The following is a 57,671-nucleotide window of genomic DNA, read 5'->3' as shown; positions in this document are numbered from 1 at the left end:
CCTCCGGCAGCGGGCTGAACTCGAAATCCATCCGGGCTGCCAGCGGCTCCATATTGCCTCCGGTCACCAGCACGCCCCACTCGTTCCAGATGACGCCGCACAGGATGTGCAGGGCGGTGTGGGTGCGCATGAGCTGCAGCCGCCGGTCCCAGTCGATCGTGCCGGTCAACGCGGTTCCGGCAGGGGGCGGCTCGGCGTCCACCCAATGCCAGACGAGGTCGCCCTCCTTGCGGACGTTGCCCACCTGCCAGGAGTTGCCGTGGGCGTCTGCCAGCGTGCCGGTGTCGTGGGGCTGCCCGCCGCCGGTGGCGTAGAAGACGGTCCGGTCGAGCGCGACAGCATCGTCACGCACATCGACCACGGTGGCCTCGACACTCTGCAGGTAGGCATCGCGCAGGTAGATCTGATCGGTGGCCTGTTCGGCGTTCGGCACGGCAGTCATCGGCGCAGACGATACGTCGCCGGGCTGCACATCGGTCAGTCAGCTCACCGCGGTGCGTGACCGTTACGGTGACGCCGTGCGCATCGTGACCTGGAACCTGTGGTGGCGCTTCGGCGACAACTGGGAAGCTCGCCACGGCGCCATCGCGGCCACGCTTGCCGAGCTCGAAGCCGACATCGTGTGCTGCCAGGAGATCTGGGCCGAGCGCGACGGCCCCAACCAGGCCGACCTGCTCGGCGAGGCGCTCGGCATGGACGTCGCGCACCACCCGCGCTTCGGGCGACGAGGCCTGTCGTTCAGCAACGCGATCCTTGCCAGGGAGTCGATCATCGAGTCCAGCTCGCACTCACTGGCGGTCGGTGACCCCTCGTTGCCCGAAGGCCAGCAGTCCGGGCACCGGACGGCCGTGGTGGCGCGGATCGCACGCGGAGACGGTGAAGTGGCCGTCATCTGCACCCACCTCGAACATCGCTTCTATCTGAGCGAGATCCGGCAAGCGCAAGTGGCCACGCTCTGCGAGCTGGCGGCGCCTCATCACGATCCGGAGGGCTTCCCAGTGGTCATGGCCGGGGACTTCAACGCCGTGCCCAGCTCCGAAGAGATCCGCCTGCTCACCGGCGAGCGGCCGCCACCGGTGCCCGAGCTGGTCTGGAGCGACGCCTGGGCCCAGGCCGGTGACGGCCCGGGCTTCACCTGGAGCGGCCAGAACCCATACCTGTCGCAGGCCATGTGGCCCAACCGGCGCATCGACTACGTGTTCGTCTCGACGCCCCGGCCGGTCCCGACCGGCAACATCAAGAACATCCGGCTCGTCGGCACCGAAGCAGTCAACGGCGTCGTGCCGTCGGATCACTACGGCCTCGTCGTGGACCTAGTCGACTGACCCGCTGCGGCGCGGCTGCTAGCGGTAGAGCGCCAGTATCTCGGCGGCCGCGGCGCGGCCGGCGTCGGCCAGCCCGGGAGGCAGCTCGGCTGCGTTGACAACGCGCGTCTCGGCGCCAAGGCGCAGCAGCATCTGGCCGAGCACCAGCGGGCTGCGGATGGCGTAGGTGACGATGCACTGATCCCCGTCGACCCGTACCTCCCGGGACGGGTAGGACTCCACCCGCCAGAGGTCGCTGCGAGGAATCGACAGCACCACCTCGGTGGTCTCGTCGGACTCGGCCGGCGCGATTGCCGTCGCCTCCCCCGTCTCGGGGCTACGGCCATGCGGTTCACCGGTATCGCTGCACTCCTCGATGCGATCCACACGGAACGAGCGCAGGTCCTGGCGCAGGTGGCACCAGCCCCGCAGGTACCAGTGGCCGTCGGCCAGCGAGACGTCCAGCGGGTCCACTCGACGCTCGCTGACGGCGTCGGTGTTGGGGGTGTAGTAGTGAATGCTGACGGTGGTGCCGGCGCGCACCGCCTCCCGCAGCGTCGGCAGGCTGCGCGGCAGCGGCAGCTCCACCGACACCCGTACTCGCTCGTCGTAAGCCGCACGCAGCTTGTCGAGCGCAGTCGCCAGCGCACCTGAACGGTCGGCGCCGCGCAGGGCCAGCGCAGATTGCCCCGCTACCAGGATTCCGAACGCCTGCGGCACCGACAGGTTGAGCGGCCGATCCAGCATGGCGCCCGGTTCGACATGCACCCACGCCTCGCTGGCGTCCTCACCGTCGCCGTCGTCGCCGAACACGACGATGCCGAGGTTCTCATAGGCGCTCGCCCCCACCACCTCGTAGCACATGGCCGCGAGCAGCAAGTCGTACACAGCACCGGTTGGCATCTCGAATCGCTCGGCGATGTCGGCCACCGTGGCACCGCCTCGCTCGACCACCCATGGGACGATGGCGAGCAGGCGCTCGATCTTGACCGAGGTGCTGGGCCCTCTCACCGTCCGGCTTCCCCTGCCTCGGCGGCCAGTGCTCCCAACCACGACGTGATCTCGCCGACCAGTTCGGGCGGCGACTCCACGACGGCGTGACGGCCCATGTCCAGCAGCCACAGCCGGAATGCGGCGCGGTTGCGGACCCGCGCCGTGACGGTCACCGAGCCGTCATCGTGCCGCTCGACGATTCGGCCTCGCTCCGCTGTGGGCTGCTGCGCCATGGTTGCGTCGATGCGCACACGGGCCTCGAAGTCGGCGCCGAAGTCGATCTCCATCGGCTCCGACGGGAGCAGGCTGGCCACGTCGACATCCGCGCGAGCGAATGCTCCACGCTCGGAAATCTGCGCATCTCCCTCCATGCGATCCACCCTGAATGTCTTCACCACGTCGTCTTCGCGCGCAGCGAGATACCAGTAGCCCGCCCGGCACAGCAGGCCCAGCGGCTGGGTGTCTCGCTCGCGGCCGCCGTACGCGAAACGGACCAGGGCTCGCTCAGCAACCGCAGCGGCAAGCTTCGGCAGCAGCGACCCGGCGGTCTGCTGCGCTGCCGCCGTTTCCAGCGATACATCTGCTGACAGCGGCTCGGCGTCGTTGCCGTCCGATGCTGCCCGCGCCGTGCCGCCGCTGGTTGCCGCCGTGCCCTCGCCGCTTACAGCGGCCTCGGTGCTCGTGAGCTTGGCGACAGCTTCGAGATCCCAGGTCTCGCCGATGTCCACCCGAGCTGCAGCAAAGCGCAGCGCGAGCTGCTCGTCGGCCGTGAGCTGCAGGTCGGGCAGGAAATAGTCCCGGGGCCGGATCGTGTACGACGTGGCGCCGTCGTGCTCCATCGACTCGGTGATCCGCACGCCGAGATTGCGGATCAGCGCCTTGTCCCGCTCGAACGAGGCTCGGGCGCTGTCCAGCGTGCGCCGATCCGTCGTGCCGTCGGGGGCATACAGCCCGGTGTCTCGCCAGATCTCCTCGCGGGTCTTCGGCACATCGCGAGCGAGCAGGTACATCATCAGCTCCATCACGCGCTCGGTCGCGTCCGGGCGTGATTGCGCTGCCACGTTCGGGAGTGTAGGACTGCCCCGCCGAGAGGCCCGATGAGTTCCGGAGCCGGCCTGGAGGCGGTCGGACGCCGGCCCTCAGGCGGCGACGCCTGCTCGTGCGAGCGCTGTCCAGACCCGTTCGGGCGTCAACGGGAAGTCATCCATCCAGACGCCGGTGGCGTCCGCCAGCGCCGCGACCACCGCCGGTGCATACGGGATCACACCCATCTCGGCCATGCCGCGAGCGCCGAACGGACCCAGCGGATCCGCCAGCTCCAGCACAACGCTCTCTGTGGTCACGGGGATATCGCCGATGCCGGGAATCAGGTACGTGGAGAAGCGGGGATTCAGCAGGCGACCGTCCCGGCTGCGAAGGTGCTCGCTGAGCACGTGGCCGTGCGCCTGCGCGACCGCGCCCTCGATCTGGCCGACCACGAAGCGCGGGTTGATGGCTCGGCCGACATCGTTGGCGCTGATCACCCGGTCGATGCGAATGTGACCGGTGTCGATGTCGACGGTCAACTCCACGTGCTGGGCGACGTAGCCGTAGGAGAAGTTCGGCGTGCCCTCACCAGTCTCGGGGTCGAGCTCGGTGGTGGGCGGGGGCGTGAACCGGAAGTGCCCGATCGCCGGCCGATCGCCCTCGCGCCACGCCTTCTCGGCCTCTTCAGCGGCGCCCAGGATGGAGTTGCCGGCCATCCACGTCAGGCGCGACGCCGATGCCGATCCCGAGTCCCCCGACGTGCCGGTGTCGCTGAAGCGGCCCACGACCTTGGATGGGTCGACCCCGGTCGCCTCGGCCGCCATCTGCAGGAAAGCCGTGTGGGCGCCCTGGCCGACGTCGGCACCGGCGTGCGACAGTTCGACCGATGTCGGTGACTCGTCGCCGGGTTCGCCGTGCAGGACAATCGTGGCCTCGCAGCGCTCGGGGAAGCCGAATGAGAACCCGACGTTCTTGAACGCGCAGGCGAAGCCGCGACCGCGGCGCAGCGATGACGGCCTGCCCGGCAACGAGCCGAACGGGCTGAAGAGGTGTCGATGGGCCGTGGCGGTCTCGGCTGGCAGGGCTGCGGCGTGAGCGCAGGCCTCGATCACCTCGGGCATGGTCACGCCGGCAGGCATCGGCGTGTGGGCGATGCTCGGCGATCCTTCTCGCAGGGTGTTGACCCGGCGGATGTCGACGGGGTCCATGCCCAGCGCCTCGGCCAGCTTGTTGACCTGGCACTCGACTGCGAAAGCTGCCTGCGGCGCGCCGAAGCCCCGGAAGGCTCCCCCTGGAGTGGCGTTGGTGTATACGACATGCGTGTCGATGGCGGCGTTGGGCAGCTCGTAGGGCCCGCCGAGGCCCAGGTGCAGGTTCCCCATGACCTTGTTGGAGGTGTAGTTGTAGGCGCCCGCATCCAGCCAGGCTTCGGCCGCCGCCGCGGTGATCCTGCCATCGCGGTCGGCGCCCCAGCGAGCCCAGATGCGGCCGCGGTGCCGCTTGTGATGGCCGACGATGGACTCTTCCCGTGACCACTGCATGGCCACCGGCCGGTCGATACCCCGTTCAGACAGCCGGCAGGCGGCGAGCGCCAGGATGATCTGCATCGAGGTGTCCTCGCGCCCGCCGAATGCACCGCCGATGGCGGGATAGCGCACCCGGATCTGATCCTCTGGCAGGTCGAGCGCATGGGCGATCTGCTCGCGGTCTTCGTGCACCCACTGGCCCGCTATCTCGACGTTCACGATGCCCTCGGCATCCACCCACGAGGTGCCCGCCTCAGGCTGCAGGTATGCATGCTCCTGGTACGGCACTTCGTAGGTGGTCTCCACGACCGCCGCAGCGGCTGCGAAGCCGGCGTCGAGGTCGCCCTTGCGGGTGCGCATGGACTCGTACAGGTTCGAGCCGATGCCCTCGTAGGGGTGCACGAGCGGCGCGTCTGGCGCAAGCGCCATATCCAGATCAGTCACGACCGGCAGCGGCTCCCACTCGACGTCGATGGCAGCAGCGGCGGCACGCGCCTCCTCCAGGCTTTCAGCGACGATGAGCGCGAGATGATCGGCCTCCCAGCGGGAGACGTCACAGGGCACCGGGCTGCGGCCAGAGTGCTCGAGGCCGACGAAGACCGGCTGGTCGAACTTGGTCAGCCCGTACTCGTTGCAGGGCACGTCGGCCGAGCCGAGCACCGCGACGACGCCCGGTGATCGCTCGGCAGGCTCGAGATCGAGGCGGCAAAGCCGGGCATGGGGCTGATCGGTGAACACCGCGAAGGCCCACAGCGCGTCGGCAGGAATGCGATCCGCCGGGTAGCCGGCCAGCCCGGCGACCTTGGCAGGCCCGTCGGCACGCGGCGGCGATTGGCCCAGGCCGCCCGACTGCTGCGCTGGCATCTCCAGCTCGATGGCCGCGCCGGGAGTGCCGGGAGCGGCGCCCTCCCTCACGACGTGCCCCCCGCCGCGGTTTCGACGGCCCCCGCGTCAACCGAGGCGGTATGCACCGCCCCCGCGTCAACCGAGGCAGTGTTCACCGCCTCGATGATCGAGCAGTAGCCGGTGCAGCGGCAGAGGTTGCCCGACAGGCCGATCGTGATCTGTTCTGCGGTGGGCTCGGCGATCTCGTCCAGCAGCGCCACTGCGCTCATCACGAATCCCGGCGTGCAGAACCCGCACTGTGCCCCGCCGGTATCCACCATGGCCTGCTGGAACGGGTGCAGTTCGCCAGTCGGCGATGCCACGCCCTCCACGGTGGTGATGGTCGCACCGTTCGCCCGGCCTGCCGGCACCAGGCACGAGAACACGGCCGCACCGTCGAGATGCACCGTGCAGGCGCCGCACTCCCCTTCGGCACAGCCCTCCTTGGTGCCCGTCAGGCCGAAGTCGTCGCGCAGCCAGTCCATCAGCGTCTTGCCCGCCGCACCGGTTGCGCTGCGCTGCGCGCCGTTCACCGTCGCAGTGACGAGATCCCCGGGTCGGTCCAGCGCGCTCGACGGCGCGGGCGTTCGGACTCGGCTTGCTGCGGGTGCCAGACACGGCGGCTCGGGAGGCCAGCGGTCGGCCTCGGTGCCGCTGGCCAGCGCCGCGACGGCTCGGCCCACGACCACGCCGACAGCGTGCGACCGATAGTCGGCGCTGCCGCGGATGTCGTCGATGGGGGTTGCCGCACGCTGCGCGGCAGCGGCAATGTCACCGGCGGCCTCGCTCAGCTCTCGACCGATCGCCGCCTCGGCGGCTTCGGGAACGGTGATGATCGTGGGTGCGACACTGCCGAGGGCAACCACGAGATCGATGACATCGGTTCCCTGCAATTCCGCTACGACCGCGGCATGGACCACCGAGATGGCTTGTGCGCGGCGCAGGCCCAGCTTCACGAACACGCCGCGACGCCCAGTGGGGCGGTCTCCGCCGTCGAGCGCTTCGAACGCAACGGCAGTGACAATCTCATCGGGCGCCAGGACGGTCTGGCGGAAGCCCACAATGAACTCGACGAGCGGCAGAGTACGTTCGCCCCTCACTGAGGTCACAGTGACGTCGGCGCCCAATGCCACGAGCGCTGAGATCGTGTCATTGGCCGGGCTGGCGGTGACGATGTTGCCGACCACGGTCGCCCGGTTCCGCAACGGCGGCGAACCCACCTCAAGGCAGGCTTGAGCCAGCGGCAGCCCGGCAGTGAGCATCTGCGCCGAGGCGATGACATCGGCATGGGTGACGAGCGGTCCCAGCGTGACCCTGCCGTCGCCGTAGGAGATCCGGTCGAGGCCCGGCAGGACCGAGATGTCGACGAGCAGTTCCACTCCCGAGCGCGCTCCCCGGGACAGCTCAAGCATCAGGTCGGTACCGCCCGCGATCAGCCGTGCCGCAGCGCCGTGCGACGAGAGCAGCTCGGCCGCCTCGCTCAGCGAACCGGGAGCCACATAGCGTGCTGGCAGCGGGGCCGCCCGCTGCACTTCGTGAAGCTCAAGCATTCGGCATACAAGGGTGTCAGATGGCCGGCTCGCCAGCGACCCCCGGCCCGAGTTGATGGCGCTGGACCTTGCCGAGCGCGTTGCGCGGCAACGCGGCGATGCGGTAGGTGCGGCGGGGCCGCTTGTAGTACGCGAGACGCTCGCCCACGTAGTCCTTGAGCTCGCCGTCGCCGAACTCGCGCTCAGCGACGACATAGGCAACCACCACCTCGCCCCACTCAGAATCGGGCTCGCCACCGACGGCGCACTCGATGACGTCCGGATGGGAGGCGATGACTTCCTCGACCTCTCGGGGGTACACGTTGAAGCCGCCGCAGATGACGAGTTCTTTCGCCCGCCCGACGATTCGCAGGTAGCCGTCGTCCCACGCGCCGAGATCGCCGGTCCGGAACCACTCCCCATCGAAGGACTCGGCATTGGCTTCGGGCCGTTCCCAGTAGCCCGAGAACACGTTGGGGCCCCGCACCAGTATCTCCGCAGCGTCGGTCTCGGCGTCGGCGTCGAGCGCATCAAGCCGCACTTCCACGCCGGGCAGCGGGAATCCCACGGTGCCCGCTCGCCTCGGCTCGTCATAGGGGTTCGACACCAGCATCACGGTCTCGGTCATGCCGTAGCGCTCGATGACGTGCTGACCGCTGGCCCTGCGCACGGCGTCGTGCAGCTCGGCGGGCATAGGTGCCGATCCCGACACGCACAGCCGCAGCGCCGACAACTCGCCGGCGCGCGGCGAAGCCGCCAGCCGGGAGTACATCGTGGGAACGCCGAAGAAGACCGTGGCTCGGTGCTCACGAATCGCATCGAAGACAGCGTCAGGGTCGAACGTCGGCAGCAGCACGGCCCGTCCACCCACGGTGAGCGTGCCGTGCAACCCGACGCCGAGGCCGTGCATGTGGAACAGCGGCAGCGCCAGCACCAGCACGTCATCGGCCGTCCATCGCCACGCCAGCTCCAGCGCCCGTACCGAGGCCAGCAGGTTTGCGTGGCTCAGCACCGCTCCCTTGGGGCGCCCGGTGGTGCCGGAGGTGTAGCCGATAAGCGCCGGTTCGTCGCCCCGGCGCTGGCGAACCCGCCCTGCCAGATCGGGACTGCCGCCGCCGCTGGCACCGTCAGGGCCGATATCGCCCAGTTCGCCGACGTCGAAATCGTCAGTCAGCACCGCCCGGTCCGCTGAGGTGATCCACTGCCTCCACTCGCCGGGGCTGCCGACATCTTCGATCAGCGCCGCCGCAGGACGGCAGTCCGCCACGACATTGCGAACCTCGTCGGCCCGGTATGCGCCGTTCAGCGGCACCACCACTGCGCCCATCCCCAGCAGCGCCGTGTGTGCAGCGACCAGCCGAACCGACGATGGACCGCTCATCAGCACGCGGTCGCCGGCTCCCACCCCGGCTGCGGCCAGCCGCCGAGCCACCTGCTGCGCACTCCCGAGCAATTGGGCACCGGTCACCCAACCCGCCTGGGCGTCCCACACCACGGCGCGCTGCGGGTCGGCCGCCCAGCGATCCAGCCACACCGCAGGCAACGTGCCGCCCGTCGACAAGTCGACATCGTCGGCGTGCAAGCCAGCCGGCAGGTGCCGGTGCCAATCCGACGCTGGGCTCGAAACGGCCACGAGCACCCCCAACGGGATTCGAACCCGTGCCGCCACCTTGAGAGGGTGGTGTCCTTGGCCGCTAGACGATGGGGGCTGGTTGAGATGCGAGGAGCCAGCATAGCCACGGCCCTCGGGGCCTCGACCTGCCAACTGGCGCCTAGCCCCCGTCGGGCGGCGGCCATATCTCAGTGTCGGGATGCAGGCCGTACCAGGCGAACCAGAACGACTGCGACGACACGATGCGCGGCAGCCGGACGTCGACACGATTGCGCCCGTCGACACCGTTGACTCGCAGCTCGTCGTGCTGCACTCCCCTAGGAGCCACCTCGACGGTGGCGCCGTGACGCCAGGCTGCGGCCGGCACCCCCTCCACATCAGCTGCGCTGTAGACCCGGGCACCCCCTTGGTTCGGCACGATCACCAGCGGCTCGTCACCGAGGACATACACGAACGGATCCCCCCGCTCCAGTGCAGCAAGTCCCAGCGCCAGCGCGTGATCGCCACGATCGACCGTCACCACCTCGTCCTTGAGCTCGAACACGTCGGGAGTCTCGAATGTCGGGAACCACAGGTCCTCGCTGGAGTAGTACGAGCGGTACGCCGCGCCTGGCGTGTAGTCGTACGCGATCGGCGGCCGTTCGGGCAGCTCGGGGAAGAACGTCGGCGGGGGTGTGTCCAGCGTGAACGTGCCGGGGTGATCGGCCAGCCAGTCCGACCAGCGCACCGTGGCCACCGGGAACTGCTCGAGCTTCGTACCAGCCAGCGGACCGGCGAATGCGGTGCCCGAGAGGTGGTTCCAGAGGCTTTCGGTCTCGTTGTCGATCATGATCTTGTTCGAGTCCATCAGCAGTCCTGATGTCTGGAACGTCAGCACATCGCCGTTCGGCAGACGCCGGTCGAACATCAGCGCCGTCAGGCACAGTGTGCAGTAGCCGAGCGCCACCGGTACGCCGCCGACAACGTCATTGGCAAGCTCATGACGCGCCAAGAAGCGGACCGGATAGGCCCCGGCTTCCCCGCCGATCACGAAGCCCAGCACCAGCTCGTCATCGGTCATGAAATCGGCCTCGACCGGCGTCAGCCGCTCGGGGTTGTTCAACTCCGGTATCCCGCCGCGACGCACACCGCCCCACTGGATGGCCCCGAGCGTCAACCGGTCGGTGACCTGAGCCAATATCTCGTCGTACTCGTAGGCGACATAGGCGTACAGCACCCGCTTGTATTCCTCGTAGCCCTCGCCTGGATCGATGCCGTAGGTGCGATACCACGAGCCGTACCGGACGTAGTCCGTGTTGAAGTCGCCGGAGCTCTCGATGCCCGTGATGGTCTCGAGCGCACGCATCGATGTGTCATTCACGTTCCGCGTTCCGCCGAAGCGCATGATGTCCAGAATCCACGGAACCCACCGCTGTTCGCCGCTCAAACCCATCTCGCCAGCGATGTTCGCTGCGAACGCAGTATTCGGCAGCTCCAAGAACTCATCGATCTTCTCCAGCAGCGTCAGCTCCAGGAACGGGCGCCCGTCCTCGGTACCGGGAAAGAACGGCTGAGTCGTCGGCGTCGGCGCTTCGGAGGGTGTGGTGTCGGGTGGCCCCATGTCGTCGTCGGCGGCCCCGGAGCCCGCTGCGCTGTCAGCCGAATCAGCCGGGGGGGTTGACGAGGTCGCAGGCGGCTCAGCCATTGCGGAGCCCGCATCCTCTCCCGGCGAGGTCGAGCAAGCGGCGGCAAGCACACTCACTGCCAAGAGCCCGCAGATCAGCTTGCGCATACGGCGGCCGAGCCTATGGCAGCCTCCCGCTGCGCCATGGTCAGGCTCGTTGGGCTAGAACGGCAAGTGCGAGCGGCTGCTGCGGCGGCACGACGAAGGGGGAGTCCGATGGACAACGGCGTCAGCAACGGTGCGATACCTGACAACCCGGCGGGCTATGTCTGCCTGACATTCGACTTCGACGGACCGTCGCTGTGGATCGCGCGCCGCCAGACCACGCCCACGCCCATCTCGCGCGGCGAGTTCGGCGCGGTCGCCGTGCCGCGGATCCTGAAACTGCTGGCGCGCCACGACATTCCGTGCACGTTCTTCATCCCCGGCCACTCGATCGACACCTATCCCGATGCCGCCAAGATGGTCGTCGACGCCGGCTGCGAGGTCGGGCTGCACGGCTACGCCCACGAGTACAACCCCCGGCTCAGCGAAGACGAGGAGCGCGCCATCCTCGAGCGGACGTACGCGCAAATCGAGGCACTGACCGGGGCTCCCCCGAAGGGCTACCGGGCACCCTCAGGCGACATCAATCCATGGACGATCGACCTGTTGATGGAATACGGACTCAGCTACGACTCCTCGCTGATGGGACACGACTACGCGCCCTACTGGCTGCGCACCGGCGACCAGTTCCCGCTGGACGGGCCGATGGAATTCGGCACCCAGGTCGACTTGGTCGAGCTGCCGTTCAGCTGGCACCTCGACGACTACGTGCACCTCGAGTTCGTGACGTTCAAGAACACCATCCTGACCGGCCTCGAAAACCCCGGAACGATGTTCGACACGTTCCTGTCGGATGTGAAATGGATGACCAGCGAGGTGCAGCACGGAGTGTGCACGGTCACCTTCCATCCCCAGGCCATCGGGCGCGGCGGCCGCCTCTACGAGATGGAGCGGTGGATCGAACAGATGACCGATCTCGGCGTGAGCTACACCCGCATGTGCGACGTGGCCGAGGCGTGGCGGGCCGGCCGCCAGCTCGGCATCGAGTGACGAGAGCGGCCGGCTTGCGCGTCTGAGGCGCTGCTAACTGTCGATGCCATCAATGCCGTCGAGCATGCGGCTGATCAGCATCTTCTGGACCTCCGAAGTGCCCTCGTAGATCTGGTACACCCGCACGTCGCGGTAGATCTTCTCGACCGGATAGTCGTTCAGGTAGCCGTACCCGCCGTGGATCTGGATGGCCTTCGACGCCACACGCTCGGCCATCTCAGCGGCGAACAGCTTGGCCATCGATGCCTCCCGGGCACACTCGAGACCCTGGTCGCGCATCTGGGCTGCATGCAGGTAGAGCTGGCGTCCCGCCTCGACCTGCGTGGCCATGTCGGCAAGCGTGAACGAGATCGCCTGGTGCTCGAAGATCGGCCGCCCGAACGCCTCTCGCTCCCGGGCGTAGGAATGGGCGGCCTTCAGCGCCGCCCGCGCCCCGCCAGTGGCCTGCGCAGCGGCTGCAATCCGGCCCAGTGACAGGTTGCCCAAGGCGATGCCGAGACCCCTGCCGGGCTCGCCGAGCACATCACTGGCCGGCACGCGCATGTCCTCGAAGACGACTTGGCAGGTGTCGTTGGTGCGATGTCCCAGCTTGGACTCTTTGGCTATGACTTGGTATCCGGGGTTGTCCGTCGGCGTGATGAAGGTGGTGATGCCTCGCTTGCCAGCATCCGGATCGGTCACGGCCACGATCATCGCCACACCCGCGCTGGAACCGGCCGTGATGAATGCTTTGTGGCCATTCAGGATGTATTCGTCGCCGTCTCGGGTAGCCCGGGTGCGGATGGCCGCGGCATCCGAGCCGGTGTGGGGCTCGGTGAGGTGGATGCAGCCCAACCACTCGCCGCTGGTGAGCCTGGTGAGATAGTCGCGCCGCTGCTGGTCCGTGCCGGATTGCTGGATTGCCATGGCAACCGGCGAGTTGTTCGCCGCCATCATGTTGCTGATCCCGCCGTCCGCGGCGGAGATCTCCTCGATGGCGAGTGCGTACGACACGAAGTCGGCACCGGCGCCGCCCCAACGCGGGTCGATCATCACCCCCATGAGCCCGACGTCGGCCATCTTCTGGTAGAGCTCCCGGGGGGTGCCCCCGTCCCGATCCCACTCGGCGGCAAATGGAGCGATCTCGCGCTGCGCGAAGCTGCGTGCCACCTCGCGGATCTGCTGCTGCTCGTCGGTCAACTGCACGATTCGCTCCTCGCACTCGGCCACCGCGATCGGGCCCCGGCACCGCAGTGAAGCGGCGACTTAGGGTACCGAAATGCAGAATTCTGATTCCGGAGACCGCACCTCCGAAGCCGGCTTCGATCTGGACCAGGTTGACCGCCTGCTCACCACGACGAGGGCCGTGCGCAAGCGGTTGGACTTCGACCGTTGGGTCAGCGACGAGCTCATCTTCGAGTGCATCGACTTGGCGGAGCAGGCGCCCACTGGGGGCAACGATGCGAGCCGCCGGTGGATCGTGATCCGCGACCAAGACCTCAAGGACCGGCTCGGAGAGCTGTACGCCGAAGTCGGCACCATCTTCATCAATGCTCGCGGGCGCCTCGACGGCACCGGCCACCCCAAGGAGCACATCGTCAGCTCAAGCGCCTACCTCGTGGAGAACTATGCGAAGGCGCCGGCGCTGGTGATGCTGGCCATCTGGGGAATCCACGACAACAGCGGCCGGCCGGGGCTGTTCGACAGCGCCATCCCCTCGGCCTGGAGCTTCAACCTGGCGTTGCGCTCCCGCGGGCTCGGAACCGCCTACGCAACCATGCTCAACAACAAGTCCGACGAGGTGGCCGAACTGCTTGGCATGCCCCCAGGACTGACCACACTCGTCTGCTTTCCCGTCGCCTACACCACGGGCACCGAGTTCTCGCCGGCACCACGCAGGCCGGCCAGCGAGATCACGTACTTCGACCAGTGGGGTTACACACGTCAGCGACCCAGCGCTGACGGCACTGCGCGGGTCGCCGACGGGCAGGGCGTGGTGGTCGAGATCGACACCGACGCCCGGCCCCGCGCCGTCTGGGAGGTCATCAGCGACATCAACATGCCGGCCCAGTTCTCCGAGGAGTTCCTCGGCGCCGAATGGACCTCAGCGGGCGATCCGGGTGTCGGCTCGACCTTCGCGGGTCGCAACTCCATCCCGGACGTTTTCGACTGGGAGACCGACTGCATCGTGACTGCGTGGGAAGAACGGACTGCGTTCGAGTGGCGGGTCACCGACACCGAGAACCCCGGAGCGGTCTGGCGGTTCGACCTCGCCGAGCAGGGCGGCGGCAGCCGCTTGCGCTTCTCGATGCTCATCGGCCAGGAGAACAACGGCACCGTGCCGATGGCACTGCGCGATCCCGCCAAGGAGCAGCGGGTGCTGAATCGGCGGCGGCAGGTGCTGCGGGCCAACATGCAGCGTGTCGTCGAAGGCGTCAAGACAATCGTCGACGGTGGCTGACGTCTCCCCAGACGTTCGTCGACAAGCGAAGTTCGGCAGCACCGACGCGAGAGGGCCGGCGGGACGTGCCCGCCGGCCCTCTGTGTTGACCGTCTCGGTCAGTCAGGAATCAGACGCAGAGCGCCTGATCGCCTGATGGCGTTTGCCTAGCGGCAGCCGCCGTTGTCCTTGTCCCAGGCGCAGTTGGTCGACTTGCCGTTGACGTCCACGACGTCGCCGACCTGGGTCCAGGTCTGCTCCGTGGCGTTGAACTGGCTGAAGTCCGAACCCTCAACGAAGTACGCGTCGGCGTTGCCGTTGAGCTGGGTGATGATGCCGTCGAGAAGCATCGGGTGGTAGATGTCGATCGACCGCACCGCCAGGATGAAGTTCGTCCTGGTCAGGCCGCCCGGCAGCTCGGCAGCAATGCGCAGTGCCTCGCCGTAGGGATAGCCGTAGGTGTAGCCGATGGCGTACAGCGACACAGCCGGGTCAAGGCCCGCGGCCTCCAGGTTGGAGTTCGCGAAGGCGATGAACGGCTCATCGATGAACTTCGGGTCGGTGGAGTCCTTCGATCCGCCGCCGATGATCCACCAGCCGTCCGCCGCATCACCGGCAGGCTTCATGTACGCCTCGATGCCCTTGCACACCGACGGCGTGAACAGCGCGCCGCCCTTGTCGTTGATGTCGTCGTACAGACCGCTCTGGCCGGCCTCCTGGACAGCCAGCAAGCACGGGTTGCCCGCCGTCATCGAAATGAACACATCAGGCTCGAACGCCAAGATGGTGGTCATCTCGTTGGTCAGCGTCGGCGCCGCCGGGTCGTGACGCACGGGCAGGTACTCGCTCACCACGTCGGTGTTGGCGTGTGCCCACTCCTCGAAGCCCAACTCGTAAGCCAGACCGAAGTCGTTGTCCATCACCAGACCGGCAACCTTCACCGGCAGCAGGTCAGACAGGTTCTCCCGGATCCACGCGCCCCACAGAATCGACTCGGTCGAGTACGACATCTGCATGATGGTGGTCCACGGGTGGTTCACCGGGTCGCCCCAAGCCGGGTGGCCGGTCATCACGAACGGGTGCGGGATGCACTCCTCGTTGATCTTGTCGTACACCGCAAGCGTGTTCGGCGAGCCGAGCGTCAGGATCGAGAACACGTTCTCCGCCTCGATCAGCTCGTCCACGAACTCGATCGTCTGAGCGGCGACATACGCGTCGTCCTTGATGATGAGCGTCAGATCGCGAGGAGAGCCGCCGACCATGATCGGGTCGTTCTCGTTGATCCAGTCGAAGTAGTTCTCCCAGCCGTAGGCGATATTGCCGTAGGCAGCCAGGTTGCCCGACTGAGCCGTGGTGTGACCGATCCGGACTTGGCTATCGGTGATGCCCGTCGTATTCGACCAGTCGTCGGGGCACGCGCCGATGTCGATGGTGAAGCCAGCAGGACCGTTCAGAATGCCGTCGTCGCCGACGCCGTACTCGCCCGACTCGATCTTCGCGGTCAGGTCAGCAACGGCCTTGGCGCGGCGTGCAGCGGCCTCTTCGAAGATGCCTTCGAGGGTGGAGCGATCAAACATCATCTCCTCCTCCTCCATCATCTCGTCTTCGGCCATCTCCTCGTCTTCGTCCTCGCCGGCAACGGCTGCTTCGATGTCCTCTTCGGCCGCGGCGCCGCCGAGAGCGCCAGTGGCGCCCTCGTCTTCTTCCTCTTCGGCCATTTCCTCCTCGTCCATCGCCTCGTCCTCGCTGGCCGCTGCGGTGGTCTCGGTTTCTGTCTCGCCGGCGCCGCCGTCATCCGCGTCGTCATCGCCGCCGCCGCACGCAGCGGCAACGAGCGAGAACGCGAACAGCAGAGCCAGCAAGCGCCACATTCGACGCTTGGTCATGTTGTGTCTCCCCATTTCGGTTTCAAAAGACAAACCGGCGCGGAATCGCACAGATGCCTCAGCCGGTCTACCGAGACGCTAGTTCGCGCCTCGGGGCTGGTCACCGGGTGGGTATGTCAATTCTGCAACGATTTCAAGTGCGCGTTCGGTTTCGAGCTGCCGGCGGCACCGGATCACTTCGGTGGGTATTGAACAATCCGATGAGACCGCGCGGGAAGACGAACGTCAGCGCCACGAGCAGCACGCCGAACACGAACTGCTCCTCGTCGAGCAGCCGCAGGAACTCGCCGAGCGGACCGAGTCCGCTGACGTCGCCGAGCAGCTCGCCGATCCTCGAGAAAACCTCCCTGATGGCGACACCCAGCACCGAGCCCCACAACGAGCCGAGCCCGCCCAGAACAGCTGTCGCATACAGCACCAACGATTCTGTGAAGGGGAACGACTCCTGCGAGGTGAACGGCACGAGGACGATGCCGAGGGCGCCAGCCAGACCTGCCAAGGACGCACTCACAGCGAATGTGTTGACCCTGGAGGCCACCAGGTTGACCCCGTACACCGCCGCCGCCGTGTCGTTGTCTCGAACGGCGCGCATCGCGCGACCGGGTCGGCTGTTGATGATGTGATGAGCGATCAGCATCGCCAACGCCACTACCGCCACGCAGATGAGGTAGCGATACAGCCCTTCGGCCCAGCGTGTGGTGCCGAACCACGACGGCGGTACCAATTCGGCACCGACCGCTCTGCCGCTGACGCCGCCCGAGAACGCCGGGACCCGCTTTGCGAGCGGCTGGAACACGATGGCGAGCCCGAGCGTCACCAGTGCAAGGTGGATGCCCTTGATGCGAAGTGCGGGCAGGCCCACCAGTGCACCGACGGCACCCGCGAACGCGGCACCAGCCAGGATCGAGATGACCCACGGCAATGCCAAGTCGTCGACCGCATACGCGGCGGCGAATGCGCCGACGGCCACGAAGACCCCATGGCCCAGGCTGATCATGCCGCCGTAGCCCGTGGCAATGTTCACACCCAGCACTGCCAGGACCATGACGATGATCTGGGTGTTCTGCCGCAATTCCGTCACCGAGCTCGTCAGCGGCATCGCCACCAGCCACACACCCAACAGCAGGCCGCCAATCCAGCTGAGCGGGCTGATGCGCCGACGTCCTGTGGGACGGATCTGCGCCGGTTCATCATCGACGACCAGGGCCTGCCGGCCGCGCTCGGGTGCGACCGGTCCTGCGGGGACCGGCTCAGTCTCTGCCGCTGTTGTCTCGACTGGCTCGTCTCGCGGGGCGAACACGCCGACGACGCTGGCGTCTAGGCCCGACGTCTCGTCGCCGTCGCCATCGCCGGGCCGCGGCATCGGCGTGGGCCAGTTGTCGTCGCTCACACTCGCTCGATCCGCTGGGTGCCGAACAGGCCGGCCGGACGCACGATGAGCACGACCACCATGGCGACGAGGGCCGGGAGCACGCTGAGCTCGAAGCCGATGAACGGCACATAGGCCGGGATCAGTGTCTGGCTGAGACCGATGACCACCCCGCCGACCAGCGCTCCCTTGGGCGAGTCCAGGCCGCCCAGCGTCGCCGCAGCGAAGGCATACACGAGTACCCGAACCATCATGGTGGGTTCAAGGAGCACAGAGTTCGCGCTCATGTTCGCGGCGATGGCCCCGAGGCCTGCGGCCAGCGCCCAGCCGTACATCAGCGTCGGACCCACGCGAATGCCGTTCAGAGCAGCCGACTCGGGATCGATCGACACCGCCCGAAAAGCGAGTCCGGCTCGCGTGTAGCGCAGCAGCAGCGCCAGCAATACCAAGAGCGAGAGCAGGACGATCCAGGCACCGACTGTCGAAAACCGGATCCGGGCTCCGAAGATGTCGATGTGGTCACCCGGGGATGACGGGAAGAACGCCGGGAAAACCCGGGGCCCGGTGCCCCACCATTGGCCCATCAGCGAATTCAGGGCAAGCAGGATGCCGATGGTGACGTTGACCAGTGCGAGTTCGGGCGCGTTGCGTAATGGTCGTATCAGGACACGCTCGGTTGTGGCACCGGCTCCGATGCCGATGATGACGGCGAGACCGATCGCCAACGGAGTCACCAGCGGCGCCCCGATCCACGATGCCAGCCCTCCCCCGGTCACGCCGGGCGCGGCACCGCTGAGCAGGACGAATGCGATGTAGGCCGAGAACGTGGCCATCTCGCCTTGCGCGAAGTTCAGCAGCCCAGTGGATCGAAAGATGATGACCAGCGCCAGCGCCAGCGAGGAATAGATGGCGCTGTTGAACAGAGCGTCGAAGATTCGCTGAAGCAGCAGCGACCAGTCGAAAACGATGAAGGCGAAGTCCATTGCGGCCGCTCAGCCCTCAGCAGTGCAGGTCACGCTTCTGCGCTCCAGCGCAGGCGCAGGGCGCCGTGATGCGCCGCTCTACATCTACGAAGAGGCGCCGACGTCCTCAGGCGCCGGAGCCGGAGAGGTTTCGACCTTCTCGTCGGCGAAGACGAAGTACCGCAGGCCGACGAAGACCGTCACCACGATGACGATGATGCTCAACACCAGCGACAGCATGCTCTGCGTCGGCCAGCCGATGAGCCAGAAGCCCACCGACGTCTCAGAGGCATCGATGGCATCGGATGCCACGTTGCACAGCTCGCTGACCGACATGTCGCTGATCTCGCCCGTGGGCGAGGTGCCGCAGAATTCGCCCGATGTGCCCACAAAGTCCTTCGCCTTCGCTGCCTCATTGACGAGCGGGATCGCAGGCACCGTCTTGCCGTCGGGGTTCACTGCCACCGCTTCGCGGGCCAGATGACCCACGTGGTGGGCACGCAGCGCAATGTTCAAGGCAAAGGCCTGGATATAAGCGAAGCTCAGCACTCCAAGGACTCCGGCCGCCTTGGCCTGCGAGCTCACCGCAGCAGCGTCCTCGCCGCGCAAGCCGGCCTTGACCGCTCGAAGCTCGTTCATGGAGACGAACACAATGATCGGTGCGAGCACCACGATGGCGAAGCGCAATGAGAAGGCGAGCGTGCCGACGATGAGGTTGTCGACGTTCATCAGCACCCAGCCGATCACCAGCAGCACCGGGCCGGCGACGGCGAATCTCATCGCCCAGGAGGCTCGCGTGGAGGACGGGCCGGGGTCGAGGCTCGCGAGCGGTGTGATGGGGTCGCCTGAGGGAGTCAGCGGGACCACCTGGATGATTTTCTTCTGTATCGCCGTGACCATCGAGGCGATGCCGCCCGGAGCGAAGAAGGTGAACAGGATGAGGATGAGGCCGAAGATGGCCGCGGAGAGGGGGCCGTCACCGTCGAGCGTGTAGAAGCCCAGCGGGATGGAGATTCTCTTGGTGAGATCTCGTACCCACACCACGAACAAGCCGCCGAAGATAGAGCCTTGCAGGGTGCCGACACCGCCGATCACCAAGCCGATGATGAGGTCGACTGCCAGCAGGAACGTGAAGTCCTGGCCGGCCACGAAGCCCTTGTCGAGGCACCACATGAGGCCCGCCAGCGAACCCAGCGAGGCGCTCAAAGCGAAGTTCACGGTCTTGTACAGCGGCAGGTTCACTCCGTAGACGGCGGCACCTGCCTCGCTGTCGCGGATCGCGAGCACCGCCCTGCCCGGCCGGCTGCGCATGATGTTGCGCACCAACGCAATGACGATCACCGTCATCAGCAGCAAGATCCAGTAGCGGTACGCATTCGCGCCACGCGCACCGTCGACGCCGGGCAGCCACTCGAAGAAGCTGGAGAAGCCGCTCTCCTGCCGGTCGACTTCTTCGATGACGTCTCGTCCGTTCGGGCCACCGGTACGACGCGCGATGCCCAGCTCGTCGATGTTCACCAGCGTCGGGAACACCGCCGCCTGGGCGATGGTGACCAAGGCTAGGTAGAGACCTCGCACACGCAGCGCCGGCAGGCCCACGATGATGCCGATGGCAAACCCGACGATCACGACAACCGGGATGACCATCCAGAAATCCCAGAGCTCGTCCTGGACCATCGACGCGGCAACGAATGCACCGATGCCCATGAACGCCGAGTGCCCCAGCGCGAGCATGCCGTTGAAGCCCACGACCAGGTTGACCGCCAGCACGGCCACCATGAGGACCAGTGCGCGGTTCATCTTGCCGATCTCGAACGGCTGCAGGACCAGCGGCACCAGGATCGCCAGTGCCACGGCGTAGCCCCAGCTCAAGAACCGCCACTGGCGATGCTGTGTGCTGCCCTTGGAAACGATGAGCAGTGGTGAACTCATACCTCAGCAACTCCCCTTGGGTCGTTGAGCTAGACGCGCTCGATGCGGCGGGTTCCGAAGAGACCCGCTGGACGGAACAACAGCACGATCAAGATCAGCAGGAACGCTGTTGCCAGCTGCAAGATCGAGAAATAGGCCTGGCCCAGCACGACCACGCCGAACCATGAGACCAGGACCGACTTGATGAGCCCCACGACCAAGCCGCCGATGACGGCGCCACCGAGGCTGTCGAGACCGCCCAGAGCGGCTCCTGCCAAGGCGTAGATCAGGATCGTCAGCATCATGTTGGGGTTGACGCCGCCCAGAGCGGGAGCCACCAAGGCGGCAGACAGCGTGCCGAACACGGAGGCCAGCGCCCAGCCGAACCCCAGCGTGCGCCCGGTGTTGACACCGACCAGCCGGGCTGACTCGGTGTTGGAAGACACTGCACGGAAGGCCAGACCCGCCTTCGTCTTGCCCAAGATGACCGCCAGTGCGATCAACGCAAGGGCCAGTGCGATCCAGGTGCCGATGGTGCGGTAGTGGAGGCGGGCTCCGATGACTTCGAAGAAGGTTCGACCCACCATCTCACACATGTCGGCGCCGGCGGTGCCGGGTGCCACCTCGGCCAAGGCGCCGTCGGCATTCTTGAGGCACGCGATGGTGCCCTCGCTCGAAGTCTTGAGCTCGCTGCCGTTCGGGACCCAGCTCGGGAACTGGCCGAAGGGGTCGTTCACCCGCCGTACCTGGTAGTTCCAGACATCACCCGCGACGGCGTTGATGATGAGGAACAGACCTAGGGTGATGAGCACCACCGGCAAGTGGTCGGCAGGGTCGAACGGTCTGACCAGCGTTCGCTCGACGGCCGCGCCGATTCCGGCGCTGATGAGCATCGCTATGGCAATCGAGAGCCAGAGCCACAGACCCTGCTCGATGTTGAGCACATAGACGAAAAACGCGCCGAGCATGGCCAGCTCGCCAGTGGCGAAGTTGATCAGCGTCGTGGCCTTGAAGATCAGCACCAGCGCCAATGCGGCGGCGGCGTACACGGCGCCGTCGCGTAGACCGTTGAAAATGAAATCCGGGAGGATCTCGAAGTTCCAGTTCACGGTGTGCCCCCGTACCTATGAATCACGCGCCCAAGTACGCTTCCTGCACTGCAGGATCGTTCTTGAGTTGATCGGCTCGTCCATGCAGAGCGATCTCGCCGCTCTCAATCACGTAGCCGTAATCGGCCATGTCCAGCGCCAGGTTGGCATTCTGCTCGACGAGCAGCATCGTCAGCCCGGTCTCCTTGTTGAGTTGGGCGAAGCGCTCGAAGAGGTCTTCGATGATGAGCGGCGCCAAACCCAGCGAGGGCTCGTCGAGCAGCAGCAGCCTCGGCCGGCACATCAGCGCCCGGGCGACGGCGAGCATCTGCTGCTCACCGCCTGAGAGCGAGCCAGCGAGCTGATCCCGGCGCTCTTCGAGCCGGGGGAAGATCTCGAACCAGCGGTCGACGTCGGCATTCACCTCGTTGTCTTTGCGGGTGTAGGCGCCGATCTTGAGATTGTCCATCACCGAGAGCTCGGGGAATGTCCCCCGGCCTTGGGGTACATGGGCGACGCCGCGCCGCACGATGTCGGCGGTCTTGGCACGGGAGATGTCGTCGCCCTCCATCGTGACCGTGCCGGTGGTGGTGCACATGTTGCACAACGCCCGCAGCGTTGTGGTCTTGCCGGCACCGTTGGCGCCGAGAATCACCACGACGTTGCCGTCGGGCACTTCGAAATCGAGGCCGCGTAGCACCTCGACGGCGCCGTAGCGCGCGTGGAGGTCCTCGACCTTCAGCATCATGTCTGTCATGAAGAACTCCCCAGGTACGCCTCGATGACCTCCGGGTCGTTGCGAACGACGTCGGGGTGACCGTCGGCGATCTTGCGGCCGAAGTTGAGCACGACCAAGTGCTCGCTGATGTTGAGCACCATGCGCATGTGGTGCTCCACCAGCAGGACCGACAGGTTGTGCCGGTCGCGGATGTCCTTGACATCCTGAGCGAGCGAGTCAACCTCTTGGTGTGTCAGGCCTGACGCCGGCTCGTCCAGCATGATGAGGCGCGGGTTGGAGATCAGTGCCCGGGCTAGCTCGATGCGCTTCAGCGTGCCGAAGGGCAGACCAGCGGCAGGGTGGTAGGCGTACTGTTCGAGGCCCAGCTCTTCGAGTGCCTCCCACGCCCGGCGGCGAAGATCCTTCTCCTCGTTGCGGGTGCCGAGGCGGAACGCAGCGGTGAAGAAGTTCGCCTTGGTGTTGGTGTGGTCGCCCACCATCACGTTCTCGATCACGGTCATGCCGTGCCAGAGCGCCAAGTTCTGGAATGTGCGGTAGACGCCGACGCGGCTGATCTGGTGTGCCGGCATGGCCAGCAGATCGTGCCCGTCAAACGTCACCGAGCCGGTCGTCGGGTCGTAGATCCGGCTGACCACGTTGAAGAGCGTGGTCTTGCCCGCACCGTTCGGTCCGATGAGACCCAGGATCTGTCCCTCGTCCAGAGAGAAGGACAAATCGTCGAGCGCACGGATGCCGCCGAACTGCACGGAGATGTCTTGGACTTCGAGCAACGCCACGCGCTGAACCCCCTCCGGTCCTCGCCGATCAGGTGACCGGCCGCAGGCAAGTTATCAGGTCGGCCCCGCAGCGTGAGTTTCCGCATGGAGCCTCAAGCGGGCCGGGCCAGCGGGTGATGCTAGGTCACAAATCGACGCGTGGTGCAAATCGTGCCGGCCATGGCGCTGATGTCGATGTTTGCCGACTGGCGGCAGCGCGGGATGCGTGGGGACTGACCGCCGACCGCCTGGTTCGGGGAGGAGGACTCGAACCCCCAATGACTGGACCAGAACCAGTTGTGTTGCCAATTACACCATCCCCGAGGGCGGGGACAGGCTAGCGCTGCTGCTCTTTCGGCAGCCTCGGCTATTCCCCGAAATCAGCCGCTCTCGCGAGCATGGCCAGCGCGGCATCAAGGCGCGCGAGCGTGGCTTCCCGGCCGAGCAGCGTGAGCGACTCGAACAGCGGGGGTCCCACCGCGCGGCCGGTGGTCGCGACGCGAACCGGCGCTTGCGCCTTGCCCAGCTTCAAGCCGAAGCTCTCTCCGATCGCGCGCAGCTCCGAGTGCAGCGTCGCGGCGCTCCAGTCCGACTCGGCGAACGCGGTGCGCGCGCGATCGAGGATGTCGCTCGCTGGCGCTGTCATCGCTGCGGCCCAGTCGTCGGGGTCGATCCGGGGCTCAGCGAAGAGGAAGGCGATGCGATCGGGAGCGTCGCCAAGCAGGCGGGTGCGCTCGCGGATGAGCGGTGCGACCTTGCTCAGAGTCGCTGCATCGAGATCAGCGCCCCACGGTTCCGCGCGCACCCACGGCGCGACGGCAGCGGCGAAGCCGGCGTCGTCGAGGGCCCGCAGGTACTCGCCGTTGATCGCCGTGAGCTTGTCCAGGTCGAACATGGCGGGTGCCGCATTGACGTCAGCAAGATCGAACAAGTCGACGATCTCGTCGAGCGGCCGCACCTCGACGTCATCGGGTGGTCCCCACCCCAGCAGTGCGAGGTAGTTCACCATGGCCTCCGGCAGCACGCCCTGGTCGCGATAGCTGGTGAGCGACACGTCATCGCGCCGCTTGGAGAGCTTCTTTCGCTGCTTGTTGACGATGAGCGGCAGGTGGGCGAATGTCGGCATGTCGGTCGCGTCCAGCGCCGCTCGCAGCAGCACCACCTTCGGAGTGGTGTTCAGCAGATCTTCGCCTCGCACGACGTGCGTGATGCCGAGGTCGAGATCGTCGACCGCGTTGGCAACAAAGAAGGTCGCGCTGCCATCGCTGCGGCGGACGACAAAGTCGTCGATCGACGCATTCGGGAACTCGACGCGACCCCGCACGATGTCGTCGAACGACGTTGCACCCTCGTCGGGCACAGCGAACCGCACCGCTCCGTCGTCGACATATGCCCGTCCCTCGTCGAGCCAGCGGTCGACTGCGGCGTGATAGAGGGCACCGCGCTGGCTCTGGAAGACGGGGGCGCCGTCGAAGTCCAGCCCGAGCCAGGAGAGCATCTCCAAGATCTGATCGATGTGGGCGGCGGTGGCGAGCTCCGCGTTGGTGTCCTCGATGCGCAGCACCATCTCCCCGCCGCAATGACGGGCATACAGCCAGTTGAACAGCGCCGTGCGCGCCGTGCCCAAGTGCGGCAGCCCGGTGGGCGCCGGCGCGAATCGCAGCCGCGGGCGCCGAGTCAGCTGGTGATCGTCGCCTGCGGCGCCGTTCAGCACTGGCCAGTGCTGCAATTCGGGTCGCTGGAATCGACCCAGCGGCCCACCGGCCTGCCCGCCATCGCCAGCAGTCGTTGCAGCGGCGGGGTGGACAGGTCGACCGGGAGCACATCGAGCCCGGGCCAGACCGTCACGGCGGGGGCTGCAGCGAGTATCCGGTCCACCAGCAGCTCGTCGAGACCCGCACCGGCGCTGATGGCCTGCTGCAGGTCGTATCCCAACACCGTCAACTCGGTGACTCGCGTCCACAGCAGGTCGCGCAGCCTCGGGCTGAACCCGGCGCCTGCATCGAGGCCGGCGGCGACGGCAAGCACGGTGCGGACGCTCTCGATCACTGGCTGAGTCGGATCGGGACGATCTTGCGCGCGGGCGCCGAAGGCCAAGCCTGCGCCAGCCGCGGGCGTCGGGATGCGGACCGGTGCCGGTGCCGGCTGCCCGCTCATCTCGGCCGCGGCAGCGAGATTGCCGTCGATTGCTCGCTCCAGCAGGTCGGCCACGGTGTGGCTGTCCAGCGGCGGGGCCAAACCCATGCCCATGTGCTCCCATGCAGGCAACCGCATCCTGGCGGCGAAGTCGGTGCACGCCCGGCGATGCAGCCGCAAGAGCTCACGGTCGGACTGGGCAGTCATCGTCGCGTCGGGCGGGGCGGTTCGGGTGCTCATTGCTCTGGGTCTCGAGTCAGTGTCAGCGGATCGGTTTCATACCGGCGCCTGAGCGCCGACGGGGACAGGGACAGCACTTCGGCAGGGACGCAGGCGACCAGTTCCCGGACGTGCTTGTAGTGGTGTGCCTCTGCTGCTCCCTCGAACAGCGGCTCGCGGCGCGCGACCAGCTCCGCTGGGGGGTGCTGGTCGAGGAAGCCGAACGCCAAGTACCCCGCTTCGAGATCCCACACCACCGGCGCTCGCCCGAAGATCGACGCGCGCTTGAGCGCGACGGCCACGCAGCCTGCGTCGACGTCGTGACGATCCTCATGCTCGGTGAGGTACACCCGATCTTCGAAGAGATGGACCAGCCCGTAGGCATAGCCCTGGTCGGGCCCCTGGTGCCCCCGCAGCGCACCCGTGGGCTGACCGCTGGTCAAGTCACCAGGACGGGCAGCCTCCCAGCGCCGAGGCGTGACTTCGGGCGAGGAGTACGACCGGACCACCGAGAGCGGTTCGACCCGGACGTGGCGTGGCGCAGCCATCGCCGCGCAGTCTATGAAGCCGGGACCGACACGGCCGGGTTCGATCTCGACATCGAAGGCTGCTACCTGCTCGGGCTGTCGCCCAGGCGATGACGCATGAGCGCATAGATGACCGAATCGCGCAGAGCCAGCCATGAGGACTCGATGATGTTCTCCGAGACGCCGATAGTCGTCCAGGTCGTCTCCCCGTCGGTGGAGTCGATGAGCACCCTTGTGACGGCCTCGGTGCCCCGGTCGGCATCCAGCACCCGGACCTTGTAATCCGTCAAGCGGATGGCATCGAGCTCGGGATAGTCGTCGCGCACGGCTTGCCGGAACGCGTTGTCGAGCGCGTTCACCGGACCGTCCCCCTCGCCGACCGTCACCCGCCGGTCGCCGCCGACGACGATGCGCAGCGTTGCCTCCGTGTCGAACTCGGCCTCGCGGCCGCGCTCGACCAGCACCTTGAACGATTCGACCTGGAAGAAGTCGAAGGTCTGGCCTGCCGCCCGCCGCAGCAGCATCTCCAGCGAGGCATCGGCGGCTTCGAAGTGATAGCCGGCATGCTCGAGCCGCTTCAGCTCGTCGACGACCCCGGACATCGCGGCCTTGTCGATCTCGATGCCGAGTTCAGCCGCCTTCAGCTCCACCGACGCGCGCCCGGACAGGTCGCCGAGCAGGAAGCGTGTGCTGTTGCCCACTGCCGCCGGGTCGACGTGCTCATAGCTGTCGGGGCGGCGCGCGATGGCGCTGGTGTGCAAGCCCGCCTTGTGGGCAAATGCGGAGGCCCCTACATACGGCTGCTGGTTCTGCGGCGGCATGTTCATCAATTCGGCGACGTGATGCGCCACCGAGGTGAAGCGCGACAGGCACTCGCGCGGAACAGTCTCGATGCCCATCTTGAGCGTGAGGTTCGGAACCAGCACGGTGTTGTCGCAGTTGCCCGTGCGCTCCCCGTAGCCGTTGACGGTCCCCTGCACGTGCGTTGCGCCGCCGACCACCCCCGCGACGGCATTGGCGACGGCACAGCCGGTGTCGTTCTGGGTGTGCATGCCGATCTGGATGCCGTCGAAGTGGCCGACCACGTCACGCACGATCGTCTCCACTTCATGGGGCAGCGAGCCGCCATTCGTGTCGCACAGCACCAGACAGTCGGCGCCGTTGACAGCCGCTGCTTCGAGCACCTGCAGCGCAAACTCCGGATTGCGCTTGTAGCCGTCGAAGAAGTGTTCTGCGTCGAAAAAGACGCGCAGCCCCTCCCCCTTGAGGAACTCGATCGAGTCGCCGACCATGGCGACCCCTTCGCTGAGCGGCTGCCGGAGTGCTTCGGTGACGTGGTAGTCCCATGACTTGCCCACAATGCACACCGTGGACGTTCCGGCCGCGACGAGCGCCGCCAAGGTCTGGTCGTCGTCGACTCGGCCGCGGGGCCGGCGCGTGGAGCCGAACGCCACCAGCGTGGCGTGCTCAAGATGCAGCTCTGTCGCCGCCCGGGCGAAGAACTCTTCGTCCTTGGGGTTCGAACCGGGCCAGCCGCCCTCGATCCAGTGAATGCCCAGTGCGTCGAGCTGGCGGGCCACCTTCAGCTTGTCCTCGGAGGACACCGAGATGCCCTCGAACTGGACGCCGTCGCGCAGCGTCGTGTCGAAGATCTCGACGCGCTCCGGCCATGCCGGATCGCGTGCGCCCTCGCGCACGAGCGGTGCCGAAGAGCCGGGCTCTGGTGTCGTATCGCCAGCGTCAGATGTGCTCATGACAGCTTTATCCCTGCTCGACGCCGGACAGGATCGCCTTGGCGATCTCCTCGGTGCCCACATCGGGCACGGCATCGTCCGCAATGACGGCGTCGCACGCAGCGCGCACCCGCTCGGCGCAGGCGGCTTCCCCCAGGAACTCCAGCATGAGCACCGCCGACAGGACGGCTGCGGTCGGGTTGGCGAGACCCTTGCCGGCAATGTCGGGTGCCGACCCGTGCACCGGTTCGAACAGCGACGGGCCCGTGCGATCCGGATTGAGATTGGCTGAGGCCGCCAGTCCGATGCCGCCTGCCACGGCACCGCCGAGATCGGTGAGGATGTCGCCGAAGAGGTTGTCGGTGACGATCACCTCATAGCGGTGCGGATCCTCCACGAAGTGAATGCAGGCGGCGTCGACATGGTTGTACGCAGTTTCGACATCGGGGTACTCGCCGGCGACCTCGTTGAACGTGCGCTCCCACAGATCGCCGGAGAAGGTCAGGACATTGGTCTTGTGGACCAGCGTCAGGTGGCGGCGCTCCCGTGAACGGGCCAGCTCGAAGCCGTACCGGATGGCGCGCTCAGCTCCCATCCGCGTGTTGACCGACCCTTGGGTCGCGATCTCGTGCGGCGTGCCCTTGCGCAGGAACCCGCCCTCGCCGGCATAGGTGCCCTCGGTGTTCTCGCGGATCACCGTGAAGCTGTGGCCGTCGGGCAGGGTGAAGGGGCGCAGGTTCACGTACAGATCCAGCTCGAAGCGGGCCTTCAGCAACAGACCGCGCTCGATGACGCCTGGCGGCACATCGGGCGTGCCGACGGCACCGAGCAAGATCGCGTCGAACGTGCGCAGCTCCTCAAGCGTGTCGTCGTCGAGCACCGTGCCGTCCCGCAGGTACCGATGCCCGCCCAGCTCGAATTCGGTCGTCGAGATGCCGGCTCCGGCGGCGGCAATCACATCGAGCGCAACCGAGATGACCTCGGGTCCGATTCCGTCGCCGCCGATGACTGCGATGCGATGAGTCACTGTGGAGTCCCCTCAACCAGGCGCAATTGCGGCAATGAGTGTGCCCTGAGAACCCCTCGGTAACCTCGCGGGGTGCCCGAGATCCACCACATCTCAGCAGAGACCTACGATCGACTCCAAGCCGAGCTCACCGATCTGACCGGGCGGGGCCGCATCGATATCGCAGCTCAGATCGAGACAGCCCGGCTGCTGGGGGACCTCTCGGAGAACGGCGATTACCACGCAGCCAAAGAGGAGCAGGGGAAGATGGAGGGCCGCATCATGCGGTTGAAGTCGATCCTGGAGAACTGCGAGATCGTCTCCGACGCCGAAGGCAGCTTCGACGGCAGCGTCGTGGCGCCGGGTCTGGTGGTGTCCGTTCGCTTCCAAGGCGACGATGACGTCGAGCAGTATTTGTTCGGCTCGATCGAGGAACGCCGGACCGGCATCGAAGTGGTGTCGCCGGGCTCGCCGATGGGCCAGGCGCTCGAAGGCGCCCGGGCGGGCGAGACGGTCACCTATGAGGCCAACGGCAACCAGCTCAGCATCGAGATCATCGCAATCGAGGCCTGAATGACACGACCGCGCACGCTCAGCGAGAAGGTCTGGGACCGCCACATCGTCCGCACCGGCGGTGGGCAGCCAGACCTGCTCTACATCGACCTGCACCTCGTCCACGAGGTCACTTCGCCCCAGGCCTTCGACGGTCTGCGCATGTCCGGGCGCACCGTGCGGCGCCCCGACCTGACCGTGGCGACCGAAGACCACAACGTCCCCACCGCCGATCTGCACCTGCCGATCGCCGACCCGATCTCGGCAAAGCAGGTGCAGGTGCTGCGGGCGAACTGCGACGAGTTCGGCATCACGCTGTACCCGATGGGCGATCCGGGCCAAGGAATCGTGCACGTCATCGGCCCCGAGCAGGGCCTCACGCTGCCCGGCATGACGGTGGTCTGCGGTGACAGTCACACCTCAACGCATGGCGCGTTCGGAGCGCTGGCCTTCGGCATCGGCACCTCCGAGGTGGAGCACGTCCTGGCCAGCCAGACGCTGCCGCAGAGCCGGCCCGCCACGATGGAGGTCAGCGTGGACGGCGAGGCGCCGGCCGGCGTCACCGCCAAGGACATCGTGCTGGCAATCATCGGGCGCATCGGCACCGGCGGCGGCATCGGGCACATCATCGAGTACCGCGGATCGGCCATCCGCGCCCTGTCGATGGAAGGACGCATGACCGTCTGCAACATGTCCATCGAGGCCGGCGCCAAGGCGGGCATGGTGGCACCCGACGAGACCACCTTCGAGTACTTGGCGGGCCGCCGGCACGTGCCGGCCGGCGCCGAATGGGATGCCGCAGTGGCCGATTGGCGCTCGCTGGTGACCGACGACGGCGCGACCTTCGATCGCTCGGTCACGATCGACGCCGCCTCGCTGCGCCCCCATGTGACGTGGGGCACCAACCCTGCCCATGTCATCCCGATCGACGGAGCCGTGCCGGCGCCGGGCGACTTCGATGACCCGGTGGAGGCCACGACGGCACAGCGAGCACTCGACTACATGGGCCTGACCGCCGGCACACGTCTTGCTGATGTCACCGTGGACACAGTGTTCATCGGCAGCTGCACCAACTCCCGGATCGAGGATCTGCGCGCTGCTGCGGCCGTGGCCCGGGGACGCAAGGTTGCGGACGGGGTCCGCACGCTGGTTGTCCCGGGTTCCTTCGCCGTCAAGGCGCAGGCCGAGGCCGAGGGCCTGGATGCGGTGTTTGCCGAAGCGGGCTTCGACTGGCGGGAGCCGGGCTGCTCGATGTGCCTGGCGATGAATCCCGACAAGCTCTCGCCCGGTGAGCGCTCGGCTTCCACCTCCAACCGCAACTTCGAAGGACGGCAGGGGCGGGGCGGGCGCACGCACCTGTGCTCGCCGGAGGTGGCCGCCGCAACGGCCATCGCCGGCCGCTTTGTCACGCCCGACGATCTGGCCTGAGCCGGAACAAGGCCGCAGCGAGCGAGAGGACAGGGTTGATGGAACCAGTACGAGTGCACGAGGGGCGCGCCGTGCCCCTCGACCGCTCTGACGTGGACACCGACCAGATCATCCCCAGCGACTGGCTCAAGCGGGTGGAGCGCACCGGCTTCGGCAAGGGGCTCTTCAGCGAGTGGCGCGACGAGCGCGACTTCGTGCTGAACGACGAGCGCTTCGCAGGCGCCACGGTTCTGGTGGCAGGGTCGAACTTCGGCACCGGCTCGTCTCGCGAGCACGCTGTGTGGGCGCTCATGGACTACGGCTTCGTGGCCGTGGTCTCGCCCCGGTTCGGCGACATCTTCCGCAACAACTCCACCAAGAACGGCTTGGTGCCCGTGCAGGTGTCCGAGGAAGCCGCTGCCCGCCTGCGGGCCGCCGTGGCCGCTGATCCCGACCTCGTGGTGACCATCGACGTGGAGCGGCGAATGCTCAGCGCACCCGCCGTCGGCATCGAGGAGCCGTTTCCGATGGACGACGCAACACAGGAGCGCTTCCTCGAGGGTCTCGACGACATCGGCATCACGCTGCGCAGTGCATCGGCGATCGACGGCTACGAGACAACCCGCCCTGCCTGGATGCCGGCGACCTAGCCCGCGTCTGAACGCACCTCAGGCCGGTTCCGAGCAGCCCGCGAAGAAACGCAGCATCCAGCCGGCGACGAGCTCCTGGTTGCAGGGCGTCGCCAGGCTGGCCTTGGCCTCGGCGACGGCATCGGCACCGAGCAGCTCAGTACGGGTCTCGTACAGCGGGCCGACGAATTCGGGCTGGAACTCCGGGTGGCCCTGCATCCCCACGAGGTGATCCCCGACCGCCAGCATCGCGATCGGGCATCGGTCGGCGCCGGCTAGCACGACGCCGCCGGGCGGCAAGGACAGGACTTGGTCCTGATGGCTGTGGATGAGGCGGATCTCGTCGGCAGGCGGGTCCATCCAGGGACGATGCGCGTGGATCTTCCAGACGTTGGCCCCCACCGTCCATCCATGCTGAGCCCGCTGCACCGTGCCGCCGAGCGCGTGGGCGATCATCTGGTGCCCGAAGCAGACGCCGAACATCTTGCGGCGCTCGGCGTGCAGCCGACGCACGAAATCGGCGAACTGCCTGATCCAGGGAGCGTCGTCGTAGACCGAGGCTCGGGTTCCGGTGGTCATCCAGCCGTCATAGGCATCGAGATCGCTCGGCCATTGATTGTCAGGAAGGCTGAAGGTGTCCATTCGGACGCTCGGGTCAACGCGTGCGATCACGTCAGCGAACATGTCCGAATAGGTGCCGCAGATCGATCTCAGTTCAGGCACGGGGTCGTCGCAGCGCAGCAGGCCCAGCCGCAGCGGCCGCTGCGCATCCGGCGGAACCGAGGTGCCTGAGGGCTGGGGCGACATGCTCAGCTCAGCGGAATGACGAGACCAGCGCGTTGTCTGAGCCCTGTGCGAGCGGTTCGAGCAGTCCGCGTTCGCGCAGGATCGGCATGACGCCCTCACCGAACCAGTACGCCTCTTCGAGGTGCGGGTAACCCGACAGGATGAACTCGTCGAAGCCCAGTGCGTGATACTCCGCGATGCGATCCGCCACCTCGCTGTAGCTGCCGACCAGCGCCGTTCCGGCGCCGCCACGGACGAGTCCGATCCCCGACCACACATTGGGGTGGATCTCCAGCCGCCCGCTGCCCTCGGCGTGAAGCTGGGCCATGCGACGCTGGCCCTCCGACATGGTCGTGGCGAAGTCGGCTTGGGCAGCGGCGATGGCCTCGGGGCTTATGTGCGCGAGCATGTCGTCGGCCACAGCCCAAGCGTCCGCTGCGTCGGGCCGCGTGATGACGTGAAAGCGGATGCCGTAGCGCAGCGTGCGACCGTGTTCCGCAGCTCGGGCCCGCATGCGGTCCAGCCGTTCGGTCACCATGTCAGGGGGCTCGCCCCACGCCAAGTAAACGTCGACGTGCTGGGATGCGATCTGCTCGGCCGCGGGTGACGCCCCGCCGAAGTAGATCGCGGGGAGCGGATCGGGCGCCTCCCGGGTCGTGGCAGCAGCGACCTTGTAGAAATCGCCCTCGAAGTCGAACGGCTCGCCCGACCACGCCTCCCGCACGATGCGCAGGAATTCGCCCGTGCGCGCATAGCGAGTGTCCTTGTCGAGCCAGTCGCCGAAGCGGTTCAGCTCACGGGGTTCAGCGCCGGTGACGATGTTGATGAGCAGCCGCCCGCCCGACAGCCGCTGGTAGGTGGAGGCCATCTGCGCCGCCAGCGTCGGCGACAGAAAGCCCGGCCGGAATGCAACGAGGAACTTGACGCGCTTGGTCAGCGGCGCCAAGGCAATCGTGGAGAGCCACGCGTCCTCGCACATGGTCCCGCACGGCGTGAGCATGCCTTCGTAGCCGAGCTGATCGCAGGCCGTCGCGATCTGAGCGAGATAGTCCATGGACGGCGGCCGCCAGTGCGCGCCCGGCTCGTCGGGCAGCACATCGCGAGAATCGCCGCCCGTTGGCAAGAACCAGTGGACCTTCATCGGCCAGCCACCTTGCTGACGCCATCGCGCTGAACACCGAGCACTGCGTGTGTCACCGTCGATGGCAACGACATCGTCGGTTACGGTAGCGCAGGGTCCCACGGGGCCAAGTCAACAATCACACCCGTCGCGATGTGACCGGCGGGTGTGCCCAAGGAGGGAGAGAGCCCGATGAGGACCACAACGACACGCGGCCCGCGGCGGCGTTCCGGCCAGCTGCTGGTCGCGCTGCTCGCGGTATTCGCGCTCATCGCCGCGTCGTGCGCCAGCGATGACGACGGTGACGACGCCGCGCCCGCGGCCACGGCTGCCGCTGGTTCGAGCAGCGACGCGGCCGACGACATGGACGACGACCACGACCATGACGAAGACGACGGCCACGACCATGACGAAGACGGCGACATGGCCGACGACGGCGACATGGCCGACGATGACATGGCCGACGATGACATGGCCGACGACATGGCCGCTGCAGCGTGCAATGGCGGGCAGAACGTCGGCGGGACGCTCATCATCGGCAGCACGCAGGTGCCCCGGCACCTCAACGGCACGGTGCAGTCGGGCTATGCGACCGCCGTGCCGGGCACGCAGCTCAATGCGAGCCCGCTGCTCTATGACGACGAGTACAACCCCATGCCGTACCTGGCCGAGAGCTGGGAAGTCGCTGACGACGGCCTCTCGGTGACGCTGCACCTCGTGGAGGACGCTGTCTTCCACGACGGAATGCCCATCACCTCCGCCGACGTGGCGTTCTCGATCCAGACGGTGCAGGCCAACCACCCGTTCAAGCCAATGTATGCACCGGTGACGAGCGTGGACACGCCTGACGAGCACACGGCGGTCATCAATCTCAGCCAGCCGCACCCGGCGATCCTGCTGGCGATGTCGCCGGGCCTGCTGCCGATCATCCCGAAGCACATCTTCGACGACGGCCAGGACATGAAGTCCCACCCGCGCAACAGCGAAGACTTCGTGGGTTCGGGTCCGTTCCGGCTGGCCGAGTACGAGCCGGGAACCATCATCCGGATGGAGCGCTTCGACGATTTCTTCATCGAGGGCACGCCGTGCCTGGACGAGATCGTGATGGAGATCACGCCCGATTCGACGGCCATCGTGCTGAGCCTCGAGAACGGCACGACGCACCTGTCGTCCACCTTGGGACCCGCAGCAAATGTGCTTCGCCTGATGGACAACCCCGACGTGGAGGTGACCGCTCAGGGCCACGAGGCCATCGGCCAGATCAACTGGCTGGAGTTCAACTTGAACGACCCTGCCTTGTCTGATGTGCGAGTGCGCCAGGCCATCGGGTACGCGATCGACCGCGACTTCCTCTCGGGAGTCATCGAACAAGGGCTCACCTTCCCGGTGCCGACCGGCATCGCCGCCGCCAGCCCGTTCCACAACGCCGATGTGAACCACTACGACAAGGACATCGACCGGGCCAAGCAGCTGCTGGCCGAGGCGGGCTACGGCGAGGGCGAGCTGGAGCTCACCATCGACTACATCCCGCCGGCGTTCGTGGTCCACGCCGAGTATGTGGTACAGGCGCTGGAGGAAGCCGGCATCAAAGTCGAGCTGAGCGTGTCGCCAGACTTCCCGACCTGGGCACAGCGAGTCGCCGGTGGGGACTACCAGATGACCATCAACCAGGTCTGGAATTGGGGCGATCCCGTCATCGGCGTGCACCGGACCTACCTGTGCGACAACCGGGTGGGCGTGATCTGGACCAACAACACGGGCTACTGCAATCCCGAGGTCGACGCGCTGCTCGCCGCAGCAGGCCAAGAGCTCGACGCCGGTGAACGGACCAGTCTGTACGCCAAGTTCCAGGAGATCGTGGCTGAGGAGGTACCGATCTACTTCCTGAACACGCCCTCGTTCTGGCAGGCGTTCAACCCGGCGGTCATGAACCCGCCGACCAACAACATCTGGGGGCAGATGTCGCCCATGCACCAGGTCTGGCTGGACCAGTAGCGGGTACAGAACTCGTCTCGGCTTCGCCGACGTGACTGCTGGAGCTGCGCCCAACGAGCACGGGCTCGACTGAGGACGGAGCATGCTGAGGTCCATCGCTGCCAGGATCGCCCAAGCACTCGGGCTGATCCTGGCAGTGATGTGCCTCAACTTCTTGCTGATCCACATCACGCCCGGCGATCCGGCCACGGTGATCGTGGGCGAGAGCGGCGCCGGCGACCCCGAGCTGCTCGAGGAGATCCGAGCCCAGTACGGCCTGGACCGTCCGGTCATCGTGCAGCTGCTGTCGTATGTCGGCAGGGTTGCCACGGGCGATCTGGGCGACTCGTTCTTCTTCAACCGGTCGGTGACATCGCTCATCATCGAGCGCCTCTGGCCCACGGTGCTGCTGGTCGGAACGGCGCTGGCGTTCGCCGTGGCAGCCGGGACCATGGTGGGCGTCGCTACTGCGCGACGTCCCGAGAGTCCGCTCAGTCACGGCGCAACCGTGTTGGCGCTCGTGGGCTTCTCGATGCCGGTGTTCTGGACCGGGATCATGCTGGTGATCCTGTTCGCGTCAACGTGGGAGCTGTTGCCGATCCAAGGCTGGCATGACGTGAACTACGGCGAGGGAGCGCTCGCGAATGTGCTCGATGTGGGCGAGCACCTCGTCCTGCCCGCACTCACGCTCGGGCTCATCTACCTGGCGCAGTACAGCCGGCTGTCTCGGGCCTCCATGCTGGAGGTGCTCGAGTCTGACTACGTGCGTACCGCCCGGGCGAAGGGACTGGGCGAGCGCCGGGTGGTGTACAAGCATGCGCTGCGCAACGCCGTCATCCCGGTCGTGACGGTGATCGGCCTGCAGTTCGGGGCGCTGCTGTCGGGCGCGTTGCTGGTCGAGACCGTCTTCAACTGGCCGGGGCTGGGAAGGCTGGCTTTCGACTCGATCCTGCGCCGGGACACCTCGGTGCTGCTCGGCGTGCTGCTGGTGTCGTCGGTCATGGTGATCGTGGCGAACCTGCTGACCGACCTGCTGTACACGATCATCGACCCCCGTATCCGCCTGCGGGAGCGCTCCAATGTCTGACGCTATGGGACGCAGTGAGGTGGCAGCCGCCGATCTGGGGGTCACCCCCGGCCTGGGGGCCGGTGGCGAAGGCGGATCGGGACGCCCCGGCCGGGAGACTCTGCGGCTCTTCGTGCGCAACAAGGCCGCAGTGGCAGGCGTGGTGATGCTCATCGGCATCGTCTTCATGACCGTCGCCGGCCCGAGGATCTACGACAACGACCCCAAGGACATCGTGGCGATCCCGCTCACGGGTCCAGGAGAGTTGGAAGAGGCCCGCCTGGGCACCGACTATCTGGGTCGCGACGTGCTGGCCGGCGTGATCGGCGGCGGCACGACCAGCCTGACGGTTGCTGCCATGGCGGCCGCGATGGTGCTCGTGATCGGCATCAGCATCGGCGCGCTCGCCGGCTACTACGGCGGCTGGCTCGACAGCGCCCTCATGCGCTTCACCGAGTTCTTCCAGGTGCTGCCTGCCCTGCTGTTCGCGATGGTGCTGGTGGCCCTGTTCGAGCCGTCGATGTTCACGATCTCGTTCGCCATCGGCGTGGTGGCGTGGCCGGGGATCGCTCGCATCACCCGTGCAGAGTTCCTGAGGCTGAAGAACCTGGAGTTCGTGCGGGCTGCCCGAGCGGTGGGGGCCACGGACTGGCGCATCATTCGCAAGGTGGTGTTCCCGAACGCGCTGCCGCCGCTGATCGTGTCGGCCACGCTCATCATGGGCACCGCGATCCTGTTCGAGGCGGGGCTGGCATTCCTGGGCCTCGGTGATCCCAATACCACCAGTTGGGGCTTGATGATCGGGCTGAACCGGGGGAACTTCTTGACTGCGTGGTGGTCGGTGACCTTCCCCGGTCTGGCGATCTTCTTCACGGTGCTCAGCTTCAGCCTCATCGGCGACGGCTTGCAGGATGCCTACAACCCCAAGCTGCGGGGACGCTGATCGATGAGCACGGCCGACGCAGGAGGCGACAGCAACGCAGCCGACGCAGGAGGCGACAGCAGCGCAGCAGCCGCGACCGACGGGAACAGCGCGGCACCGAGGCTGCGTGTTCAGGGGCTGACCGTCGGCTTTGACGATTTCGTTGCCGTCAGCGACGTGTCGTTCGACTTGCACGACGGTGCCACCTTGGCGGTAGTGGGCGAATCGGGGTCGGGCAAGTCGGTCACGGCGCTGTCGATCATGCGGCTCATCGAGATCGGCACCCGGGCGGAGATCCGCAGCGGCGAGGTGCTGTTCCGCCATGACGACGGCAGCGTCGACGACTTGCTGCAGCTGCCCGAACCGCAGATGCGATCGATCCGGGGCGATCGCATCTCGATGATCTTTCAAGAGCCGCTCACCAGCCTCAACCCGGTGTACACCGTCGGCAGCCAGATCGGCGAGGCGTTGCGCCTGCACCTGGGCATGAATCGCCGCGAGGCTCGCGAACGCACCCTGGAGATGCTGAACCGGGTGCGCATCCCTGATGCTGCGCGCCGGATCGACCAGTACCCCCACGAGATGTCGGGCGGGATGCGTCAGCGAGTGATGATCGCCATGGCGCTTGCCTGCGACCCGGCGATCCTGATCGCGGATGAGCCCACCACGGCGCTTGACGTGACGATCCAGGCACAGATCCTCGCCCTCATCGCCGAGATGCAGCGCGAGACCGGCGCAGCCGTGCTGATCATCACCCACGACATGGGCGTCGTTGCCGAAGTAGCCGATGAGGTGGTGGTGATGCAGCAGTCGCGATTGGTCGAACGCGGCCACGTCTCGGACATCTTCGATCGGCCGAGCGAGCCGTACACGCAGTCGCTGCTGGCGGCCGTGCCACGCCTCGGGTCGATGTCCGGCGTCGAGGCCCCGCAACGCTTCGACCTGATCGACCCCGATGCACTCGCAGCGGCCGCCGCCTCGGGGACTGACAGCGGCGGAGGCTCGGACTCGTGACGCAGCACGATGCCGCGGCACCGATCGTCGAGGTCGAGGCGCTCACCAAGCACTTCCCAGCCAGCCATGGCGCGCGCGTTCACGCCGTGGAGCAGGTGAGCTTGCACATCGGTCGGGGGGAAACGCTGGCTGTGGTGGGCGAGAGCGGCTGCGGCAAGTCGACGCTGGCGTACCTGATCATCCGCCTGCTGAATCCGACCAGCGGCACCATCCGGCTCGACGGCGCCGACATCACGAGCCTCGGGCCCCGAGCGCTGCGGCCTCACCGGCGCAAGGCGCAGATCGTCTTCCAGGATCCCTTCGCCAGCCTCGATCCTCGCCGGACGGTGGGCAAGGCGATTGCGGAGCCACTCGAGATCCATCGTGCCGTGCCCAAGCGTGAGATCAACGACGTGGTCGCCGACCTGCTGCGACGGGTCGGCATGTCGCCCGACGACATGCGGCAGTACCCGCACCAGTTCTCCGGCGGTCAGCGGCAGCGCATCTGCATCGCCCGGGCCTTGGCGCTGCGGCCCGAATTGGTGATCGCCGACGAGGCGGTCTCGGCGCTGGACGTCTCGATCCAGGCGCAGGTCATCAACCTGATGATGGACCTGCAGGACGAGATGGGCCTGTCGTACCTGTTCATCAGCCACGACCTCGCCGTCGTGGAGCGGATCGCGCACCGGGTCGGCGTGATGTACCTCGGCCAGATCGTCGAGCTGGGATCGCGTCGCGCCATCTTCGAGAATCCCATGCACGACTACACCAAGCGGCTGCTCGACGCGGTGCCGATCGCCGATCCCGGCCGGCGCCGGACCGACCGCTCGGTGCAGACCGACGAGGTGCCAAGCCCGGTCTTCGAAGCCGGCACCGCCCCCGAACCGGTGACGCTCGTCGAGGTGGAGCCGGGGCACCTCGTGGCGCAAGAGGAGCACGTCTGATGGGAACGAACCAACCGTTCGTGATCTACCCGGCTCGGCGGGTCATCACCATCAACCCCGCCTTTCCCTTCGGCGAAGCCGTCGCAGTGTCGGGCGATCGCATCCTGGGCGTCGGCAGCACCGACGAGCTGGCGTCGTGGGGCGAGCACCGCGTTGACGATCGTTTTGCCGAGCACGTGCTGATGCCCGGATTCATCGAAGCCCACTGCCACGTCATGTCGGGCGGGCTGTGGAACTCCACTTACGTCGGCTACTTCGACCGGCGCGACCCGCAGGGACTGCTGTGGCCCGGCTGCACGTCGATCGACGATGTCCTCGAGCGTCTCGGCAAGGCCGCGGCGGACATGACAGACGACTCGCAGACACTGCTGGCCTGGGGTCTCGACCCCATCTACTTCCCTGGCGAGCGGCTCGTGGCACGCCATCTCGACACGGTGACCGGCGATCGGCCGACACTGGTGCTGCATGCCAGCGGGCATCTCGCCACGATCAACACCGCGCTCATGGAGCGCTGCGGGATAGACGAGACGGCGACCAGCCCGGGAGTTGCCCGCGGCGGCGACGGATTGCCCAATGGCGAGCTTCACGAACCCGCGGGCATGATGCTCGCCGCCGACGCGTTCGTCGACATGATGAACGCCAACCGCACTGAGCAAGCCCGCTGGCGCTATGCGAACGAGGCGCGCAATGCGGGGCACACCCTGCTGACCGACCTGGGCACCACGCAGCTCTGGGACCCTGAACAGCTCGGCAACTGGAAAAAGGTGACCAGCGATCCGGCATATCCGGCCCGGGTGATGGTGGCAATGTCGAACCTGTTCGGCGCCACAGCCGATCCGGCCGAACTCGCCGAGCTGTGCGTGCAGTTGAAGGGCGAGCAGACTTCGAAGCTGCGCTTCGGCATCGTGAAGCTGATCCTGGACGGCTCGATCCAAGGGTTCACTGCCCGCATCAGCTGGCCGCACTACTACAAACCGCCGCCGGGGCATATCGGCAACGGCATGTGGCTGACGGCGCCCGACCAGATGGCCGATCTCGTAGAGCCGTACCACCGGGCCGGCTTGACCGTGCACTGTCACTGCAACGGGGACGAGGCAACCGAGGTGTTCGTTGACGCCGTCGAGCAGGTGCTGGAGCGCTACCCCCGCTGGGACCACCGCCACACCGTGCAGCACTGCCAGCTCACCACGCCCGACCAGTACCGCCGCATGGCAGCCCTGGGCATGTGCGCCAACATCTTCTCGAACCACATCTACTACTGGGGCGACCAGCACCGGGACGTCACCGTGGGGCCCGAACGCGCTGCCCGCATGGACGCCTGCCGCACAGCTCTGGACAGCGGCGTCAGCTTCTCGGTCCATTCTGATTCGCCGATTACGCCGCTCGGGCACCTGCACACGGCCTGGTGCGCCGTGAATCGGGTGACGGCGTCGGGCGAGGTGCTGGGGCCTGATGAGCGCATCGGCGTGCCGGACGCATTGCGAGCGATCACCATCGAGGCGGCCCGGCAGCTCAAGCTGGACGGCGATATCGGCAGCATCGAAGCAGGCAAGCTGGCCGACTTCGCAGTGCTCGACGACGATCCTCTCGAGGTCGATCCGATGGCATTGCGTGACATCGGCGTGTGGGGCACGGTGCTCGGCGGCGTGCCCCAGCCCGCCGAGATCAGCGACGTGTGAGCACTCAGCCCATTCACGTGACCGTCATCGGCGGCTATCTCGGCGCCGGCAAGACCACGCTCGTGAACCACGTGCTGCGTTCGTCGGACGAACGCATCGCAGTGATCGTCAACGACTTCGGCGAGATCTCCATCGACGAGGATCTCATCGTCGCTGCCGAGAGCGACAAGCTGACCCTCGCCAACGGCTGCATCTGCTGCACCTTGGCCGATGGCTTTGCTGTGGCACTGAACACTGTCCGGTCCGCCGAGGTGCTGCCCGAGCGGCTGCTCATCGAGGCGAGCGGCGTAGCCGACCCCGCCCAGATCGCGGCGTATGGCCACACCCCCGGTCTGCGACTCGACGCAGTGGTCGTGCTGGCCGATGCCGAGCAGGTGCGGCGTCAAGCCAGTGACCGCTGGGTGGCCGACACCGTGCGAATGCAGCTCGCAGCGGCAGACCTGCTCGTCGTCAACAAGGTCGACCTGCTCGGCGATGCCGCCGCCGCTGATGCGTTGTGCGACTGGCTGGCGGGACTCGCCGGGCAGGCCGCATTGGTGCGCTCCAGCCGGGCGGCAGTGCCCATCGACGTGCTGTTCGGCCCGAGGCTTCGAGATGATGCCGCAGAACCGCCGCAGAGCAGTCCTGCCGCAGCCGTCGCCGCCACGCCAGTGACAGCGGAGGAAGTGTTCGAGTCACAGACCGTCGAACTCGACACCCCCGTGCCGATGCCCGTTGTCGAAGCGCTGCTCGCCGACCTGCCCGACGGCGTCGCCCGCCTCAAGGGACTGGTACCGCTCTCAGACTCGAGCGGCCAGGTCGCGATCTATGTGGTGCAAGCCGTCGGCGTCCGCACCTCGATCGACAGGCAACCAGCGGAGTCACACGAATCGACTCGCCGCTGGGCCATCAGCGTCATCGCGCACAAGGGCACGCTGCCTCCCGACTGGTTGCGCTCTCGGCTCAAGACGGCAACTCAGTGATCGCAGACGCGCTCGTGCCAGACTCATTGGCGCAGCCGTGCGGCCGTGCCCATGGCGGCCGCTCCCCTTTGCCCCGGTCCTGGAGTCACTGAGATGGCGATCACTGTTCCTGAACCTGATGTCAACAACGTGTGGCGGACCGAGACACCGGGCAATGAGGGGTGGCTTCGATCGGCGCGACCGGATGCCGACGACAAGTTCTTCATGTGCTCGGCGGACGGGCATGTGCAGGAACCGAATACGTTCCTCTACGACCGCATCGATCCTGCGTATCACCACCGGCTGCCGACCATCGCCGTCACCAAGGCCATGGACGTTCACGGCAAGGGCGCGAAGGACGCCGGCGCCAAGGGTGAAGGCGGCGGTGCGACCGAGGAGCAGTTCTTCCAGAAGGCGGAGGGCTTCCGGCCGGCCAAGCTCAACTGGACCAAGCCGTTCGAAGGCCATGAGAAGCTGCGCAACCAGTCCGGGCGCAGCCCCGAGGCCCGGCTGGCCGATCTGGCGCTCGACGGCTGCGATGCCGAGATCCTGTTTCCGAACAAGGGACTGTCCATCTGGGCCACCCCCGATGCCGACTTCAGCCACGCCATGTGCCGGGCCTACAACGAATGGGCCTGGGAGGAGTTCGCCGACTACAACGACCGGTTGGCGCCGATGGCCTGCATCGCCCCTGCGGCGCTGGACAAGGCCATCGCCGAGATCGAGCGCTGCGCAGCGCTCGGGTTCAAGGGCTTGAGTCTGCCGGCCAAGCCCGTTTTCGGGCCGCCCGACGTCGACGACCTCAACTACAACCTGCGCGAGATGGAGCCGCTGTGGGACTGCATTGACGAGGTAGAGCTGCCGGTCACGTTCCACGTCTCAACCGGGCGTGATCCACGTACCTCCCGCAGCCAGGGCGGTGCTGTCATCAACTACGCCGTGCACTCGCTGGCGCCCACCATGGAGCCGCTGGTCAACATCTGCGCCTCAGGCGTCGCGGAGCGGCACCCCAAGCTGCAGTTCGGGTCGATCGAGGCCGGCATCGGCTGGGTGCCGTGGATGCTGACCGCTATGGACGAGGCGTACCTCAAGCACCACATGTGGGTGCGGCCCAAGCTGCAGATGCTGCCCAGCGAGTACTTCAAGCGCCAAGGCTTCGCCAGCTTCCAAGAAGACCCTGCCGGCCTCGACCTCGCCCGCGAGCACGGCTTGGTCGACAACTTCCTGTGGGCGAACGACTTCCCCCACCACGAGGGCTCGTGGCCATACTCCGCGCAGGCCATCGAACGCACCATGAGCCACCTCGACGACGGCGAACGGGCCAAGATCCTCGGGCTCAACTCCGCCCGCATCTTCGGCTTCGAGATCCCCGAGCGCTACCTGGGACACCCCGACGCCGCCGCAGTCGCCGCCCAGCGCTGACGCTTGCCCGATCAGGCGTTGACTGCGTAGGGGACGGGATCGCCGGCCAGCGCCAGGTTGACCTGCTCGGCGATCTGGGTGCCGGCGCGGTCCTGCGCCTCGGTGGTGCTGGCACCGAGGTGCGGGGTGGCGACCACATCGGGGCGGCCGAACAGCGGGGAGTCGGTAGCTGGCTCGGTCGCATAGACGTCCACCGCTACACCGCCCAGCCGGCCTTCTTCGAGGGCCTGCGCAGCGGCCGCCTCGTCGAGGATGCCGCCCCGGGCCGTGTTCACAATCAGGGCATGCGGGCGGCACTTGGCGAGGTTCTCAGCGCCGAGCAGATCGGCCGTCTCGGCAGTCCGCGGCATGTGGAGCGTGATGATGTCAGACCGCGCCAGCAGTTCTTCGAACGGCACCATGTCGACCCCGGCTGCGCGGGCTGACTCCGCGCTCACGTAAGGGTCGTAGGCGATGAGCGCCACATCGAACGGGGCGATCCGCTGCGCCACCAGGCGACCGACTCGGCCCAGACCCAAGATGCCGACCGTCTTTCGGTAGATCTCCATGCCGCCCCAGCGACTGCGCTCCCACCGGCCGTCCGAGAGCGCCTGATGAGCCTGCGGAATATGGCGCGCCAGCGTCAGCATGAGCGCCACGGTCATCTCCGCCGCAGACACCACATTGCTGAACGGTGCGTTGCACACCAGCACGCCACGCTCGGTCGCAGCGGCCACATCGACGTTGTCGAGCCCGACGCCGGCACGCCCGACGACGACGAGCGAGTCTCCGGCGGCCAAGAGGTCGACATCGACCTGTGTCGCCGACCGGACGACGAGCGCCTGCGCGCCAGGGATAGCGTCGCGAAGCTCGTCGGGGCTCAGCCCCGTGCGGATGTCGATGTCGTGGCCGGCCGCGCTCAGCAGGCGTAGACCGGCGTCGGCCAGCGTCTCGGCAACCAGGACTCGTGCCATCTCATCCGACCAGGTCTGCTATGCGGCTGATGCCTTCGGCCAGATCGTCGAGACCCAGGGCGAACGAGAACCGGGCATAGCCGGGGGCACCGAACGCTTCGCCGGGCACGAACGCCACCTTGGCCTGCTCGAGCACGGCTGCCGCCAGCTCCAGCGTCGTGTTCGCCGCGGTATCGCCGTAGCGGCGTCCCAGCAGCCCTTCCATGTTCGGGAAGGCATAGAACGCACCTTCGGGCTCCGGGCACTCGACGCCGTCAATCGAGTTGAGCATCTCGGTGATGCGCTGGCGGCGCACGTCGAAGGCCGCCCGCATCATGGCCACAGCTTCGAGATCGCCCGACACTGCGGCAAGCGCCGCCGCTTGGGCGACGTTGCAGACGTTGGAGGTGGCATGGCTCTGCAGATTGGTGGCCGCAGCGATGACGTCGGGCGGCCCGGCCATCCACCCGACCCGCCAGCCCGTCATGGCGTAGGTCTTGGCGACGCCGTTCAGCACGACGCAGCGGTCGGCGATCTCGGGCACAAGCACCGGCAACGAGTGGTGCTCCGCATCGCCGTAGGTGAGGTGCTCATAGATCTCATCGGTGATCACCCACAGGCCGTGCTCGACGGCCCACTGGCCGATGGCGACGATCTCATCCCGCGGGTACACGGCGCCGGTCGGGTTGGACGGCGACACGAACAGCAGCGCCTTCGTGCGGTCGGTGCGTGCTGCTTCGAGCTGGTCCAGGCTCACCCGGAACCCGCTCTCGATGCCGGCGAACACCTCGACCGGCACGCCGCCGAACACCCGGATCGCCTCGGGATAGGTGGTCCAGTAGGGCGCCGGCAACAGCACTTCGTCGCCGGGATCGATAAGCGCGGCCATGGTGTTGTAGACGGCCTGCTTGCCGCCGTTCGTGACCAGGAATTGGCTCGCGTCCCAGTCGAGGCCGCTGTCGCGCTTGGTCTTGGCTGCCAGCGCGGTTTTCAAGGCAGGCAGACCGCCGGCGGGCGAGTAGCGGTGGTTCGCCGTGTCACGGCATGCAGCCGCTGCGGCGTCCACGATGTGCTCGGGTGTCGGGAAGTCGGGTTCGCCGGCGCCGAAGCCGATCACGTTCTCGCCCGCCGCCCGCAACGCCTTGGCCTTCGCGTCCACGGCGAGGGTGGCCGACGGGGCGATGCCCGCCAGTGCCGTCGATACTCGATTGCTCATTGAGCGTCTCCCGTCTGCTCGACACGCTGCCGCGAGCGCCCGACAGTCTCGCCGCCAAGTCGTGTGGCGCCACCCCGCAGGACGTGCCGCGCCAGGTTCCGGGCGAATTGTCAACAAAATGTGGTTGTCGGCGACTGGCCCGGGCGCAATAGTGGCAGCCGATGGCTGCCTCTCCCTCATCGATTTCTCTTCCCGCCGAGTTGCGACCCGCCGATGGGCGCTTCGGCTCGGGCCCGTCCAAGGTTCGACCCGAAGCTGTGAAAGCGCTGGAAGCTCGCACACTCGACTACATGGGCACCTCGCATCGCCGGACCGGCGTGCGCTCGGTGGTCGGCCGGCTGCGAGCGGCCATGACCGAGTTGTTCGGCTTGGACGACGGCTGGGAGGTGGTGCTGGGCAACGGCGGCAGCACCGGCTTCTGGGACGCCGCCGCATTCTCGATGATCGAACGCCGGGCACAGCACCTGGCCTTCGGCGAGTTCTCCGAGAAGTTCTCTGCTGTGACTGCTGGCGCGCCGCATCTGGAAGACCCAGTGGTGATCACAGCGCCGTACGGCAGCCACCCGACGCCTGAGCCCGACGCCGGGATCGACGTGTATGCGCTGACCCACAACGAGACATCCACCGGTGTGGCGATGCCGCTGACGCAACCGCAACTGGACCCGTTCCGGCAAGGCGCCTCGCCCGCACTGGTCCTGGTCGACGCGACCTCTGCCGCGGGAGCGATGACGTGGGACCCCGCAGACGTCGACTGCTACTACTTCGCTCCGCAGAAGGCCTTCGCCGCGGACGGCGGGCTCTTCATAGCGCTGTGCTCACCGAACGCGATCGAGCGGATCGAACGGATCGACAGCGAGGGCCGCTACAAGCCCGCCACGCTGGACCTGGCCATCGCCGCGAGCAATTCCCGCCAAGACCAGACCTACAACACGCCGGCGCTGGCCACGATTCTGCTGACGCTCGAAACCGCCGAGTGGATGCTGGACGGCGGCGGCCTCGCCTGGGCGGCCTCTCGCTCGGCAGCTTCCAGCAGCACCATCTACGACTGGGCTGCAGCCCGGGACTTCGCCTCGCCGTTCGTCGCAGACCCCCAGATGCGCTCCCCCGTCGTATGCACCATCGACTTCGAGGGCGTCAGTGCCGACGACATCGCCGCGGCGCTGCGGGCCAACGACATCATCGACACCGAGGGCTACCGGAAGCTGGGCCGCAACCAGCTCCGCATTGCCGCCTTCCCTGCCATCGAGCCCGCAGACGCCAAAGCCCTGACCGCCTGCATCGACTACATCGTCGAGCGACTCTGACCCCGCAACCGGCAACTCAGTCGAGCATCACTTCTTGATGACCAGGGTGCCCGCGACCTTGTCGTGCCAGCCTTGGTAGACGCGGTCCCACGTCAGGCTGACGTAGCACAGGATTGCCAAGAGCCAGCCGAAAATGGGGATGAGCGAGACGAGGCCGGGAATTGCCCACCGGCCGACCGCCTTGCCCCAGCCGGGCACGCCACCGTGCGCTGCGTTGATCACCTTGATCCCGACCATGCGCTTGCCCAGGGTCTGACCCCACAGCGCGATCAACACCACCTCGTAGGCCACGCCGACGGCGGCAGGGAGCAACAAGTCCGTCACGCCGATGTCGGAGTCAGAAACTCCCGAACCGAACACCACCAGGCCCACCACGATCAAGATGACAATCTCGATGATGATGTCGAGGACACGAGCGCCGAGACGTGCCCCAGGTCGCGCCAGCTCCACGGTGTCGCCGGACCCGAGTTCAGCCCAGCCAGTCCGCCGGCTTCCGTCCGACGACGGGGGCTCGCCGTAGTCGCTCATGAATGGCCTCCGCCGTCGTTGATGCGGTCGACAGATGTGCGCGCGAACCTAGCGCGCAGTTGACCGCAGTCTCCGGCACACCTCCGTCAGCGTCGGCGCCGCGAGCTGATCCGAAGCGCTAGTTGTGGGCCGGGTCGTCGGGGTAGTTCGCGAGCAACCGCGCGGGGGGCGATTGGCGCGCCAGCACGTCGTGCCAGAGCGTCGCTGCATCCGCAGTCAGATCGCCAGGTGCCGAGTCGAACACCCACCAGCAGCCCGCCTGCAGCTCGCCTCGCAGCTGGCCGGGCCCCCATCCGGCGTGCCCGCCATAGATCCGGACGGCAGTGACTTCGGCATCGAGTTCAGACGGATCGGCGGTGAGGTCGACCAGTCCGACGGTCCCGTTGACCGTGCGCCATACGCCGCCGGCTTCAGCGGAGCCACCGCTGGAATCCGAGGGCGACGGCAATTGGCCCGCGGACGGATCCGATGTGGCCCCAAGCGCAAGCAGGCCCTGAGGCTCCACGGGACCGCCGAGCCCAACTGCAGCTTCGGTTGCGAAACGCGACGCCCAGCGCGGAACCGCCGACGCACACGAGATGTCCGACGCTCGATTGATGACCACCCCCAGCGTCCCCGCTTCCTGGTGCTCGATCACGAACACGACAGTGCGGTCGAAATTGGGATCCACCAAGCGCGGCGTCGCCACCAGCAGGTCACCCGCGGCGGGCGCCCGCACCGGAGTCACGACGACGTCGACCACACCTCGATTCTGCCACCGCGCCGCCGCGTCTCAGAGACTGTGCTCTAGGCACAGTCGTGGCCCGAGCGGCCCGTGAGCGAAGCGAACAAGAGCGGGAAGGAACACGTGCGACAACGAGAAGGCGCACGTGTCGGCGTCTCGCTTCAGGAAACGGCGCCGCCTGACGCGGCGGTCACGTCCTGACGGCCTGCGGTGATCCACGGCATCATCGCCCGCAGCTCCGAGCCGACCTGCTCGATGGGATGCTGCTTGCCTTCCTCGACCATGCGCCGGTAGTTCGGCAGCCCGTTGCGGTTCTCGTCGATCCACTCCCGGGCGAAGCTGCCGTCCTGGATCTCGGCCAGGATGCGCTTCATCTCCGCACGTGTCTCGTCGGTGATGATGCGTGAGCCGCGGGTCATGTCGCCGTACTCGGCAGTGGTCGAGATGGAGTAGCGCATGCCCGAGATGCCGGCCTCGTAGATGAAGTCCACGATCAGCTTCACCTCGTGCAGCGTCTCGAAGTAGGCGGACTCGGGCTGGTAGCCGGCCTCCACCAGCGTCTCGTAGCCGGCTCGGATCAGCTCGGTCAGACCGCCGCAGAGCACCACCTGCTCGCCGAACAGGTCGGTCTCGGTCTCCTCGGCGAAGGTGGTGGTCAGCACGCCTCCCCTAGTGCCGCCGATTCCTTTCGCGTAGGCCAGGGCGTCGGCCAGCGCGCTCCCGCTGGCGTCCTGGTGGATCGCCACTAGCGCCGGGACGCCGCCGCCCTCGACGTAGGTGCGCCGGACGTTGTGACCCGGTCCCTTGGGGGCGATCATCCACACGTCCACGTCGGCGGGCGGGCTGATCTGGCCGAAGTGAATGTTGAAGCCGTGCGAGAAGGCGACGGCATTGCCCGGCTGCAGGTTCGGAGCGATCGAGTCCTCGTAGATCGCGGCCTGGTCGGTATCGGGCAGCGCCATCATGATGATGTCTGCCTCGGCGGCAGCTCCCGCCACATCGGCAACCCGAAGACCTTCAGCCTCGGCCTTGGGGCGGGACGAGGAGCCCTCGCGAAGCCCCACCACGACGTCGACGCCGCTGTCGCGCAGGTTCAGGGCGTGCGCATGGCCTTGGGAGCCATAGCCCATGACGGCCACCGTGCGGCCGGCCAGCTGGCCGAGGTCGGCGTCTTCCTCGTAATAGATGGTGGCGGGCATCGTGTTCGCTCCTCGAAGTGATTGAGATCGCCGGAGTCTGCCGGAACCGGAGGGACTTAACTCGCCATGCCGACGGCGGGCTCGTCGGCGTCGAGCGCTCGCAGCGCTATGCGTCCAGTGCGCTGCAGCACGTGCAGGCCGAAGGGGCGCAGTTGGCGCTCGCAGCGGTCGAGCCGGTCAGGGTGGGCGCTGACGCTCACGATCGCCTCGTCGTCGGTGTGATCGAGCACTTCACCGCCGTACTCAGAGATGACGTCCACGACGGCCGCGAGATCGACCGCGCCGACGCGGGCCAGCATCAGTTCGCGCTCGACCGAGTCGGTCGGGTGCAGCTCGCTGATGTGGATGACGTTGATCAGCTTGTCGAGCTGCTTGGCGATCTGGGTGACGTCGGTGTTGTGGACGTCGACGACGATGGTGATGCGGCTGTAGGCGGGGTCATCGGTGGGTGCGACCGCCAGCGAGAAGATGTTGAAGCCCCGGCGGCTGAACAGGCCGGCGATGCGCGCCAGCACGCCGAACTTGTTCTCGACGATGGCCGCGAAAATGTGGAGGTCGGGCTCCTGCGAGTCGCTCACGACGTGACTGCCGCCCTGCGCGCCGCTCACGACGGCGCGCTGCCCTTCAAGGCAGCATCGGCGTCGCCCTCGGGGCCCAGGATGATGTCGTCGTTGGACCCGCCGGCAGGCACCATCGGGTACACCTTCTCCTCGGTGTCGACCCGGAAGTCGATCACCACGGGGCGGTCGTCGATCGAGTTCGCCTTCGTGATCGCCGGCACCACTTCCTCGGCTGACTCGACGCGGATGCCTGTGCAGCCCATGGCCTCGGCCCAGCCCACGTAGTCGGGATGATCGGCGCTGAGGTACACCTCGCTGTACCGCTCGGCGTAGAAGAGCTCCTGCCACTGGCGCACCATGCCCAGATAGGCGTTGTTGAGGATGGCCACCTTCACCGGAATGTTCTCGGCGCTTGCCGAGATCAACTCCTGCGCGGTCATCTGGAAGCAGCCGTCACCGTCGACAGCCCACACGGTCCGGTCCGGCTGGCCAACCTTGGCGCCGATGGCCGCCGGCACGGCGAAGCCCATGGTGCCGAGGCCGCCCGAGTTGACCCAGGTGTAGGGGTAGTCGAACTTCCAGTACTGGCTCGCCCACATCTGGTGCTGGCCCACGCCGGCAACCACGATGGTGTCGTCGGGCGTGTGGTCACGCAGCTGTTCCACCACGTACTGCGGCTTCAGCGGATGGCCGCTGGAGGGCTGGTCGTATTGCAGCGGGAACTGCTCCTGCCAGCCCGAGATCGTGGACTTCCAGGCCGACCGGTCGGCCATCGCATCGGTGGCGTCGCTGCCGTCGGGAGGCCGCAGCGCCGCGATGAGCGCCTCGACGGCCAACCGTGCGTCACCCGCTATCGCCACGTCGGGCACGCGCACCTTGCCGTGCTCGGCCGGATCGATGTCGACATGGATGACCTTGGCATTCGGGGCGAAATGGGCCGGATTGCCGGTGACCCGATCGTCGAAGCGCGCCCCGAGGTTGATGAGCAGGTCTGCCTGCTGCATCGCCGTCACCGCCGAGTAGTTGCCATGCATGCCGGGCATCCCGAGGCAGAGCGGGTGACGGTCGGGGAACACGCCACGAGCCATCAGCGTGGTGACCACATGGATGTCGCACATCTCTGCCAGCTCGCGCAGCGCCTCCGCGGCCCGGGCCTTGAGCAAGCCGCCGCCCGCATAGATCACGGGTTGCTGAGCGGAGCGGATCAGCGCAGCTGCCTCGGCGATGGCAGCCGGATCGACGCCGCTGCGGGGCCGGTAGCCGGGCAGCTCCACGCCGTCGGGCCAGTACCAGGTCATCATCTCGTTGCTGACGTCCTTGGGCAGGTCGATCAGCACCGGTCCTGGCCGCCCCGTCGTGGCGATGTGAAACGCCTCGGCCACGATCCGCGGGATGTCGGCAGCTTCGGTGACCAGGTAGTTGTGCTTGGTGACCGCCATGGTGATGCCGGTGGTGTCGCACTCCTGGAAGGCATCGGAGCCGATCGCCGACATGGCGACCTGTCCGGTCACGACGACCATCGGGATCGAGTCCATGAAGGCATCGCACAGCGGCGTCACGATGTTCGTGGCCGCGGGCCCGCTGGTGACCATGGCCACCCCGGGCTTGCCGGTCACATGCGCATAGCCCTGCGCCATGTGGCCTGCGCCCTGCTCATGGCGAACGAGGACGTGGCGGATCGGCGAGTCCAGCACCGGGTCGTAGACCGGAAGGATCGCGCCGCCGGGCAGGCCGAACATCACCTCGACGCCGCTCATCTCCAGGCTTCGCATCAGTGCCTGAGCGCCGGTGAGTTCCATGGACTATCTCCTGAAGTGACGGTGTCCCCAAATGAAAGAGCCTCCCGAGCGGGAGGCAGGGCGAGCGCGTCGGGACGGGCTCGCCTAGGTAAGTACCCCTACAGCCCCGTCACGCCTCACGGGCTCAGCCGGGCAGTCAAGCCGATCTGCTTGCGCGCGCACCGGTTCATTCTGTCGTGCCATCCGGGCGTCCACAACCTGATGTCCGCGTACGCACGGTCTGAATCAGGCGGCCATGCCGCCGGCTGGGCGTACATTGGCCGGGTGCAGGGCGGACGGCTGTTCAGCGTCGCAGTCTGCGCCGTGGTGGTCGCCGCTGGGGCGATGGCGGCCGGATGTTCTGACATCGGCATCGACGAAGGCACCGGCCCTGCCGCCAGCGGCCTCAGCGGTGGCGGCACCACCGCGGCCACCGTGCCTGCCACCACCCTGCCGCTGACGCAGACGCCTGAGTACGTGGCCTCCAACACACCCTGCCCTGCCGGGCTTCCCGAGCTCGGCGCAATAGAGCTACGCGAGGCGCTTCCTGAACACGCCGTGGGACTTGCGCCGTACATCGATTTGCCCGAAGCGACCGTGATGGTCTTCGACGGCGCCGTCGGGGATGCCCCCGACGCCAGCGTCGGCGAACCAGGAGTCGGCGGCTCGGGCGGCGGCTTCGTGGGCGATCGCAGAGGTCGCATCTGGCGATTCGAGCCCAACCTGGCGGGCCACGTCGGCCGCGGTGTCGGTGCCGTCACCAGCTCGGAGCCCATTGCTGACTTCTCCTCGAACACGGCGGCCGAGCACGACCAGGGTCTCGTGGGAATGACGCTCGGCCCGAACGGGCGGCTGTGGATCAACCGCACCGACCGCCACGGGTCCAGCATGCTCACCGTGCTCACGCCGACCGCTGACCGCATGGCACTGCAGGGCAGCTACGCCGATGTGCTGGAGGTGCCGCAGACGAATGCACAGCACAACGGCGGCGACTTGCTGTTCGACGCGGACGGGCTGCTCTACGTATCGTTCGGCGACGGCGGCGGCCTCGGTGACCCGCGTCACCACGGCCAGAATCTCGCCACCCCGCTCGGAGCTGTGCTGCGGTTCTCCGTCGACACCGGCGACAGCTCCGATCCGGACGACTGGCGGCTGGTCCCGGCACCGGGCAACCCTGACCTCGGACCCGGCAGCGACCCGCACATCTGGGCATACGGGGCGCGCAACCCGTACCGCATGTCGCTTGACGAGCCGACCGGCACCTTGTGGGTCTCCGATGTCGGCCAACAGTGTATGGAGGAGGTCACGGCGCTCGGGCTGGACGAGGGCGGGGCCAATCTCGGCTGGAACTCCTATGAGGGCAGCCGCCGCTTCGTCGGCGATGAGCTTGCCGACCACCGGGCGCCGGACTTCGAGTACCGGCACGGGCGGGGCCTGTGTGCCGTCATCGGGGGCCACGTCTACCGGGGCAGCCAGCTCGATTGGCTGACGGGCCGCTACGTGTTCGCCGATCTCTGCGGGGGCGACATCTATGCAGTCTCGGTGCAGCCTGGGGCGCAGCCAGACGAGGTGTGGAGCCTCGGCATCAGTACGCCGCGGCCCGTCGGATTCGCCGAGGACCGTCACGGCGAGCTGTACGTGATCGACATCGAGACCGGCGTGTGGCGCCTCACCGGATGATGCAGGCCCAATCGACGGCAACCGGGGCGTAGCGGTGTTCCGACGCACGATCTACGACCGGGAGATCCTGCTGCTCGCCGTGCCGGCTTTCGGGGCATTGATCGCCGAACCGCTCTACGTCTTGACCGACCGGGCAATTGTCGGCAGGCTCGGCACACCCGAGCTCGCCGGCCTGGCCATCGCGTCGGCCATCTTGCTGAGCGCGCACGCGGTGCTGATCTTCCTGGCCTACGGCACGACTGGGCTGGTGGGCCGCCTGGTCGGGGCCGGCTCACCAAAGCGAGCTGCCGAACAGGGCATTGCGGGCGTGTGGCTGTCCGTCGGGTTGGGCATCGTGGTCAGCCTGGCCATGTGGGCAGGTTCGGACTGGCTCGTGGGCCTGTTCGACCCCGAACCCGAGGTCGCCGAGCACGCACTCACGTACCTGCGAATCAGCCTCCTCGGCTTCACCGCGCTGCTCATGGGGATGGCCGCCACCGGCTACCTGCGGGGCGCGCAGGACACGGTCACTCCCCTGGTCATCGTGGTGGCCTCCGCAGCGGCGAACGTGATCGTCGAGCTGCTGCTGGTGTTCGAGCTCGACATGGGCATCGCCGGCGCGGCGTGGTCGACTGTCATCGCGCAGTGGGGAGCCGCAATCGCCTTTGCGGTCGCCGTCGCTCGTCGCGCCCGGGCGGCAGGGGCGACGCTGCGGTTCGTCGCTGCCGCCGCGCGCCGCTACGCGCTTGTCGGCGCCCAGATGTTTGTGCGCACGGCCTCGCTGCGAGGTTCGTTCGTGCTCACCACCGTCTTCGCCGCGCACATCGGCACCACCGAAGTGGCGTCCCACGAGATCGGACTGCAGATCTGGTCATTCTTCTCGCTCGCCCTCGATGCGGTGGCCATCGCCGGTCAGGCCATGGTGGCCAAGGAACTCGGCGCCAGCAGGCCCGAGGTGGCACGTGCCGCCAGCGTCCGGATGATCGGCATGAGCATCCAGCTCAGTGTCGTGTTCGGAGCGGCGGTGGTGCTGCTGCGGGCACCGATCGCAGCAATCTTCAGCACCGACCCCGACGTGGTGTCCCTCGCCGGGTTCCTGCTGCTGTTCGTAGCGTTCTCGCAGCCGGTCAACGCCGCCGCGTTTGCCTTCGACGGCATCTTCATCGGTGCCGGCGACCTGGGCTTCCTGGCATGGGCGATGGCCGGTGCTGCTGTGGGCTTCTCAGTCGTCGGGGGCGTCGTGCGCCTGCTGGACCTGGGCATCGGCTGGGTATGGGCTGCGCTCGTCCTGTTCATGTGCTTTCGCGTGGCACCGCAGTGGGTGCGCTTCCGCGGCGACGCCTGGCTGCGCACCGGCGAGAGCTGAACTCGGCGGTGTGCCCGGCGGTGCCTGCGGTCAAGCGTCGCGGCGAAGCGCGAGAAGCTGATTGACGGCCTTGCCGTCGGCCTGGCCCCGTGTGGCCTTCATCACCGCGCCCACGAACACGCCGGCTACCTTCGATTCTCCGGCGCAGAACTTCGCCCAGGCGTCGGGATTGTCGGCAATGGCTTGGTCGACGAGCGCTTCGAGTTCGCCGCTGTCCATGGCCTCATAGCCCAGTTCAGCCGCGATCGCCGACGGATCTGCGCCGGCGCCAGGCGCTCGCTCGCACATGTGCCCGAGCACGGCCTTCGCCTGCGTGGCCGTGAGCTGACCGGAAGTTTCCATCTGCACCAGCGACGCAAGCTGGGCGGCCTCGAGCAGTTCCGCCCCGTCCAGCGCCAGATTCTGCACTGCGTGCATCACGGTCCTGCGTGCGTCCGCGCCGGCGGCCACCGCCCCCAGCACCACCGGTGCCATGCCGCGGCCCACGATGACCTGGGCTTGCTCGGAGTCGGCACCGCACTCGTGCAGGCGTGTCCGCTGGGAGGCGGGGAGTTCGGGCATGGCGGCGCGGACTTGGGCGACCCACTCGTCGTCGGGAGCCAGCGGCACGAGGTCGGGCTCGGGGAAGTACCTGTAGTCGTCGGCCTCTTCCTTGGAGCGCAGCGAGTGCGTGCGGCCGTCCTCGGACCAGTGGCGGGTCTCCTGGATGGGGGCTTTGCCCGCCGCATACAGCTCGATGTGACGCTGGGCTTCGTATTCGATTGCGTTTCGCAGCGACCGCAGCGAGTTGAGGTTCTTGACCTCGCAGCGAGTACGCAGCTCAACCGAGCCGGCGGGCCGGACGCTGATATTCGCATCGACGCGCATCGAGCCCTCTTCCAGGCGCGCGTCAGATGCGCCAAGCGCCAGCAGGATCGCCCGCAGCTCCTCAACGTACGCGCTGGCCTCGGCCGCCGAACCGATGTCGGGCCGCGAGACGATCTCCAGCAGCGGCGTTCCCGCCCGGTTGTAGTCCACGAGCGCGCCGACGGCCCCGTGGATGCGGCCGTCCGCGCCTCCTAAGTGCGTCGTCTTGCCGGCGTCCTCCTCCAGGTGCGCCCGCTCGATTCCCACGCGGCTGCCGCCGGGAACGTCGAGCCAGCCATCCGAGCAGATCGGCTGGTCGTACTGGCTGACTTGGTAGTCCTTCGGCATGTCGGGGTAGAAGTAGTTCTTGCGGTGAAACACCGACGGCCGGATCTCGCAGTTGAGCGCGAGACCCACCGCCATCGCCAGTTCGACGGCGCGGCGGTTCAGCACGGGCAGCGAGCCGGGAAGGCCCAAGCAGACCGGCGTCACGTTGGTGTTCGGCTCGTCGCCGAAGCGGCTCGGCGCAGCCGAGAACAGCTTGGTGTCGGTTGCCAGCTCGACATGGACTTCGAGCCCGACCACGAGCTCCCAGCCCGAAGGCGCCACGCCCGTTTCCGATCGCGAGGCTGCAGCCATCAGCTGCCTGCCCCTGTCGAGCCGGTCACGCCGGCGAGCGGCGGTTTCGGCAGCGGCGGCGCGGCGCGCTCCAGCGCAGCGGCCACGGTCAGCATCGTCTCCTCGCCCAGCGCGGGGGCCATGATCTGCACGCCCACCGGCAAGCCCTCCGCGCCGGTTCCGAACGGCACCGACATGGCCGGGTCGCCCGAGAGATTCGACGGGATGGTGCAGGTGTCGCAGCGGTACATCGTCATCGGGTCAGCGCGCTCGCCGAAGCGGAACGCCACGCACGGCGAAGTGGGCGACAGCAGCACGTCGTAATCGGCGTAGGCGGCGTCGAAGTCTCGCCGTGTCAGCATGCGAACCCGCTGGGCCTTGCCGTAGTAGGCGTCGTAGTAGCCGGCGCTGAGGGCGAATGTGCCCAGCATGATGCGAGCCTTGACCTCGTCCCCGAAGCCGGCCCTGCGAGTCATGCGGTTCATCTCCTCGACGTCTGCGCCCTCCACGCGCAGCCCGTAGCGGGTGCCGTCGTAGCGCGCCAAGTTGGATGAGGCCTCCGCGGGTGCGATGAGGTAGTACGCGGTCAGGCCGTAGGTGACCGCGGGCACCGAGACGCTGCCCACGGTGGCGCCAGCCTGCGCCAGCGCGTCGGCCGCCTCGAGCACCCGCTCGGTCACATCCGCGTCGATCCCGTCCAGCAGCTCGCCCGCTGCGTCTCCCAGCGCTGCATCTCCCAGAATCGGGCCACCGGTCGCAGCGCCGTTGCGGCCGCTCCCGGTCAGCTCGCTGACGACACCCACTCGCAAGCCCTCGACACCGCGTCCCAGCGCGGCCTCGAAATCAGGCACTGCTGCAGGGATCGATGTGCTGTCGGCCGGATCGTGGCCGCTGATCACCCCGAGCGCGAGCGCCGCATCGGCGACGTCGGCTGCGAACGGGCCGATCTGGTCGAACGAGCTGGCGAACGCAACGAGCCCGTAGCGGCTGACCCGGCCGTAAGTGGGCTTGATGCCGACGATGCCGCAGAGCGACGCAGGCTGCCGGATCGAGCCGCCGGTGTCCGAGCCCAGCGCCAGAGGTGCAAACCCGGCGGCGACCGCCGCAGCCGAGCCCCCGCTGGAGCCGCCCGGCACCCGGCCGAGGTCGTAGGGATTGCGCGTAGGGCCGAACGCCGAGTGCTCGGTGGAGCTGCCCATGGCGAACTCGTCGAGGTTGGTCTTGCCGATCATCACGGCACCGGCGGCCGTCATGGCCTGCACGACCGTGGCGTCGTAGGGAGGCTGCCAGCCTTCGAGGATCCGAGACGAGCACGTGGTGGCAATGCCGCGCGTGCACAGGTTGTCCTTGAAAGCGACCGGGACACCCGCCAGCGGTCCAGGGTCGCGGCCCCCCTCGACTGCCGCGTCGACGGCTGCGGCAGCAGCCCGAGCCTGATCGGCCGTCACGGTATTGAAGGCATGAACATCGCCGTCGTGGGTTTCAATGCGGCCGAGGCAATCCTCGAGCACGTCAACAGCTCGGCGGTTGCCAGCGCGCACATCGCGGGCGATGGCATGTGCGGTGCTCATCGCAAGCTCAGGATTCCTCGCCGAGCACCGGCGGCACTTCGAACTGCCCGTCGGACGCGGCGGGCGCTTGGGCGAGCACCTCGTCCCGGTTCACGGACAAACCGGCGACATCGTCGCGGAACACGTTGTGCAGCGGGTAGGGGTGCGCGAGCGGCGGCACATCGGCGAGATCGAGATCTTCCAGCTCGCGGGCATGCTCGAGGACACGCCCGAGGTGGCCCGTGTAGTGCTGGATCTCATCGGCGGTGAGCTCAATCCGGGCCAGCCGCGCCACGTGCGCCACTTGGTCAGTGCTGATCGCCGCTGTCGCTTCGCCCATCGAGCGGTGAGGGTACTGGCGCGGTCTCAGCGGGGAATCCGTCGCCGGGCAGCTTCCGCCAGCATCTCTCCCGGGCGGGTCGGGCTGAACAGCACCTGGGACACCGAGAGCACTTGTGCAGTGCCGGTGGTGCGCGGCACCACCTCGACCTGGCCGCTCAACACCACGAGGAGTACCGGCCCGAGGGCATTGCCGCTGATGTCCACCAGGTCGGCGGCGGCGAGATCGATGTC

At 67.3% G+C, this 57,671-nt stretch carries 48 protein-coding genes, 2 tRNA genes and 1 pseudogene (2 of these 51 only partly in view); 16 read left to right on the top strand and 35 right to left on the bottom strand.

All coding sequences use genetic code 11. The features are described 5' to 3' along the window. Positions 1 to 442 carry the 5' portion of an alanyl-tRNA editing protein gene (locus ACOGXE_RS12360; RefSeq protein ID WP_419931212.1) on the bottom strand. 302 nt of this gene lie to the left of the window's left edge, so 442 of the gene's 744 nt are visible here — the first part of the coding sequence; its start codon is at positions 440 to 442; its stop codon lies beyond the left edge, outside the window. A 76-nt stretch (positions 443 to 518) separates the two neighbouring features. Here ACOGXE_RS12360 and ACOGXE_RS12355 point away from each other — a divergent pair, with 76 nt between their 5' ends. Next, on the top strand, positions 519 to 1,325 hold the full coding sequence (locus ACOGXE_RS12355) for an endonuclease/exonuclease/phosphatase family protein (RefSeq protein WP_419931211.1): 807 nt from the start codon (positions 519 to 521) through the stop codon (positions 1,323 to 1,325). An 18-nt stretch (positions 1,326 to 1,343) separates the two neighbouring features. On the opposite strand, the gene ACOGXE_RS12350 is transcribed toward ACOGXE_RS12355, so the two are convergent. The 7 genes from ACOGXE_RS12350 to ACOGXE_RS12320 all read right to left on the bottom strand — a co-directional run bounded on the left by ACOGXE_RS12350 (position 1,344) and on the right by ACOGXE_RS12320 (position 10,559). Beyond that, entirely contained in the window at positions 1,344 to 2,315 is a 972-nt protein-coding gene (locus ACOGXE_RS12350; protein ID WP_419931209.1) for a helix-turn-helix transcriptional regulator, read from the bottom strand. After that, a complete protein-coding gene (locus ACOGXE_RS12345) occupies positions 2,312 to 3,358 on the bottom strand; it encodes a helix-turn-helix transcriptional regulator (protein WP_419931208.1) in 1,047 nt (348 codons plus the stop codon). Before ACOGXE_RS12345 ends, ACOGXE_RS12350 begins: the two co-directional genes overlap by 4 nt. Positions 3,359 to 3,436: 78 nt before the next feature. Continuing rightward, positions 3,437 to 5,764, bottom strand: a complete 2,328-nt coding sequence (locus ACOGXE_RS12340; RefSeq protein WP_419931207.1) for a xanthine dehydrogenase family protein molybdopterin-binding subunit — start codon at positions 5,762 to 5,764, stop codon at positions 3,437 to 3,439. Next, on the bottom strand, positions 5,761 to 7,284 hold the full coding sequence (locus ACOGXE_RS12335; RefSeq protein WP_419931206.1) for an FAD binding domain-containing protein: 1,524 nt from the start codon (positions 7,282 to 7,284) through the stop codon (positions 5,761 to 5,763). Before ACOGXE_RS12335 ends, ACOGXE_RS12340 begins: the two co-directional genes overlap by 4 nt. A gap of 16 nt (positions 7,285 to 7,300) precedes the next feature. Then, positions 7,301 to 8,932, bottom strand: coding sequence for a class I adenylate-forming enzyme family protein (locus tag ACOGXE_RS12330; RefSeq protein ID WP_419931205.1), 1,632 nt, complete (start codon positions 8,930 to 8,932; stop codon positions 7,301 to 7,303). Further along, positions 8,900 to 8,972 (bottom strand) — tRNA-Glu (locus ACOGXE_RS12325). Before ACOGXE_RS12325 ends, ACOGXE_RS12330 begins: the two co-directional genes overlap by 33 nt. 63 nt (positions 8,973 to 9,035) lie before the next feature. Continuing rightward, entirely contained in the window at positions 9,036 to 10,559 is a 1,524-nt protein-coding gene (locus ACOGXE_RS12320) for a DUF3179 domain-containing (seleno)protein (protein WP_419931204.1), read from the bottom strand. 195 nt (positions 10,560 to 10,754) lie between these two features. On the opposite strand from ACOGXE_RS12320, the gene ACOGXE_RS12315 reads away from it, so the two are divergent. Next, the gene (locus tag ACOGXE_RS12315; RefSeq protein WP_419931203.1) at positions 10,755 to 11,633 is read left to right on the top strand and encodes a polysaccharide deacetylase family protein; all 879 of its coding nucleotides are present in this window, start codon (positions 10,755 to 10,757) and stop codon (positions 11,631 to 11,633) included. 33 nt (positions 11,634 to 11,666) lie between these two features. Here ACOGXE_RS12315 and ACOGXE_RS12310 read toward each other — a convergent pair whose 3' ends face one another. Next, positions 11,667 to 12,818 (bottom strand): acyl-CoA dehydrogenase family protein, encoded by a 1,152-nt coding sequence (locus ACOGXE_RS12310; RefSeq protein WP_419931202.1) that lies wholly within the window; start codon positions 12,816 to 12,818, stop codon positions 11,667 to 11,669. A gap of 73 nt (positions 12,819 to 12,891) precedes the next feature. Here ACOGXE_RS12310 and ACOGXE_RS12305 point away from each other — a divergent pair, with 73 nt between their 5' ends. Next, the gene (locus ACOGXE_RS12305; RefSeq protein ID WP_419931201.1) at positions 12,892 to 14,073 is read left to right on the top strand and encodes a nitroreductase family protein; all 1,182 of its coding nucleotides are present in this window, start codon (positions 12,892 to 12,894) and stop codon (positions 14,071 to 14,073) included. 146 nt (positions 14,074 to 14,219) lie between these two features. On the opposite strand, the gene ACOGXE_RS12300 is transcribed toward ACOGXE_RS12305, so the two are convergent. The 13 genes from ACOGXE_RS12300 to ACOGXE_RS12240 all read right to left on the bottom strand — a co-directional run bounded on the left by ACOGXE_RS12300 (position 14,220) and on the right by ACOGXE_RS12240 (position 28,404). Then, positions 14,220 to 15,938: an ABC transporter substrate-binding protein gene (locus tag ACOGXE_RS12300; RefSeq protein ID WP_419931200.1), complete on the bottom strand. Its 1,719-nt coding sequence runs from the start codon at positions 15,936 to 15,938 to the stop codon at positions 14,220 to 14,222. A gap of 133 nt (positions 15,939 to 16,071) precedes the next feature. Then, positions 16,072 to 17,328, bottom strand: coding sequence for a branched-chain amino acid ABC transporter permease (locus ACOGXE_RS12295; protein ID WP_419931199.1), 1,257 nt, complete (start codon positions 17,326 to 17,328; stop codon positions 16,072 to 16,074). Then, positions 17,325 to 18,290 (bottom strand): branched-chain amino acid ABC transporter permease, encoded by a 966-nt coding sequence (locus tag ACOGXE_RS12290; protein ID WP_419931198.1) that lies wholly within the window; start codon positions 18,288 to 18,290, stop codon positions 17,325 to 17,327. The genes ACOGXE_RS12295 and ACOGXE_RS12290 overlap by 4 nt, the downstream gene beginning before the upstream one ends. Positions 18,291 to 18,374: 84 nt before the next feature. Then, positions 18,375 to 20,201 (bottom strand): branched-chain amino acid ABC transporter permease, encoded by a 1,827-nt coding sequence (locus tag ACOGXE_RS12285; RefSeq protein WP_419931197.1) that lies wholly within the window; start codon positions 20,199 to 20,201, stop codon positions 18,375 to 18,377. Positions 20,202 to 20,230: 29 nt separating this feature from the next. Further along, entirely contained in the window at positions 20,231 to 21,289 is a 1,059-nt protein-coding gene (locus tag ACOGXE_RS12280) for a branched-chain amino acid ABC transporter permease (RefSeq protein WP_419931196.1), read from the bottom strand. 22 nt (positions 21,290 to 21,311) lie between these two features. Then, positions 21,312 to 22,025 (bottom strand): ABC transporter ATP-binding protein, encoded by a 714-nt coding sequence (locus ACOGXE_RS12275; protein ID WP_419931195.1) that lies wholly within the window; start codon positions 22,023 to 22,025, stop codon positions 21,312 to 21,314. Then, a complete protein-coding gene (locus tag ACOGXE_RS12270; RefSeq protein WP_419931194.1) occupies positions 22,022 to 22,783 on the bottom strand; it encodes an ABC transporter ATP-binding protein in 762 nt (253 codons plus the stop codon). Before ACOGXE_RS12270 ends, ACOGXE_RS12275 begins: the two co-directional genes overlap by 4 nt. 228 nt (positions 22,784 to 23,011) lie before the next feature. Further along, a tRNA-Gln gene (locus ACOGXE_RS12265) sits at positions 23,012 to 23,086 on the bottom strand. A gap of 43 nt (positions 23,087 to 23,129) precedes the next feature. Then, positions 23,130 to 24,476, bottom strand: coding sequence for a glutamate--tRNA ligase (locus tag ACOGXE_RS12260; RefSeq protein WP_419931193.1), 1,347 nt, complete (start codon positions 24,474 to 24,476; stop codon positions 23,130 to 23,132). Next, positions 24,470 to 25,138, bottom strand: a complete 669-nt coding sequence (locus tag ACOGXE_RS12255; protein ID WP_419931192.1) for a hypothetical protein — start codon at positions 25,136 to 25,138, stop codon at positions 24,470 to 24,472. The genes ACOGXE_RS12260 and ACOGXE_RS12255 overlap by 7 nt, the downstream gene beginning before the upstream one ends. Continuing rightward, the gene (locus ACOGXE_RS12250) at positions 25,135 to 25,665 is read right to left on the bottom strand and encodes a hypothetical protein (RefSeq protein WP_419931191.1); all 531 of its coding nucleotides are present in this window, start codon (positions 25,663 to 25,665) and stop codon (positions 25,135 to 25,137) included. The genes ACOGXE_RS12255 and ACOGXE_RS12250 overlap by 4 nt, the downstream gene beginning before the upstream one ends. 62 nt (positions 25,666 to 25,727) lie before the next feature. Further along, positions 25,728 to 27,398, bottom strand: coding sequence for a citramalate synthase (gene cimA, locus ACOGXE_RS12245; protein ID WP_419931190.1), 1,671 nt, complete (start codon positions 27,396 to 27,398; stop codon positions 25,728 to 25,730). A 7-nt stretch (positions 27,399 to 27,405) separates the two neighbouring features. Continuing rightward, positions 27,406 to 28,404, bottom strand: a complete 999-nt coding sequence (locus ACOGXE_RS12240) for a 3-isopropylmalate dehydrogenase (protein WP_419931189.1) — start codon at positions 28,402 to 28,404, stop codon at positions 27,406 to 27,408. A 72-nt stretch (positions 28,405 to 28,476) separates the two neighbouring features. Here ACOGXE_RS12240 and ACOGXE_RS12235 point away from each other — a divergent pair, with 72 nt between their 5' ends. Genes ACOGXE_RS12235 through leuD form a run of 3 tightly spaced genes read left to right on the top strand, consistent with a single transcriptional unit; the run spans position 28,477 to position 30,992 of the window. Beyond that, positions 28,477 to 28,956 (top strand): GreA/GreB family elongation factor, encoded by a 480-nt coding sequence (locus ACOGXE_RS12235; RefSeq protein WP_419931188.1) that lies wholly within the window; start codon positions 28,477 to 28,479, stop codon positions 28,954 to 28,956. After that, positions 28,957 to 30,363 (top strand): 3-isopropylmalate dehydratase large subunit, encoded by a 1,407-nt coding sequence (gene leuC, locus ACOGXE_RS12230; protein WP_419931187.1) that lies wholly within the window; start codon positions 28,957 to 28,959, stop codon positions 30,361 to 30,363. 38 nt (positions 30,364 to 30,401) lie between these two features. Beyond that, positions 30,402 to 30,992 carry a 3-isopropylmalate dehydratase small subunit gene (gene leuD / locus ACOGXE_RS12225; protein WP_419931186.1) on the top strand — a complete coding sequence of 197 codons (591 nt, stop codon included), beginning with the start codon at positions 30,402 to 30,404 and terminating at the stop codon, positions 30,990 to 30,992. 18 nt (positions 30,993 to 31,010) lie between these two features. On the opposite strand, the gene ACOGXE_RS12220 is transcribed toward leuD, so the two are convergent. Both ACOGXE_RS12220 and ACOGXE_RS12215 read right to left on the bottom strand, forming a co-directional pair. Next, complete coding sequence (locus ACOGXE_RS12220) at positions 31,011 to 31,778, bottom strand: glutamine amidotransferase-related protein (RefSeq protein ID WP_419931185.1); 768 nt, start codon at positions 31,776 to 31,778, stop codon at positions 31,011 to 31,013. A gap of 7 nt (positions 31,779 to 31,785) precedes the next feature. Next, the gene (locus tag ACOGXE_RS12215) at positions 31,786 to 32,898 is read right to left on the bottom strand and encodes an LLM class flavin-dependent oxidoreductase (protein ID WP_419931184.1); all 1,113 of its coding nucleotides are present in this window, start codon (positions 32,896 to 32,898) and stop codon (positions 31,786 to 31,788) included. Positions 32,899 to 33,069: 171 nt separating this feature from the next. Between ACOGXE_RS12215 and ACOGXE_RS12210 the strand changes: the two genes are divergently transcribed. The 7 genes and pseudogenes from ACOGXE_RS12210 (at position 33,070) to ACOGXE_RS12180 (ending at position 42,818) form a co-directional block, all read left to right on the top strand. Beyond that, positions 33,070 to 34,872, top strand: coding sequence for an ABC transporter substrate-binding protein (locus tag ACOGXE_RS12210; RefSeq protein WP_419931183.1), 1,803 nt, complete (start codon positions 33,070 to 33,072; stop codon positions 34,870 to 34,872). 82 nt (positions 34,873 to 34,954) lie between these two features. After that, the gene (locus ACOGXE_RS12205) at positions 34,955 to 35,938 is read left to right on the top strand and encodes an ABC transporter permease (protein ID WP_419863972.1); all 984 of its coding nucleotides are present in this window, start codon (positions 34,955 to 34,957) and stop codon (positions 35,936 to 35,938) included. Then, the gene (locus ACOGXE_RS12200) at positions 35,931 to 36,860 is read left to right on the top strand and encodes an ABC transporter permease (protein ID WP_419863971.1); all 930 of its coding nucleotides are present in this window, start codon (positions 35,931 to 35,933) and stop codon (positions 36,858 to 36,860) included. The genes ACOGXE_RS12205 and ACOGXE_RS12200 overlap by 8 nt, the downstream gene beginning before the upstream one ends. Before the next feature lie 3 nt (positions 36,861 to 36,863). Beyond that, positions 36,864 to 38,776, top strand: a pseudogene (locus ACOGXE_RS12195) (dipeptide ABC transporter ATP-binding protein). After that, complete coding sequence (locus ACOGXE_RS12190; protein ID WP_419931182.1) at positions 38,776 to 40,455, top strand: amidohydrolase; 1,680 nt, start codon at positions 38,776 to 38,778, stop codon at positions 40,453 to 40,455. Before ACOGXE_RS12195 ends, ACOGXE_RS12190 begins: the two are co-directional and overlap by 1 nt. Next, the gene (locus tag ACOGXE_RS12185) at positions 40,452 to 41,417 is read left to right on the top strand and encodes a CobW family GTP-binding protein (RefSeq protein WP_419931181.1); all 966 of its coding nucleotides are present in this window, start codon (positions 40,452 to 40,454) and stop codon (positions 41,415 to 41,417) included. The genes ACOGXE_RS12190 and ACOGXE_RS12185 overlap by 4 nt, the downstream gene beginning before the upstream one ends. A gap of 93 nt (positions 41,418 to 41,510) precedes the next feature. Continuing rightward, positions 41,511 to 42,818 (top strand): amidohydrolase family protein, encoded by a 1,308-nt coding sequence (locus ACOGXE_RS12180; RefSeq protein ID WP_419931180.1) that lies wholly within the window; start codon positions 41,511 to 41,513, stop codon positions 42,816 to 42,818. Positions 42,819 to 42,829: 11 nt separating this feature from the next. Here the strand turns inward: ACOGXE_RS12180 and ACOGXE_RS12175 are convergent, their stop codons facing one another. Next, positions 42,830 to 43,771: a hydroxyacid dehydrogenase gene (locus tag ACOGXE_RS12175; RefSeq protein ID WP_419931179.1), complete on the bottom strand. Its 942-nt coding sequence runs from the start codon at positions 43,769 to 43,771 to the stop codon at positions 42,830 to 42,832. A 1-nt stretch (position 43,772) separates the two neighbouring features. Next, positions 43,773 to 44,966 carry a pyridoxal phosphate-dependent aminotransferase gene (locus tag ACOGXE_RS12170; protein WP_419931178.1) on the bottom strand — a complete coding sequence of 398 codons (1,194 nt, stop codon included), beginning with the start codon at positions 44,964 to 44,966 and terminating at the stop codon, positions 43,773 to 43,775. Positions 44,967 to 45,127: 161 nt separating this feature from the next. On the opposite strand from ACOGXE_RS12170, the gene serC reads away from it, so the two are divergent. After that, entirely contained in the window at positions 45,128 to 46,270 is a 1,143-nt protein-coding gene (serC, locus tag ACOGXE_RS12165; RefSeq protein ID WP_419931177.1) for a phosphoserine transaminase, read from the top strand. A 27-nt stretch (positions 46,271 to 46,297) separates the two neighbouring features. On the opposite strand, the gene ACOGXE_RS12160 is transcribed toward serC, so the two are convergent. The 5 genes from ACOGXE_RS12160 to ilvB form a co-directional block, all read right to left on the bottom strand. Next, entirely contained in the window at positions 46,298 to 46,798 is a 501-nt protein-coding gene (locus tag ACOGXE_RS12160) for an RDD family protein (RefSeq protein ID WP_419931176.1), read from the bottom strand. A 118-nt stretch (positions 46,799 to 46,916) separates the two neighbouring features. Continuing rightward, entirely contained in the window at positions 46,917 to 47,540 is a 624-nt protein-coding gene (locus ACOGXE_RS12155) for a YqgE/AlgH family protein (RefSeq protein WP_419931175.1), read from the bottom strand. A gap of 143 nt (positions 47,541 to 47,683) precedes the next feature. Further along, complete coding sequence (ilvC, locus tag ACOGXE_RS12150; RefSeq protein ID WP_419931174.1) at positions 47,684 to 48,721, bottom strand: ketol-acid reductoisomerase; 1,038 nt, start codon at positions 48,719 to 48,721, stop codon at positions 47,684 to 47,686. Positions 48,722 to 48,777: 56 nt separating this feature from the next. After that, positions 48,778 to 49,329, bottom strand: coding sequence for an acetolactate synthase small subunit (gene ilvN, locus ACOGXE_RS12145; RefSeq protein WP_419931173.1), 552 nt, complete (start codon positions 49,327 to 49,329; stop codon positions 48,778 to 48,780). After that, complete coding sequence (ilvB, locus tag ACOGXE_RS12140; RefSeq protein WP_419931172.1) at positions 49,326 to 51,080, bottom strand: biosynthetic-type acetolactate synthase large subunit; 1,755 nt, start codon at positions 51,078 to 51,080, stop codon at positions 49,326 to 49,328. Before ilvB ends, ilvN begins: the two co-directional genes overlap by 4 nt. A 264-nt stretch (positions 51,081 to 51,344) precedes the next feature. Between ilvB and ACOGXE_RS12135 the strand changes: the two genes are divergently transcribed. Then, positions 51,345 to 52,739, top strand: a complete 1,395-nt coding sequence (locus ACOGXE_RS12135) for a PQQ-dependent sugar dehydrogenase (RefSeq protein ID WP_419931171.1) — start codon at positions 51,345 to 51,347, stop codon at positions 52,737 to 52,739. Between the two features lie 34 nt (positions 52,740 to 52,773). Beyond that, positions 52,774 to 54,084 carry an MATE family efflux transporter gene (locus ACOGXE_RS12130; RefSeq protein ID WP_419931170.1) on the top strand — a complete coding sequence of 437 codons (1,311 nt, stop codon included), beginning with the start codon at positions 52,774 to 52,776 and terminating at the stop codon, positions 54,082 to 54,084. Between the two features lie 30 nt (positions 54,085 to 54,114). Here ACOGXE_RS12130 and gatB read toward each other — a convergent pair whose 3' ends face one another. The 4 genes in view from gatB to ACOGXE_RS12110 are tightly spaced (at most 26 nt apart) and all read right to left on the bottom strand, a layout consistent with a single transcriptional unit that may run on beyond the window. Then, positions 54,115 to 55,569 carry an Asp-tRNA(Asn)/Glu-tRNA(Gln) amidotransferase subunit GatB gene (gene gatB / locus ACOGXE_RS12125; protein ID WP_419931169.1) on the bottom strand — a complete coding sequence of 485 codons (1,455 nt, stop codon included), beginning with the start codon at positions 55,567 to 55,569 and terminating at the stop codon, positions 54,115 to 54,117. Continuing rightward, positions 55,569 to 57,119: an amidase family protein gene (locus ACOGXE_RS12120; protein ID WP_419931168.1), complete on the bottom strand. Its 1,551-nt coding sequence runs from the start codon at positions 57,117 to 57,119 to the stop codon at positions 55,569 to 55,571. Before ACOGXE_RS12120 ends, gatB begins: the two co-directional genes overlap by 1 nt. Positions 57,120 to 57,126: 7 nt before the next feature. Next, positions 57,127 to 57,438: an Asp-tRNA(Asn)/Glu-tRNA(Gln) amidotransferase subunit GatC gene (gatC, locus tag ACOGXE_RS12115; RefSeq protein WP_419931167.1), complete on the bottom strand. Its 312-nt coding sequence runs from the start codon at positions 57,436 to 57,438 to the stop codon at positions 57,127 to 57,129. Positions 57,439 to 57,464: 26 nt separating this feature from the next. Beyond that, positions 57,465 to 57,671 carry the 3' end of a hypothetical protein gene (locus tag ACOGXE_RS12110; RefSeq protein ID WP_419931166.1) on the bottom strand. 663 nt of this gene lie beyond the right edge of the window, so the window shows 207 of its 870 coding nt (coding positions 664–870); its start codon lies off the right edge, out of view — the gene reads right to left on this strand; its stop codon occupies positions 57,465 to 57,467.

It is taken from the genome of Candidatus Poriferisodalis sp., from assembly GCF_965208555.1.
GTDB lineage: Bacteria > Actinomycetota > Acidimicrobiia > Acidimicrobiales > Poriferisodalaceae > Poriferisodalis.
Note: the sequence above shows the minus strand (reverse complement) of the source record. Positions and strands in the feature narration are given on the sequence as shown.

Excerpts from the sequence above, each read along its gene's own strand:
- ACOGXE_RS12335 (WP_419931206.1), bottom strand. The coding sequence starts at position 7,284 with ATGCTTGAGCTTCACGAAGTGCAGCGGGCGGCCCCGCTGCCAGCACGC.
- ACOGXE_RS12320 (WP_419931204.1), bottom strand. The coding sequence starts at position 10,559 with ATGGCTGAGCCGCCTGCGACCTCGTCAACCCCCCCGGCTGATTCGGCT.
- ACOGXE_RS12315 (WP_419931203.1), top strand. The coding sequence starts at position 10,755 with ATGGACAACGGCGTCAGCAACGGTGCGATACCTGACAACCCGGCGGGC.
- ACOGXE_RS12305 (WP_419931201.1), top strand. The coding sequence starts at position 12,892 with ATGCAGAATTCTGATTCCGGAGACCGCACCTCCGAAGCCGGCTTCGAT.
- ACOGXE_RS12300 (WP_419931200.1), bottom strand. The coding sequence starts at position 15,938 with ATGACCAAGCGTCGAATGTGGCGCTTGCTGGCTCTGCTGTTCGCGTTC.
- ACOGXE_RS12290 (WP_419931198.1), bottom strand. The coding sequence starts at position 18,290 with ATGGACTTCGCCTTCATCGTTTTCGACTGGTCGCTGCTGCTTCAGCGA.
- ACOGXE_RS12285 (WP_419931197.1), bottom strand. The coding sequence starts at position 20,201 with ATGAGTTCACCACTGCTCATCGTTTCCAAGGGCAGCACACAGCATCGC.
- ACOGXE_RS12275 (WP_419931195.1), bottom strand. The coding sequence starts at position 22,025 with ATGACAGACATGATGCTGAAGGTCGAGGACCTCCACGCGCGCTACGGC.
- ACOGXE_RS12255 (WP_419931192.1), bottom strand. The coding sequence starts at position 25,138 with ATGAGCACCCGAACCGCCCCGCCCGACGCGACGATGACTGCCCAGTCC.
- ACOGXE_RS12250 (WP_419931191.1), bottom strand. The coding sequence starts at position 25,665 with ATGGCTGCGCCACGCCACGTCCGGGTCGAACCGCTCTCGGTGGTCCGG.
- cimA (WP_419931190.1), bottom strand. The coding sequence starts at position 27,398 with ATGAGCACATCTGACGCTGGCGATACGACACCAGAGCCCGGCTCTTCG.
- leuC (WP_419931187.1), top strand. The coding sequence starts at position 28,957 with ATGACACGACCGCGCACGCTCAGCGAGAAGGTCTGGGACCGCCACATC.
- leuD (WP_419931186.1), top strand. The coding sequence starts at position 30,402 with ATGGAACCAGTACGAGTGCACGAGGGGCGCGCCGTGCCCCTCGACCGC.
- ACOGXE_RS12220 (WP_419931185.1), bottom strand. The coding sequence starts at position 31,778 with ATGTCGCCCCAGCCCTCAGGCACCTCGGTTCCGCCGGATGCGCAGCGG.
- ACOGXE_RS12215 (WP_419931184.1), bottom strand. The coding sequence starts at position 32,898 with ATGAAGGTCCACTGGTTCTTGCCAACGGGCGGCGATTCTCGCGATGTG.
- ACOGXE_RS12210 (WP_419931183.1), top strand. The coding sequence starts at position 33,070 with ATGAGGACCACAACGACACGCGGCCCGCGGCGGCGTTCCGGCCAGCTG.
- ACOGXE_RS12205 (WP_419863972.1), top strand. The coding sequence starts at position 34,955 with ATGCTGAGGTCCATCGCTGCCAGGATCGCCCAAGCACTCGGGCTGATC.
- ACOGXE_RS12200 (WP_419863971.1), top strand. The coding sequence starts at position 35,931 with ATGTCTGACGCTATGGGACGCAGTGAGGTGGCAGCCGCCGATCTGGGG.
- ACOGXE_RS12190 (WP_419931182.1), top strand. The coding sequence starts at position 38,776 with ATGGGAACGAACCAACCGTTCGTGATCTACCCGGCTCGGCGGGTCATC.
- ACOGXE_RS12180 (WP_419931180.1), top strand. The coding sequence starts at position 41,511 with ATGGCGATCACTGTTCCTGAACCTGATGTCAACAACGTGTGGCGGACC.
- ACOGXE_RS12175 (WP_419931179.1), bottom strand. The coding sequence starts at position 43,771 with ATGGCACGAGTCCTGGTTGCCGAGACGCTGGCCGACGCCGGTCTACGC.
- ACOGXE_RS12170 (WP_419931178.1), bottom strand. The coding sequence starts at position 44,966 with ATGAGCAATCGAGTATCGACGGCACTGGCGGGCATCGCCCCGTCGGCC.
- serC (WP_419931177.1), top strand. The coding sequence starts at position 45,128 with ATGGCTGCCTCTCCCTCATCGATTTCTCTTCCCGCCGAGTTGCGACCC.
- ACOGXE_RS12160 (WP_419931176.1), bottom strand. The coding sequence starts at position 46,798 with ATGAGCGACTACGGCGAGCCCCCGTCGTCGGACGGAAGCCGGCGGACT.
- ilvC (WP_419931174.1), bottom strand. The coding sequence starts at position 48,721 with ATGCCCGCCACCATCTATTACGAGGAAGACGCCGACCTCGGCCAGCTG.
- ilvB (WP_419931172.1), bottom strand. The coding sequence starts at position 51,080 with ATGGAACTCACCGGCGCTCAGGCACTGATGCGAAGCCTGGAGATGAGC.
- gatB (WP_419931169.1), bottom strand. The coding sequence starts at position 55,569 with ATGGCTGCAGCCTCGCGATCGGAAACGGGCGTGGCGCCTTCGGGCTGG.
- ACOGXE_RS12120 (WP_419931168.1), bottom strand. The coding sequence starts at position 57,119 with ATGAGCACCGCACATGCCATCGCCCGCGATGTGCGCGCTGGCAACCGC.
- gatC (WP_419931167.1), bottom strand. The coding sequence starts at position 57,438 with ATGGGCGAAGCGACAGCGGCGATCAGCACTGACCAAGTGGCGCACGTG.